Source organism: Brevibacillus sp. B_LB10_24, assembly GCF_046036945.1.
Classification (GTDB): domain Bacteria; phylum Bacillota; class Bacilli; order Brevibacillales; family Brevibacillaceae; genus Brevibacillus_C.
Window position 1 is genome coordinate 1 of sequence record NZ_JBJQOQ010000028.1, and the last position, 55971, is coordinate 55971.

At 53.3% G+C, this 55971-nt stretch carries 59 protein-coding genes and 1 pseudogene (1 of these 60 only partly in view); 47 read left to right on the forward strand and 13 right to left on the reverse strand.

Annotated elements, in window-relative coordinates; all coding sequences use genetic code 11:
- The first annotated feature begins 1458 nt into the window (after window positions 1-1458).
- From ACI7RC_RS20755 to ACI7RC_RS20765, 3 genes are all read left to right on the forward strand, one after another.
- Entirely contained in the window at window positions 1459-1809 is a 351-nt protein-coding gene (locus ACI7RC_RS20755; RefSeq protein ID WP_408110102.1) for a nucleoside/nucleotide kinase family protein, read from the forward strand.
- 66 nt (window positions 1810-1875) lie between these two features.
- On the forward strand, window positions 1876-2331 hold the full coding sequence (locus ACI7RC_RS20760) for a hypothetical protein (protein ID WP_408110103.1): 456 nt from the start codon (window positions 1876-1878) through the stop codon (window positions 2329-2331).
- Between the two features lie 10 nt (window positions 2332-2341).
- Entirely contained in the window at window positions 2342-2806 is a 465-nt protein-coding gene (locus ACI7RC_RS20765; RefSeq protein ID WP_408110104.1) for a hypothetical protein, read from the forward strand.
- A 64-nt stretch (window positions 2807-2870) separates the two neighbouring features.
- Here ACI7RC_RS20765 and ACI7RC_RS20770 read toward each other — a convergent pair whose 3' ends face one another.
- Window positions 2871-3689 (reverse strand): polysaccharide deacetylase family protein, encoded by an 819-nt coding sequence (locus tag ACI7RC_RS20770; RefSeq protein WP_408110105.1) that lies wholly within the window; start codon window positions 3687-3689, stop codon window positions 2871-2873.
- A 231-nt stretch (window positions 3690-3920) separates the two neighbouring features.
- Here ACI7RC_RS20770 and ACI7RC_RS20775 point away from each other — a divergent pair, with 231 nt between their 5' ends.
- Together ACI7RC_RS20775 and ACI7RC_RS20780 are read left to right on the forward strand one after the other, a co-directional pair.
- Window positions 3921-4199 carry an ArsR/SmtB family transcription factor gene (locus tag ACI7RC_RS20775; protein WP_408110106.1) on the forward strand — a complete coding sequence of 93 codons (279 nt, stop codon included), beginning with the start codon at window positions 3921-3923 and terminating at the stop codon, window positions 4197-4199.
- 27 nt (window positions 4200-4226) lie between these two features.
- Window positions 4227-4610 carry a VOC family protein gene (locus ACI7RC_RS20780; RefSeq protein ID WP_408110107.1) on the forward strand — a complete coding sequence of 128 codons (384 nt, stop codon included), beginning with the start codon at window positions 4227-4229 and terminating at the stop codon, window positions 4608-4610.
- Between the two features lie 224 nt (window positions 4611-4834).
- Here ACI7RC_RS20780 and ACI7RC_RS20785 read toward each other — a convergent pair whose 3' ends face one another.
- Together ACI7RC_RS20785 and ACI7RC_RS20790 are read right to left on the reverse strand one after the other, a co-directional pair.
- Window positions 4835-6400, reverse strand: a complete 1566-nt coding sequence (locus tag ACI7RC_RS20785) for a glutamate synthase-related protein (RefSeq protein ID WP_408110108.1) — start codon at window positions 6398-6400, stop codon at window positions 4835-4837.
- Between the two features lie 180 nt (window positions 6401-6580).
- Window positions 6581-6709 (reverse strand): annotated as a pseudogene (locus tag ACI7RC_RS20790) (chromosome condensation regulator); the annotation flags it as partial.
- Between the two features lie 214 nt (window positions 6710-6923).
- Here ACI7RC_RS20790 and ACI7RC_RS20795 point away from each other — a divergent pair.
- The 17 genes from ACI7RC_RS20795 to ACI7RC_RS20875 all read left to right on the forward strand — a co-directional run bounded on the left by ACI7RC_RS20795 (window position 6924) and on the right by ACI7RC_RS20875 (window position 24722).
- Window positions 6924-7349 (forward strand): NUDIX domain-containing protein, encoded by a 426-nt coding sequence (locus ACI7RC_RS20795; RefSeq protein WP_408110109.1) that lies wholly within the window; start codon window positions 6924-6926, stop codon window positions 7347-7349.
- A 251-nt stretch (window positions 7350-7600) separates the two neighbouring features.
- Window positions 7601-8449 (forward strand): MurR/RpiR family transcriptional regulator, encoded by an 849-nt coding sequence (locus ACI7RC_RS20800; protein ID WP_408110110.1) that lies wholly within the window; start codon window positions 7601-7603, stop codon window positions 8447-8449.
- A gap of 92 nt (window positions 8450-8541) precedes the next feature.
- Window positions 8542-10065 (forward strand): ABC transporter substrate-binding protein, encoded by a 1524-nt coding sequence (locus tag ACI7RC_RS20805; protein WP_408110111.1) that lies wholly within the window; start codon window positions 8542-8544, stop codon window positions 10063-10065.
- 43 nt (window positions 10066-10108) lie between these two features.
- A complete protein-coding gene (locus ACI7RC_RS20810) occupies window positions 10109-11023 on the forward strand; it encodes an ABC transporter permease (protein WP_408110112.1) in 915 nt (304 codons plus the stop codon).
- Window positions 11024-11039: 16 nt separating this feature from the next.
- Window positions 11040-11954, forward strand: coding sequence for an ABC transporter permease (locus ACI7RC_RS20815; protein WP_408110113.1), 915 nt, complete (start codon window positions 11040-11042; stop codon window positions 11952-11954).
- Window positions 11955-11974: 20 nt separating this feature from the next.
- Complete coding sequence (gene menC / locus ACI7RC_RS20820; RefSeq protein ID WP_408110114.1) at window positions 11975-13090, forward strand: o-succinylbenzoate synthase; 1116 nt, start codon at window positions 11975-11977, stop codon at window positions 13088-13090.
- 2 nt (window positions 13091-13092) lie between these two features.
- Complete coding sequence (locus tag ACI7RC_RS20825; RefSeq protein ID WP_408110115.1) at window positions 13093-13215, forward strand: hypothetical protein; 123 nt, start codon at window positions 13093-13095, stop codon at window positions 13213-13215.
- A 17-nt stretch (window positions 13216-13232) separates the two neighbouring features.
- On the forward strand, window positions 13233-14237 hold the full coding sequence (locus tag ACI7RC_RS20830) for an ABC transporter ATP-binding protein (RefSeq protein ID WP_408110116.1): 1005 nt from the start codon (window positions 13233-13235) through the stop codon (window positions 14235-14237).
- A complete protein-coding gene (locus tag ACI7RC_RS20835; protein ID WP_408110117.1) occupies window positions 14209-15180 on the forward strand; it encodes an ABC transporter ATP-binding protein in 972 nt (323 codons plus the stop codon). Before ACI7RC_RS20830 ends, ACI7RC_RS20835 begins: the two co-directional genes overlap by 29 nt.
- 339 nt (window positions 15181-15519) lie before the next feature.
- Window positions 15520-16320: an enoyl-CoA hydratase/isomerase family protein gene (locus tag ACI7RC_RS20840; protein WP_408110118.1), complete on the forward strand. Its 801-nt coding sequence runs from the start codon at window positions 15520-15522 to the stop codon at window positions 16318-16320.
- A gap of 198 nt (window positions 16321-16518) precedes the next feature.
- Complete coding sequence (locus ACI7RC_RS20845) at window positions 16519-18081, forward strand: benzoate-CoA ligase family protein (protein ID WP_408110119.1); 1563 nt, start codon at window positions 16519-16521, stop codon at window positions 18079-18081.
- A 96-nt stretch (window positions 18082-18177) separates the two neighbouring features.
- Window positions 18178-19059 carry a phenylacetic acid degradation operon negative regulatory protein PaaX gene (gene paaX, locus ACI7RC_RS20850; protein ID WP_408110120.1) on the forward strand — a complete coding sequence of 294 codons (882 nt, stop codon included), beginning with the start codon at window positions 18178-18180 and terminating at the stop codon, window positions 19057-19059.
- A gap of 18 nt (window positions 19060-19077) precedes the next feature.
- Entirely contained in the window at window positions 19078-20358 is a 1281-nt protein-coding gene (locus ACI7RC_RS20855; protein ID WP_408110121.1) for a benzoate/H(+) symporter BenE family transporter, read from the forward strand.
- The gene (locus ACI7RC_RS20860; protein WP_408110166.1) at window positions 20333-22108 is read left to right on the forward strand and encodes an adenine deaminase C-terminal domain-containing protein; all 1776 of its coding nucleotides are present in this window, start codon (window positions 20333-20335) and stop codon (window positions 22106-22108) included. The genes ACI7RC_RS20855 and ACI7RC_RS20860 overlap by 26 nt, the downstream gene beginning before the upstream one ends.
- Window positions 22109-22113: 5 nt before the next feature.
- On the forward strand, window positions 22114-22884 hold the full coding sequence (locus ACI7RC_RS20865) for an enoyl-CoA hydratase/isomerase family protein (protein ID WP_408110122.1): 771 nt from the start codon (window positions 22114-22116) through the stop codon (window positions 22882-22884).
- A gap of 12 nt (window positions 22885-22896) precedes the next feature.
- A complete protein-coding gene (locus ACI7RC_RS20870; protein ID WP_408110123.1) occupies window positions 22897-23865 on the forward strand; it encodes an MBL fold metallo-hydrolase in 969 nt (322 codons plus the stop codon).
- Between the two features lie 29 nt (window positions 23866-23894).
- The gene (locus ACI7RC_RS20875; RefSeq protein ID WP_408110124.1) at window positions 23895-24722 is read left to right on the forward strand and encodes a methyl-accepting chemotaxis protein; all 828 of its coding nucleotides are present in this window, start codon (window positions 23895-23897) and stop codon (window positions 24720-24722) included.
- A gap of 16 nt (window positions 24723-24738) precedes the next feature.
- Here ACI7RC_RS20875 and ACI7RC_RS20880 read toward each other — a convergent pair whose 3' ends face one another.
- Complete coding sequence (locus tag ACI7RC_RS20880; protein ID WP_408110125.1) at window positions 24739-25524, reverse strand: alpha/beta fold hydrolase; 786 nt, start codon at window positions 25522-25524, stop codon at window positions 24739-24741.
- Window positions 25525-25902: 378 nt separating this feature from the next.
- Here ACI7RC_RS20880 and ACI7RC_RS20885 point away from each other — a divergent pair, with 378 nt between their 5' ends.
- The 17 genes from ACI7RC_RS20885 to ACI7RC_RS20965 all read left to right on the forward strand — a co-directional run bounded on the left by ACI7RC_RS20885 (window position 25903) and on the right by ACI7RC_RS20965 (window position 39177).
- Complete coding sequence (locus tag ACI7RC_RS20885) at window positions 25903-27159, forward strand: ABC transporter substrate-binding protein (protein WP_408110126.1); 1257 nt, start codon at window positions 25903-25905, stop codon at window positions 27157-27159.
- A gap of 91 nt (window positions 27160-27250) precedes the next feature.
- A complete protein-coding gene (locus tag ACI7RC_RS20890; protein WP_408110127.1) occupies window positions 27251-28117 on the forward strand; it encodes a branched-chain amino acid ABC transporter permease in 867 nt (288 codons plus the stop codon).
- On the forward strand, window positions 28117-29100 hold the full coding sequence (locus ACI7RC_RS20895; protein ID WP_408110128.1) for a branched-chain amino acid ABC transporter permease: 984 nt from the start codon (window positions 28117-28119) through the stop codon (window positions 29098-29100). The genes ACI7RC_RS20890 and ACI7RC_RS20895 overlap by 1 nt, the downstream gene beginning before the upstream one ends.
- A gap of 33 nt (window positions 29101-29133) precedes the next feature.
- Window positions 29134-29928, forward strand: coding sequence for an ABC transporter ATP-binding protein (locus tag ACI7RC_RS20900; RefSeq protein WP_408110129.1), 795 nt, complete (start codon window positions 29134-29136; stop codon window positions 29926-29928).
- Entirely contained in the window at window positions 29929-30636 is a 708-nt protein-coding gene (locus tag ACI7RC_RS20905; protein WP_408110130.1) for an ABC transporter ATP-binding protein, read from the forward strand.
- A 141-nt stretch (window positions 30637-30777) separates the two neighbouring features.
- Window positions 30778-31713 carry a Phenylacetic acid catabolic protein gene (locus ACI7RC_RS20910; RefSeq protein WP_408110131.1) on the forward strand — a complete coding sequence of 312 codons (936 nt, stop codon included), beginning with the start codon at window positions 30778-30780 and terminating at the stop codon, window positions 31711-31713.
- Window positions 31713-32039, forward strand: a complete 327-nt coding sequence (locus tag ACI7RC_RS20915) for a metal-sulfur cluster assembly factor (RefSeq protein ID WP_408110132.1) — start codon at window positions 31713-31715, stop codon at window positions 32037-32039. The genes ACI7RC_RS20910 and ACI7RC_RS20915 overlap by 1 nt, the downstream gene beginning before the upstream one ends.
- On the forward strand, window positions 32036-32269 hold the full coding sequence (locus ACI7RC_RS20920) for a hypothetical protein (RefSeq protein WP_408110133.1): 234 nt from the start codon (window positions 32036-32038) through the stop codon (window positions 32267-32269). The genes ACI7RC_RS20915 and ACI7RC_RS20920 overlap by 4 nt, the downstream gene beginning before the upstream one ends.
- Window positions 32269-32916 carry a Phenylacetic acid catabolic protein gene (locus ACI7RC_RS20925; RefSeq protein ID WP_408110134.1) on the forward strand — a complete coding sequence of 216 codons (648 nt, stop codon included), beginning with the start codon at window positions 32269-32271 and terminating at the stop codon, window positions 32914-32916. Before ACI7RC_RS20920 ends, ACI7RC_RS20925 begins: the two co-directional genes overlap by 1 nt.
- A complete protein-coding gene (locus tag ACI7RC_RS20930) occupies window positions 32906-33082 on the forward strand; it encodes a PaaD-like zinc ribbon domain-containing protein (protein ID WP_408110135.1) in 177 nt (58 codons plus the stop codon). The genes ACI7RC_RS20925 and ACI7RC_RS20930 overlap by 11 nt, the downstream gene beginning before the upstream one ends.
- Window positions 33083-33088: 6 nt before the next feature.
- The gene (locus tag ACI7RC_RS20935; RefSeq protein WP_408110136.1) at window positions 33089-33946 is read left to right on the forward strand and encodes a 3-hydroxyacyl-CoA dehydrogenase NAD-binding domain-containing protein; all 858 of its coding nucleotides are present in this window, start codon (window positions 33089-33091) and stop codon (window positions 33944-33946) included.
- A complete protein-coding gene (locus tag ACI7RC_RS20940; RefSeq protein ID WP_408110137.1) occupies window positions 33936-34694 on the forward strand; it encodes a 3-hydroxyacyl-CoA dehydrogenase family protein in 759 nt (252 codons plus the stop codon). Before ACI7RC_RS20935 ends, ACI7RC_RS20940 begins: the two co-directional genes overlap by 11 nt.
- A gap of 36 nt (window positions 34695-34730) precedes the next feature.
- Complete coding sequence (locus tag ACI7RC_RS20945) at window positions 34731-36215, forward strand: aldehyde dehydrogenase family protein (protein ID WP_408110138.1); 1485 nt, start codon at window positions 34731-34733, stop codon at window positions 36213-36215.
- 126 nt (window positions 36216-36341) lie between these two features.
- Window positions 36342-37118, forward strand: a complete 777-nt coding sequence (locus tag ACI7RC_RS20950) for an enoyl-CoA hydratase/isomerase family protein (RefSeq protein WP_408110139.1) — start codon at window positions 36342-36344, stop codon at window positions 37116-37118.
- Between the two features lie 117 nt (window positions 37119-37235).
- The gene (locus tag ACI7RC_RS20955; protein WP_408110140.1) at window positions 37236-37772 is read left to right on the forward strand and encodes a gamma carbonic anhydrase family protein; all 537 of its coding nucleotides are present in this window, start codon (window positions 37236-37238) and stop codon (window positions 37770-37772) included.
- The gene (locus ACI7RC_RS20960) at window positions 37769-38554 is read left to right on the forward strand and encodes an enoyl-CoA hydratase-related protein (protein ID WP_408110141.1); all 786 of its coding nucleotides are present in this window, start codon (window positions 37769-37771) and stop codon (window positions 38552-38554) included. Before ACI7RC_RS20955 ends, ACI7RC_RS20960 begins: the two co-directional genes overlap by 4 nt.
- 92 nt (window positions 38555-38646) lie before the next feature.
- Entirely contained in the window at window positions 38647-39177 is a 531-nt protein-coding gene (locus ACI7RC_RS20965) for a superoxide dismutase family protein (RefSeq protein WP_408110142.1), read from the forward strand.
- Here the strand turns inward: ACI7RC_RS20965 and ACI7RC_RS20970 are convergent.
- Both ACI7RC_RS20970 and ACI7RC_RS20975 read right to left on the reverse strand, forming a co-directional pair.
- Entirely contained in the window at window positions 39174-39509 is a 336-nt protein-coding gene (locus ACI7RC_RS20970) for a carboxymuconolactone decarboxylase family protein (protein ID WP_408110143.1), read from the reverse strand. The two genes, ACI7RC_RS20965 and ACI7RC_RS20970, sit on opposite strands and share 4 nt — an antisense overlap.
- Window positions 39510-39650: 141 nt before the next feature.
- On the reverse strand, window positions 39651-41036 hold the full coding sequence (locus tag ACI7RC_RS20975) for an aminotransferase family protein (RefSeq protein WP_408110144.1): 1386 nt from the start codon (window positions 41034-41036) through the stop codon (window positions 39651-39653).
- Window positions 41037-41429: 393 nt separating this feature from the next.
- Here ACI7RC_RS20975 and ACI7RC_RS20980 point away from each other — a divergent pair, with 393 nt between their 5' ends.
- The 3 genes from ACI7RC_RS20980 to ACI7RC_RS20990 all read left to right on the forward strand — a co-directional run bounded on the left by ACI7RC_RS20980 (window position 41430) and on the right by ACI7RC_RS20990 (window position 45068).
- Window positions 41430-42608, forward strand: a complete 1179-nt coding sequence (locus ACI7RC_RS20980) for a MalY/PatB family protein (protein WP_408110145.1) — start codon at window positions 41430-41432, stop codon at window positions 42606-42608.
- Between the two features lie 148 nt (window positions 42609-42756).
- Complete coding sequence (locus tag ACI7RC_RS20985) at window positions 42757-43326, forward strand: biotin transporter BioY (RefSeq protein ID WP_408110146.1); 570 nt, start codon at window positions 42757-42759, stop codon at window positions 43324-43326.
- Window positions 43327-43760: 434 nt separating this feature from the next.
- Window positions 43761-45068, forward strand: a complete 1308-nt coding sequence (locus ACI7RC_RS20990; RefSeq protein WP_408110147.1) for a hypothetical protein — start codon at window positions 43761-43763, stop codon at window positions 45066-45068.
- On the opposite strand, the gene ACI7RC_RS20995 is transcribed toward ACI7RC_RS20990, so the two are convergent.
- The 3 genes from ACI7RC_RS20995 to ACI7RC_RS21005 form a co-directional block, all read right to left on the reverse strand.
- On the reverse strand, window positions 45057-46244 hold the full coding sequence (locus ACI7RC_RS20995; protein ID WP_408110148.1) for a YheC/YheD family protein: 1188 nt from the start codon (window positions 46242-46244) through the stop codon (window positions 45057-45059). The genes ACI7RC_RS20990 and ACI7RC_RS20995 overlap by 12 nt on opposite strands.
- A 78-nt stretch (window positions 46245-46322) precedes the next feature.
- Window positions 46323-46997 (reverse strand): DUF2642 domain-containing protein, encoded by a 675-nt coding sequence (locus ACI7RC_RS21000; RefSeq protein WP_408110149.1) that lies wholly within the window; start codon window positions 46995-46997, stop codon window positions 46323-46325.
- Between the two features lie 62 nt (window positions 46998-47059).
- Window positions 47060-48412, reverse strand: a complete 1353-nt coding sequence (locus ACI7RC_RS21005) for an ArsB/NhaD family transporter (protein WP_408110150.1) — start codon at window positions 48410-48412, stop codon at window positions 47060-47062.
- Window positions 48413-48812: 400 nt separating this feature from the next.
- Here ACI7RC_RS21005 and ACI7RC_RS21010 point away from each other — a divergent pair, with 400 nt between their 5' ends.
- Window positions 48813-49691 (forward strand): pentapeptide repeat-containing protein, encoded by an 879-nt coding sequence (locus ACI7RC_RS21010; RefSeq protein ID WP_408110151.1) that lies wholly within the window; start codon window positions 48813-48815, stop codon window positions 49689-49691.
- Between the two features lie 25 nt (window positions 49692-49716).
- Here the strand turns inward: ACI7RC_RS21010 and ACI7RC_RS21015 are convergent, their stop codons facing one another.
- The 4 genes from ACI7RC_RS21015 to ACI7RC_RS21030 form a co-directional block, all read right to left on the reverse strand.
- Window positions 49717-50313, reverse strand: coding sequence for a DedA family protein (locus ACI7RC_RS21015; protein WP_408110152.1), 597 nt, complete (start codon window positions 50311-50313; stop codon window positions 49717-49719).
- Window positions 50298-51197 carry a hypothetical protein gene (locus ACI7RC_RS21020; RefSeq protein WP_408110153.1) on the reverse strand — a complete coding sequence of 300 codons (900 nt, stop codon included), beginning with the start codon at window positions 51195-51197 and terminating at the stop codon, window positions 50298-50300. Before ACI7RC_RS21020 ends, ACI7RC_RS21015 begins: the two co-directional genes overlap by 16 nt.
- A 65-nt stretch (window positions 51198-51262) precedes the next feature.
- Complete coding sequence (locus tag ACI7RC_RS21025) at window positions 51263-51628, reverse strand: DUF423 domain-containing protein (RefSeq protein WP_408110154.1); 366 nt, start codon at window positions 51626-51628, stop codon at window positions 51263-51265.
- A gap of 93 nt (window positions 51629-51721) precedes the next feature.
- The gene (locus tag ACI7RC_RS21030) at window positions 51722-52951 is read right to left on the reverse strand and encodes an MFS transporter (RefSeq protein WP_408110155.1); all 1230 of its coding nucleotides are present in this window, start codon (window positions 52949-52951) and stop codon (window positions 51722-51724) included.
- Window positions 52952-53062: 111 nt separating this feature from the next.
- Between ACI7RC_RS21030 and ACI7RC_RS21035 the strand changes: the two genes are divergently transcribed.
- The 4 genes in view from ACI7RC_RS21035 to ACI7RC_RS21050 are tightly spaced (at most 6 nt apart) and all read left to right on the forward strand, a layout consistent with a single transcriptional unit that may run on beyond the window.
- The gene (locus ACI7RC_RS21035) at window positions 53063-53965 is read left to right on the forward strand and encodes a LysR family transcriptional regulator (RefSeq protein WP_408110156.1); all 903 of its coding nucleotides are present in this window, start codon (window positions 53063-53065) and stop codon (window positions 53963-53965) included.
- On the forward strand, window positions 53872-54576 hold the full coding sequence (locus ACI7RC_RS21040; protein ID WP_408110157.1) for a sigma-70 family RNA polymerase sigma factor: 705 nt from the start codon (window positions 53872-53874) through the stop codon (window positions 54574-54576). Before ACI7RC_RS21035 ends, ACI7RC_RS21040 begins: the two co-directional genes overlap by 94 nt.
- The gene (locus tag ACI7RC_RS21045; RefSeq protein ID WP_408110158.1) at window positions 54573-55055 is read left to right on the forward strand and encodes an anti-sigma factor; all 483 of its coding nucleotides are present in this window, start codon (window positions 54573-54575) and stop codon (window positions 55053-55055) included. Before ACI7RC_RS21040 ends, ACI7RC_RS21045 begins: the two co-directional genes overlap by 4 nt.
- A 6-nt stretch (window positions 55056-55061) precedes the next feature.
- A protein-coding gene (locus ACI7RC_RS21050; protein ID WP_408110159.1) for a hypothetical protein crosses the window boundary here: on the forward strand, window positions 55062-55971 show its 5' portion. 200 nt of this gene lie beyond the right edge of the window; 910 of the gene's 1110 nt are visible here — the first part of the coding sequence; the start codon lies at window positions 55062-55064; its stop codon lies off the right edge, out of view.

Genomic DNA, 55971 nt, shown 5'->3' on the forward strand with positions numbered 1-55971 from the left:
CGAAACAAGAAGCCCCCGCCTCTTCAGGCGGTGGGAGCATTCACTTCAGCGTCAACTCCAGCAATAGCTTGCTACTTTGCCCAACTACATCTAGGCTTATCTGCCGATTTCAAGCTGTGAAAGTTGAGATAAGGAGAATAATATGGAGAATAAAAAGTATGGGGTGGCTGCTTTAGGACTCATCGCTTCTATTATATTCTTTTGCACAACAGTGTACTTACAAATACAGAATGGATATGCACGAGATGAAGGAGTTTATGTCTGGGAATTCGTAGGTAATGGATTATGGATACTGCTATTCGGAAGCATGATATGCTTCATTATTTTCCTGAATGTATTAAAAATAAAGAACGAAAGATTATCCATAATAGTATCATCTCTAACACTTGCTATATTGATCGTATATGGCCTCATCATAACAATTGGATGGTTTCTATCTTATCATATACAATCAGGAAACATATCCTTAATAACTTTCGGAGAACTTTAAAAGAGGTTATCGATTCAGATGGTATTCACACTATCTATTATCCCAGGAAAGCTTCTCCAAATGGGAGAAATCATCCGCCCAACTGATCGCCATTTTTGCCCCGAATTCGTCGGGAGCATTACCTTTGCCACACACAAACGGGCGTCATGTGGCTGGGAAAGACTGACGATCTGATCTTCCGCCAATCGCTTTGGGTATGGCTTTGGCACCGGTCTACTGTTTCTTGGCAATCTCCAGGTAGCGTTTACTGGCAGTTGAGCGATAGGTTATCGGTTTCTGGGCCTTCTCGATGAGAGGATCGCGAAGTACCTGCTTTTCTTGCCATCATGATTAGTGTAGTTGGTTCTTTTTCACCAACAGTTAACAGTAAAAAATCAATTTACGGGGATTTGACTTCCACTTTCCTAGGAGGATCTTAATGAGAATGCTGGTACTTCTCATCGTCTTATCGCTATATGTTCAAGGCTGTAGTAAACCCGAATTCGAACCGCAGCAAATAGACAACAGAAGCGAGTATAATCGAAATGTTTAAGGAAGATATTTACTTGCATTCTATGTTCATTTTCGGTTTAAGCAACAAATTAAACAACAAGGAGTTAGATGTTTCGAATGTAAGAGGGTAAGTTGAAGGTTACAGTGAAGGAACGAAAAGGGATGTATATGTAATATTGATAAGTATTACATGAAAAAATTGGATGATGAATACGATCAACAAACAGTCAAACAAATTCAAGATATTATTACATCTCTATGGGAGCTGCCATATACCTTCGACCTTTTTCTTATCGAGAAAAGCGATCAGCAGTTGCTAGCCTACTTGCAAGATTACGGAAAGATTCGGCTTTCGCATTCAGAGGGATCTGCCCACTTCCATTCGGAAAGAAGATTTTCAAGATTATCCTATTTGGAGGGCATATATAGCAGATACACTTCGGTATCTGGAAGCCAACTTCGATGGCGTCGTGATCGTGCCGATGACGCTGGTCAATCGGGAATATTTTCATGAAATCATCACGACGTTGCGAAATGAAGGTCTTGCCATTCAACATTTTGCCTTAACAGCCTCAAAAGAAACGGTATATCGGCGGTTGCGGAAGCGTGGAGACGATCCGAATTCCTGGAACTACAAGCAGGTTGCTAAGTGCGTAGAGGCATTAAACGATCCCTTGTTTGAACGACAGATTCATACAGAAGAAAAATCGATTGAAGCCGTGGCCGAAGAGATTGGCGAAATCGTCGGCATTCCGTTGCACAAGAGAAAAACAAAGCTTGCCCAAATCGCCTACAGAATTTGGGTTCAGTTGAAACACATTAGATGACGAAACGGCTTACTATAGACGACACGGACTCTTTTTTTAGCTTTCGGAGGGGAAGTGTTTTTTCTGTTGACAATTGCCATCGGTATCATTCTCATGTGGCTTACAGTCCTGGAATTACTGACGTTCATCTTGATCAATCATTATGTTTATTTCGGAATCATGTCTCTTCACCTATTCGTTCCATTTTATGTTTTTATGGTCTTTCTGCTGATAGACTATTTATCGGGATTTCCGGAACGTTCCAAGCGGCCGAAAATCATAATTGCAACCACCGTAAGCCTGTTAGTCATCCTCCCCCTTGTCTTCTTTCTCTCCTTGCCAACATACACCTTAGCCCAAGCAAAACAAAAAATGATCCTTGCAGAACGAATTCACTCGATTGATGATCAAGCAACGACAAAAATCACTTCTACGCGAGGATATGACCTGTATATTATTACTGCGGAACGGGATAGTCAAAAAACGAGATATATTTTCAATCCGTATAGTGGAGAATATGGCCTTTGGCCTGATAGTAAATAGGATGGAGGAAATGATGAAAAAACTCCTGTTTTTACCGTTTTTTTTGATCGTCTTTGCCATACAAGGATGTTTGACGAATCAAGTACACGTATTAACGCTTGAAGGAGAATCCGACCATTGGAGCGGAACGGTGAAGCTTACCCTAACGGAAGTCTGGGAAGATCATAAAAAACAAAATGGTGTTTCAAAAAACATCGTCCTAAGACCGAAAGAAGAAATGGAGCTAGAGCGATTAACTTATGATACTTCCTTTAATATCTATGGACTTGGAGGCACAGGGTCAAATTTTACCGCAAAAGAGAATGAGGTTCTCAATGACAAAGTGTATGGAGAAGACATGTTTGGCGGAACTGTTATAGATTGGACTTATGACGAGGTGAAACAGAATTTGGAGTACGCCGCCATTAAAATAGAGTGGGTCAAGGACGGAAACAAATACCACGAAACCATTACCGCAAAGCCTTCATCTCAATGAAAAATGGGGAGAATCAGCCGACAAAAGCGGGCGGCTTATAAACTGCACCGCAGAATCGTCATGACTACTTCGGAAGGTTTAGCAACTCGGGAATCGTAACCAGCTTAACCCCGTCATTTTTGAGCTGTTTAATAATTCCCGGCAGCGCTTGAACCGTACCGGACAGATCCTCTCCTACTCCCCCTGCGGCGTGCTGAAGGATAATAGAACCCGGATGTACATGCGACAGAACGTTCGTTCTGATCTGCTCCGCGCTTAGGTTTTTCCAATCCAATGAGTCGACATTCCAATTGACAATGAACTTGTGTTGGCTTGCCAGCCATTGTATCTGCCGTTCGCTTATATTTCCGTACGGGGGTCTGATAAAAGTTGGCTTATACCCCGCAAAGGATTGAATCAATTGATCTGTTTTCACAATCTGATACTCGAAATCCGCATCGCTTAATTTTGGCAAATTCGGGTGACTGTAAGAATGGTTCCCAATGACATGGCCTTCGTTAACCATTCTTTGTACAATATCGGGATGCGCTTCGACCCGGTTGCCGACTACGAAAAACGTTGCTCGTACACCCTCCTGTTTCAAAACGTCAAGCACTTGAGGTGTAAAACGGTCATCAGGGGCGTCGTCGAAGGTTAAGGCAACTGCACGCTTCGAAGAAGGACCGCTCAATATAAACATGCTTTTGTATTTCGCCCGCAAATCCGCCAACGAAAGCGGATGGGGATTGCGCACCGCTATTTCTGGTCCATCGTGCAAGTTTGGTGTACGAGTCGTTTTCAGGGGTGTGTCCGTAATCCCTTTGGGCGGTACTTGGTTCGTTTTATATGGGGTGCACCCGGAAATCAAGAATACGGATAAAGTGATGATCCATATTGCTTTCATCGTCTGTAAACTCCCTGCTGTCAATTTTAAATTCATCATTATACTACCCGTCATTCTTTGAGATATACTTTGGAGTTCGAGATCGCGCATCATGAGAGGACGATGTAACCAAATTTTTTTGATGTTATGTGACTTTAACTTGTTAAGATTGCATGATACGGTTTCTTTATCATGCAACCATACAGTTGCTTATACTTGACGAGCAACTGTAGAGTTGCTTATACTCGATATATGAATTGGGACAAAGACGCTATATTCAAAGCACTTGGCGACTCGACTCGGCGGCTTATATTAGACGAACTATCCGAACGCAACGAGCTGACATTGTATGAACTTACGGTGCGTCTTATTATGAAGCACGACCTTTCCATTTCGCGACAAGCTGTAGCTAAACATCTTTCTGTATTGGAAGATGCAGGACTCGTAATATCAAAACGAAAGGGAAAATATCGAGTAGTGATATTCAACAACCAACCACTTAAAAATTTGCTGAAAAGATGGATAGAGTAATTTTATAAACCTGGAGGTAAAAACAGTATGAAAATCATTGTTACCAGCATATTCGTACAAGATCAAGACAAGGCACTGGAGTTTTATTCAGAAAAGCTGGGGTTCGTAAAAAAGGAGGACGTTCCCGTTGGAGAATTTAGGTGGATAACGCTTGTTTCTCCCGATGATCAAGACGGTATCGAGCTTTTACTTGAACCGAATGACCATCCTGCCGCAAAGGAGTATCAAAAGAAGATATTCGCCGATGGCATTCCAGCAACAATGTTTGGTGTTGCAGATATTCGCAAGGAGTATAAACGATTAATGGAAAAAGGCGTAAAGTTTACTATGGAACCGACAGAAATGGGCGAAGTCACAATAGCTGTCTTCGATGATACATGCGGTAACCTTATTCAGATCGTGCAGAAGTAACTTCATGGCCAGTTCTAAACGTATGTCAACCCTGCCCTATTAGTAGGACGGGGTTATTTGCAATGACTTAGTACGAAAACCTCCTTTAACTGCGTGAAAAATAGAGGTCATTTTCTTCTGTACGAGTGCGGCCAGCAGGCTCTTATTGAACAAATCTGCTCTTAAGTTGAGAAATGGCTGTTGAGATTTGTCCCGATAAAAGCTTCGAAGAGATCAATAAGAAGTCAGCGGTCAGGATAAGGAAATAAATCAACGATCCGCATGGTGCGGCCGCTTTCGCTCGTGAACACCACATGCTCTCGACTCAACCCCCGCGGGCTCTCCAGGCCGCATGCCGCCGCCAGCGAAAACACGCCTTCCCTCATTTGCAAAATGTAATTCATCACGCGCCACTGCTTTTCTTCTGGCGCCAGTGCGGCTTGATATTTGGCGTCCGTCGTCGTAATTCCAGTCGGACATTTGCCAGTATGGCACTGCATCGCCAGGATGCACCCATTTGCCATCATAAAACCGCGGGCCGAATTGACGCAGTCGGCGCCTAGCGCAAGGGCAATGGCCACTTTGTCAGGAGTGATGAGCTTGCCCGAGGCGAAAATTTTGAAGCGGTTCCGCACGCCAAACTTTCGGGCCGTATCATCGAGGATCAGCAGTGCAGGATAAAGCGGCAGCCCCATTCCGTCCGCCATCGCCTTAAAGGTAGCGCCAGATCCTCCTTCTGAACCGTCCACGGTAATAAAATCAGGGTAGATATCCATATCGATCATGGCCTGGAAAAACGGGTCGAGTCGCTGGGAATCACCCACGACAATTTTGATTCCGACCGGCTTGCCGCCTGCATCCTGCAAGGTTTGCACAAAGCGAAGCGTTTCTTCCGGACTCGTCAAAAATTCGAAGCGATTCGGCGAATTGACCGTCTTGCCTACCGGCACCTTGCGAGCGGCAGCTATTTTTTCGTTTACTTTTATGCCTTCCAGATGTCCGCCGCGTATTTTGGATCCCTGTGCGAACTTTAGCTCAAATGCCTTAATATGGGGGTTGCTTGCTTTTTGTTTATACTCTTCGATGGAAAAATGGCCTGTGTCATCGCGAAAGCCAAACATCCCCGGACCGATTTGGGAGACGACATCAACTCCCGTAGCCAGATGCACATCGGCAACGCCTCCTTCGCCTGTGTTGATCCAGGAACCGCCGGCCATATAGGCACCACTGCCCGTCGACTGGATGTAGTGTTCGCCGACTGCCCCGTAAGAGGTTGCGGAAGCACCGAACATGCCCTTGAGCCGCCACGGGTGCCTGCGGTTTTCCCCGACAACAATGATATCGTCATCGTGCAGCAGCCATCGCTTGATGTTTTGGTCAATGATTTTTTCCTGTCGCGAAAAGAGACCTTCCCTTGTAATCTCGTATTTTTTGCCAGGGACGAGTTCATCGTTATCGACTTTGAGCTCACTCGTCAATTTTGGAAACATCGAATTGGACAAATAATAGCCAGGCTTCTCATAGTCACGTTTGCCCCCAAACGCAATGATATCCGTCCGGTATTTTGCGGCACGTACGACGCCAATAAAATCGTCCCGCGAAAACGGCTTCGCTTCCGTATCGCTATCGAACCAATACTGGCGCAACTCCGGACCGATTTTTTCAAGAAAATAACGCACCCAGCCGAGAAACGGATGGGAACGGATAATCGAATGCTTGGGGCCTTTCGATAAGATGTACATGTAGCTCAAGAAAATAACAGGCGGCAGAACAACGATCACCAGCAAAATGACAAGCAGGACATAAATCATGGAAAGATCGTCCTCCTGAATGGAAATGTAGCAATAACAGGTGTACAACCCTTTTTGAATGATTCCGGGTTTATACTATGCCCTATTTTCAGGCGTACATTAGAAGTATTTCCTTCAATTACAAAGTTGTATCACGATGAGTACATAAAAAAGGGAGTCCCTTTAGAAGGATACTCCGCCATTCTCACCCACAGCCGTCGCCGTTCCGGCAGATTTAAGACCAACGGTATGACGACGACCCGCCGCTATGGTATCTTTAGGCCACCGTTTCACCTTTAACGCCGCTTCTTTCGGTGAAATGCAATCCATGTCTTACCTCCTTAAAACAAGACCTATTTTATTATAACAGTTGCTTTAAGCTTTAGAGACACATGATCTAACTACGATTGAACGCTCCTTCACAGTGGCTCTTCAAAAGCTGAACGGGCAATTGGTCTGTGATGATCCATTTTCATGACCAACCAAAAATGTGTTACTATTGTTTGATTCAAATAAATAGCAGGAAGGATAATGGTGAGAGGTCATGGCTGCAACCATTGGTTTACCCAGAGTGGGAGTAGGAGCAGTTATTCTGAACGAGCAAAACGAGATACTGTTGGTATTGCGAAACCGAAATCCCGAGAAAGATACGTGGAGTATTCCCGGAGGAAAAGTCGATCCGTATGAACCGCTGGAGACCTGCGTAATCCGCGAGATCAAAGAAGAGGTAAATCTCGATGTCGGGATAAAAGCACTGCTTTGCACGGCGGAAATCATCCGGCCCGAGAATGCGGAACATTGGCTTTCTGTTATCTACGAGGTGACCGTCCGGAGCGGAGAACCGGTTAACATGGAGGCAGACGGAGCGATCGGCGACGTCAGGTGGTTTCCGCTTCATGAACTTCCTTCGAACCTGGCCAGTTTCACCGTACCTGCGATACAACATCTGCAGCAGCGAAACAGCCAATGATTGATCATACCGTATTTACTCATTCAGAATGAACACGTATAGCCCAACGTGAGGCCGCATTTTTCTTCCGAAAGATGCGCCTCTTTATTTGCAGGGCGAGTGGACAAATAGGGCTAATTTTTCTATGGATGATATTTTCAGAATAATATTAACAAACAGAATATTTTGTGATATAAAAGAATCTACGAAGGAAAAACTGCCATGATAGAAATAACCGAAGGATAAAATTCTATAGAGGGTGATGAGCTTTTATGCCCATCGAGCCATTAATCAAGGAAAAATTCGCGGAACTCTCGCCGGGGCAAAAAAAAGTAGCCGAGTTCTTGCTTGGGCAAATGGAAAAAGCTGCGTTTTATACGGCAGTACAGATTGGCAAGGAGGTGGATGTCAGCGAAACGACGGTGATCCGACTCTCGTATGCGCTGGGATTTAACGGCTTCTCGCAAATGCAGGCCTGCATTCAGGAACAAGTATTGAAGAATCACGAATTCGCCGGGCTGCGCCTGCATGACAAGAGCGAAGAGAGCCAGAGAGAGAACAATCCGTTTGTCCAGGTCGCGGAAAGAGAAATCGAAATATTGAGACAGATGATGACACAATTAAATGAATCTGATCTTTGGAAAGCGGCGGACTGGGCAATCGGGGCAGATCAGGTGCTGGTCGTCGGCTACCGGGCCTCCTATGCCGCGGCTTATTGGTTTTCCTTTGAACTTAGCATGCTCCGCGACAATGTTTCCTTAATACCGGCAAGCGGAGATCCGTATGAAAAGCTTTTGGCGTTAAACGAGAAGTCTGTTGCCTTCGCGATCTCGTTTCCCCGCTATACCAAAGAGACCCTGGCCGTAGCCGAGTGTGCAAAACAGCGTGGGGCCAGGCTGATCGGGGTAACAGACCGGGTGCTGTCACCGATTGGCCGGATTTCTGACGTTACGTTTACGACGGATGTAAACCCCAGCTTTGGCAATTACTCCGTTTCCGCCATTTTGAACCTGTTAAATATGCTCATTACCGCTATTGGCATCAAGGACGAAGCGGCGATCCACAGCAGAACCCGCAATCTGGAGCAGATCTACTCCAATTTTGGGACTTTTATCGAATAAATCCGGAGCGTCCTAGAGAGGTCGGCTTTTCAGGCCTCCGGATTTTAGGCTAATCTGGCACGTCAGATTGACATCTGAATAGGGGGTAAACCATGAAGCGAAGAGTATTGCTCAGTATTTTCATGCTTATCTTTGCCTGCTCCACTGTATTGGCTGCTTGTTCGGGATCCTCAACATCTGCAGGGGAGCAAAAGGAACTGGTCGTGGCGCTGGATGCCGACGTTCCTACGCTGGACCCGCATATGCACAACGAGCCCAACGCCATTACGTTAAATTGGCATATATTTGACTCTTTGTTATTTTTGACCAGTGATCTGAAAATCGAGCCGGGCCTGGCAGAAAGCTACGAGCAAAAAGACGAATTGACCTGGGAATTTAAACTGAAACAGGGCGTCAAGTTCCACAATGGCGAAGAGTTCAATGCCGATGCGGTGAAGTTTTCTCTGGAGCGCGTCTTGAATGAGGAGCAAAAAAGCCCGCAGCGCGGCAATATCAGCCAGATCGACAAAGTGGAGGCAGTCGACCCTTACACAGTCGTCATCAAAACCAAAGAGCCGTACAACCTGCTGCCGCAGCGCCTGTTCTACTTGAGCATTGTCCCGCCCAAATACCTGCAGGAAGTCGGGGACAAGGAATTTGCCGAGAAGCCGGTCGGCACGGGACCCTATAAGTTCGTCGAGTGGACAAAGGGAGATAAAATCGTGCTGGAGAGCAATCCCGATTACTTCAAGGGGGCGGCGAAAATCGGCAAGGTCACGTTCCGGGTCATTCCCGAAGTGGCGACGCAGATCGCCGAGCTGCAGAGCGGCGGAGTAGACGTCATCCGCATGGTTCCGCCGGATATGATGGCCCAACTGGAAGGCAACAGCCAGATTGAGACGGCATCCGTACCGCTGTTGCGCGTCTTTTACATGGCCTTTGACACCCGTAAAAAACCGTTTGACGACAAGCGCGTCCGCCAGGCGATGAACTACGCGATCAACCTGGACAGCATTGTTGAGAAGGTATACGGGGGAAAGGCAGTCCGAACGCCGGCAGGGGTCAACCCCAATCATTTCGGCTTTGACGAGAGCATCCAGCCGTACCCGTACGATCCGGAAAAAGCCAAGGCGCTGCTCGCGGAAGCGGGGTATCCGAAAGGTTTTGAGACGGAGATTCACTATTTTACGCCGGGAACAGGCCAGCAAACGGTGGATGCCGCCATCTCCGATCTGAGCAAAGTGGGCATCAAGGTGAAGGCGAAATTTTATCCCGAATCCAGTTCCTTTGTGGAAAAACAGCGCGCCGGAGATTTGCCGTTCCGCATGGGGCACTGGGGGAGCTACTCTGTATACGACGCCGATGCCATCCTGCAGCCGATGTTCCACAGCCAAGGAGTGTACGGCAAATACTTCAACACGCCTGAATTGGACAAGCTGATCGATCAAGGCCGCTCCCTGGCTGATCAGGGGAAACGCAAAGAAATCTACAGCCAGGCGCAAAAGCTGCTCCATGACGAAGCACCATGGGTCTTCCTCTTCTCTCCCATGGACAACCAGGCGTACAATGCAAAACTGAACTTCAAGGCCAGGGCAGACGAACGGATTTACGCGTACGAGATCGATTACAAGGAATAGGGGAAGGGCATCTTCCCCTTCCTGCTGCATAGGGGGTGACTGTATGGGGTTGATCGTAAAGCAGTGTCTGCGAATCTTCCTCGTCCTGTTCGGGATTTCCACCATCTCGTTTTTTCTGATTCACTTGTCCGGAGATCCCGTCTTGCTGATGCTGCCTCCGGAAGCAACCCAGGAGGAGGTGGAGGCGTTTCGCCATCAGATGGGGTTTGACCGCCCCGTATCGGAACAGTATCTGAATTTCCTCTCCCAGGCTGTTCGCGGCGATTTTGGAGAATCGCTCAAATTTCACAAGCCGGCGCTGCACGTGGTTGGAGAGAGGATACCGGCCACCATCGAGCTTACCCTGATGTCGACGCTGATCAGCATCCTGATCGCCATACCGCTGGGGATCTACTCGGCAGTCAAGCGTAATTCCATTGCAGAGAACGTCGTTACCGTGCTGGTGTTTCTCGGCCAATCAATGCCGATATTCTGGACGGGGATTATGCTCATGCTGCTGTTTGGCGTGAAATTACACTGGCTGCCGGTATCGGGGCGGGGGACCTTCCTGCACCTGGTGATGCCCGCGGTTACCCTGGCGATCTGGGTGGCGCCGACGCTCCTGCGCATCGTTCGCTCCAGCATGCTGGAGGTGCTTTCACATGATTACATTCGCACGGCCCGATCCAAGGGCTTGGCCGAGGCTGTCGTCATCTACAAGCATGCGTTGAAGAACGCTGCGATCCCGATCATTACGGTCATCGGGTTTCAAATCGGCAAGCTGCTTGGCGGAGCAGTCGTAACGGAGACAGTCTTCGCTTGGCCGGGTGTTGGGCAGTTGGTTGTCAACGCGATTTACACCGCCGACTATCCGCTGGTGCAAGCGTGTGTGGTCGCCTTGGCGCTCATCGTCGCAGTGATGAATTTTACCGTGGATTACATGTATAGCTATCTGAATCCAAAAATCAAGTCCGGATGAGCGAGGTGAATCATACATGAGTGAACTGGAATTGCAGATTCCGCATGACCGCGAGCAGCAGACAGAGAAGCCGGTTGTGTCCGAGTGGCGAAAAAAGTATCGCAAGTTTGTCAAAAACCCGATCGGCATAGTTGGTCTGATCATGGTTGCCGTCATCGTCATTATCTCACTAGCAGCTCCGCTCATCACCAGCCACGATCCGATTGAAGTGGACCTGGATAAGAAGCTGAGCCCGCCCGTCTGGATGGAAGGCGGCACGTGGGAGCATTGGCTGGGAACGGATGAGGTAGGCAGAGACGTCTGGTCGAGGCTGGCCTTCGGTTCACGTGTATCCCTTGCCGTCGGCTTTTTTGCCGTCGTGATCTCGCTCACCCTGGGTACGGCCTTGGGAGTGCTTGCCGGATACTTTCGCGGGAAAACAGACTTCTTCATCTCGACCGCGATCGATATCATGATGGCCTTTCCCTTTATTCTGCTCGCCCTTGCCGTCATCGCCGTGCTGGGACCGAGCCTGCTGAACATGATTCTCGTGCTGGGTTTTACCGATTGGACACAGTACGCCCGGCTGGTTCGCGGCGAGGTGATCGGCCTGCGCGAACAGGAATTCGTGCAAGCCGGGTACGCGTTGGGCAGCCGCCATTGGCGCATCATCTGGAGACATTTGCTGCCTAACTGCCTGCCCTCGGTAATCGTGCTGGGAACGCTGGCATTGGCCCGGGCAATCCTGATGGAATCGTCGCTCAGTTTTTTGGGACTTGGGGTAAGCTCGCCGACGCCGAGCTGGGGCTTTATGATGAGCACCGGCCGGCCCTACATCGCGTCCGCCTGGTGGCTTGCCACCCTGCCGGGGATCGCGATCCTGATCACCGTGTTGGGGATTAACCTCGCCGGCGACCGGATTCGCGATCTGCTCGATCCCAAAGTAGATTAATCTGATGAGGAGAGGTTGAGATGAAAGCAGACAAGATCGTATTGAGAAAGATGCAATTGACATTGAAGGCGCCGTTTCGGACAAGCTTTGGCACCCAGACGGTGCGCAGCTTCTTTTTGACCGAGGTCCATACCAAAGACCACGTGGGGTATGGTGAGTGCGTCGTTTCGGCCAACCCGTTTTACAGCGAGGAAACGGTCGGAACAGCCTGGCACATCGTGGAGGATTTTCTCATCCCGATGATCTTTGAGCAGGGGGAAATCTCCCACCCGGACGAGATCGGCCGGATCTTCGGGCCGATTCGCCGGAACAATATGGCAAAAGCGGCCTTGGAAGGCGCCTACTGGGACCTGTACGCCAAACAGCAGGGAATTTCCCTGGCCCAAGCCCTTGGCGGAACGAAGGAAAAGATCGAAGTCGGAGTAAGCATCGGCATTCAGGAGGAGATCGACGACCTGTACCGATTGGTTGAGCAATTTCTCGAACAAGGCTACCGGCGGATGAAGATTAAGATCAAGCCGGGAAAAGACGTCTCCGTTATCCGCGGGCTGCGGCAGCGGTTTGGAGATATTCCGATGATGGCCGACGCCAATTCCGCCTATACGCTGGATGATGTGGGAATATTCGAGCAGCTGGACGAAATGAACCTGATGATGATCGAGCAGCCGCTGGCCCATGACGATATCTTCGATCACGCGAAATTGCAGCGGCAGCTGAAAACGCCGATCTGCCTGGACGAGAGCATCCACTCGTGCGAGGATGCCCGCAAAGCGATCGAGCTGGGCAGCACGCGAATCATCAACATTAAAGTAGGGCGTGTCGGCGGACTGTCCGAGGCCAAGCGGATACACGACCTATGCCGGGAACACGGGGTTCCTGTCTGGTGCGGCGGCATGCTGGAATCGGGGATTGGCCGGGCTCACAACATCGCGATCACCTCGCTGCCCAATTTCAGCCTGCCTGGCGATACCGCCGGTTCCTCCCGCTACTGGCAGGAAGACATCATCGATCCGGAGGTAGTCGTTTCCCCCGATGGAACCATTCCCGTTCCGGCCGGTCCAGGCATCGGCTACCGTCCTGTGCCGGAACTCTTGGACAAGTACACAACAAGCAAAAAAGAGTACGCCAGGGGGTAAATATGGGGACGATTTCCGCTGTGCGGCCGGGGCTCCACCATCTGCAGATGTCCTTTCGGTTGGACACGCTGGTTTGGGGCTCGCAAATCCTTACTGCCGCAATGCTGGCAGCCGCTGAATCCTGATGGAAGGAGGGAACCACATGCAACCGATTCTGCAGGTAGACAATCTGACGATTGGGATTCGCGGTGAAGAGGGAGAATTTCAGCCCGTAAACGGAGTCAGCTTTGAAGTGTTTCCCGGAGAAACGCTGGGGATCGTCGGAGAGTCGGGATGCGGCAAGAGCGTAACATCTCTGTCGATCATGGGACTGCTGCCGCAGGGAATCGGCAGGATCGCCGAAGGAAGCATCCGCTTTCAAGGCCGGGATCTGACAAAATTGCCGGCAAAAGAGCTGCGAAAGCTTCGCGGCAACGAGATCTCCATGATCTTCCAGGAGCCGATGACTTCCCTCAATCCGGTCTATACGATTGGCGAGCAGCTTGGCGAACAGATTCGCCTGCACTTGGGCCTGTCCAAAAGGGAGGCGAAGGAACGCTGCATCGACTTGTTGCAGATGGTTGGCATCCCGCGGGCCGAAGGGATCGTCAAGGAATACCCGCACCAGTTATCCGGCGGGATGCGGCAGCGGGTGATGATCGCGATGGCGATGTCTTGCCAGCCTCAGCTTCTGATCGCAGATGAACCGACGACGGCTCTGGATGTGACGATCCAGGCACAAATCCTCGATTTGATGAGAAAAGTAAAACACACCAACGGGACATCGATTATCCTGATCACCCATGACCTGGGCATCGTCGCCGAAATGTGCGACCGGGTCGTCGTCATGTACGCCGGGCAAATCATTGAGCAGGCGCCCGTTCGCGAGCTTTTCAACCATCCCGCCCATCCTTATACAAAGGGGCTGATCGCTTCGATCCCCAAGCTGGAGGAGCAAAAACGGCGCTTGTACTCGATCAAAGGAAGCGTGCCGCATCCTTCATCGATGCCGTCCGGCTGCCGGTTTGCCCCGCGGTGTGAGTTTTTTCGAGAGAGCTGCCGGGTGGCGCCGCCGCTGTTTTCGCTCAATCAAACGCATCAAAGCCGCTGCTGGCTTGCCGAGGAAGGGGGCCGTGAGCATGGGGGAGACATTGCTGCAAGTACATGAGCTGAAAAAATACTTTCACTCCAAAAAAAGATTGGGCAAACCAGATACAATCATCAAGGCGGTCGACGGGGTCTCCTTCGAGATTCAAAAGGGCGAGACCGTCGGATTGGTCGGTGAGAGCGGCTGCGGCAAATCGACGACAGGCCGGGCGCTGCTTCACTTGATCAAGCCGACAGGCGGAGAAGTAGTCTACAAGGGCAAGCCGCTATCCCGCCTGTCGGTGAACGAGCTGCGCCATTTGCGCCAGGAGCTGCAAATCGTCTTCCAGGATCCGTACGCTTCCCTCGACCCGCGAATGAAGGTACGGGATATCCTGCTCGAGCCGCTGGAAATCCACGGGATTGGCACAAAAAAGGAACGGCTGAAAAAAGTAGAGGAGATACTTGAAGTGGTTGGACTTGGCGAGCACTACGCCAACCGATTCCCCCATGAATTTAGCGGAGGGCAGCGGCAGCGCATCGGCATTGCCCGCTCGCTGATTTTGCACCCGGCGCTGATCGTGGCGGACGAACCGGTATCGGCGCTGGATGTCTCGATCCAGTCGCAAATTCTGAATCTGCTGCAGGATTTGCAGGAACAGTTCTCGCTGACCTACTTGTTTATTTCGCACGACTTGAGTGTCGTCAAGCACATCAGCGACCGGGTTGGCGTCATGTACCTGGGCAGGTTGGTCGAATTCGCCCCCAAGGAAAGGCTCTACGCGCAGCCGGCCCATCCCTATACCCGGGCCTTGCTGTCGGCTGTCCCGGTTCCCAATCCGGATGCGGCCTTGGAGCGGATCATCCTGACCGGAGATGTGCCGAGCCCGGCCAACCCCCCATCAGGCTGCGCGTTTCATACGCGGTGCCCGCTGGCGATGGAGAAGTGCAAAACAGACCGTCCCGAATTCAGGCAAGTCGATGCCGAGAGTCACTACGTGGCGTGTCACCTGCAAGACGAATAAGCTTCTGCACACAACCCCTCACCAACAGATGGCAGTTACCGAACACAGGTATCTGCCATTTCTTTTTCTCTTCCCTTACTCCTCCGCTTTTCAAATCGACCGTTCACCAACCATATTAACGTCTGAGGTAAAATTATGATTTTGCGGTTTTTTCGTCGTTCGTTGAAAAACCATAATATAAAGAAAATGAGAGCGTTTTGAAGAATTCTTTTGAATTTTAACAAAAAGTGTCCATTATTTTAGTTATATGAACTTTGAGAATATAAAGCCCATTTAGTATATTATGCATTAAATGCGAATGTTTTTAAAACATAACAAATAGGTAAAGGAGGAAATGTCATGTCTTCATCTGTCGTCCCTGAGCAAAAACTGTTAACCTTGAAAAAAGAAAACGGTATTGCAGAAATTCATTTGCATGTCAACAAAACCAACTCTTACAACCTCGACTTCTACCGGGAGTTGAATGCAGCGATTGACGATATCCGCTTTGACAACGATATCAAGGTAGCCATTCTGATGAGCGATATGCCCAAGTTTTTTTCCGCCGGAGCGGACATCAACTTCCTGAAAGCGGCCGAACCCCGTTTTAAAACGCAATTCTGCCTGTTCTGCAACGAAACGCTGGACAAGATGGCACGCTCCCCGCAAATTTTCATCGCCTGCCTGGAAGGGCATACGGTCGGGGGCGGATTGGAAATGGCCCTGGGCTGCGACCTGCGCTTTATGGGTGACGAGGCCGGAAAGATCGGGCTGCCGGAAGTGTCGCTCGGCGTACTGGCCGGTACGGGCGGGACGCAGCGTCTGGCTCGTCTGATCGGTCATTCCCGCGCCCTGGACATGAACATCACCGGCAAGACGATCAGTCCCCAGGAAGCGAAGGAGATCGGCCTCGTAAACGATGTGTTTCCGCAAGCCGAGACGCGTGAAAAAGTGCTGGAGTACGCGAGAAACATCGCAAACAGCGCCACCTATGCCATCTCCAACATCAAGCTGTCGATCATGAACGGCAAAGAAATGCCGCTGAATGCAGCAATTCGCTACGAAGGCGAACTGCAAAACCTGTTGTTCCGCTCCGAGGATGCAAAAGAAGGCTTGAGCTCCTTCTTGGAAAAACGCCAGGCGAACTGGAAGGGCCTGTAAGAAAAAAGTGCAATGTCGGCTGCACAGCTGATATTGCGTTTTTTTCAGGCAAAGATACGAGCAGCTCTTGATCATCGTTACAGCGCAAAGCACCCGCTGCAAAAACTCGACTACATCTTATGAAAGCGCTTCAATACATGTCTTTGACTGGATTGCAAGTTGGACTATTTATCCTTCCTGGAAGGTGATGAGGTAGAGATGGAAGTAAGAGGTTTAGGGGTTAGGTACAATGCAGCAGCACGCTTTATCGACGAAAACGTAAATAACGGCATCGGAGACAAGGTGGCCATCTACTACGAGGACCGGCAGATCACCTACAAACAACTGCAGAATAGCGTGAATCAGGCAGGGAATGCGCTGAAAAAGCTCGGGCTGGAGATGGAGCACCGGATTCTCCTGGTGTGTCACGACACCCCGGAATTTATCGCTTCGTTCTACGGGGCCGTCAAGATTGGCGCCGTGCCGATTCCCGTCAATACGATGATGCATCCTTCCGATTACGAATACTTTTTAAACAACAGCCGGGCCAAGGCGATGATCATTCACTCCGACATCTGGAGCAAAATTCGCCATCTGCAAAGCCGGTGTCTCTACCTGGAGCACGTGATTGTGGTCGGCGAGGCGGAAGGCGGAGTGGCCCATGTGCACGCCTACGACGAATGGATCGGCGGGGAATCGGCCGAGCTGGAACCGGCCTCGACCAATTACGACGATGCTGCGTTCTGGCTGTACAGCTCGGGAAGCACGGGAAATCCCAAGGGCGTCATCCACCTGCAGCACGACATGCAATTCGCCCTTGACACGTACGCCAAAAGAGTGCTGAAGATGACGGAGTCCGACATCACATTCTCCGCCTCCAAGCTGTTTTTCGCCTATGGGCTGGGCAACGGGATGTATTTTCCTTTAGGGGTCGGCGCATCGACCGTGTTGATGCCGGAACGCCCGCTGCCCGAAAAGGTATTCGAAACCATCGAGAAGTACAAGCCGACGATCTTTTTCGGGGTGCCGACGCTTTACGGCGCGATGATCGACCTCGTCGAGCGCAGCGGGAAAACATACGATCTTTCTTCGATCCGGATCAGCGTATCGGCAGGAGAGGCGCTCCCGGCCAAGTACGTTCGCAAGTGGAAGGAGCTGTTCGGTACGGACATCCTTGACGGGCTCGGATCGACGGAGGTGCTGCACATCTTCCTGTCCAATCAGATCGGCGATATTCGCGAAGGCAGCTCGGGCAGGCTCGTCCCCGGGTACGAGGCGAAGATCGTCAATGAAATGGGCGTGGCGCTCTCAGCGAACGAAACCGGCGACCTGCTGGTGAAGGGCGACAGCATTGCCCACGGCTACTGGAACCTCCACGAGGAAAACAAGCGGAAGTTCAGCGGAGAATGGCTGCACACCGGCGACAAGTACTACGTCGACGAGGAAGGGTATTTCTGGTACTGCGGCCGTTCGGACGACATGATCAAGGTGGGGGGAATCTGGGTCTCGCCCATCGAAATTGAAAACGCTTTACTTCAACACGAAGCTGTCCTGGAGGTTGCCGTCGTCGGCGTGCAGCAGGAGGAAAACCTCACGCATCCGAAAGCGTTTGTCGTGTTGAAAAACGGCGTCACTCCGATTGACAGCCTGAAAAAGGATATGCAGGATTACTTGAAGCAAAAGCTGGCGCCGTACAAGTACCCGAGGTTGATTGAATTCGTCGATGAGCTGCCAAAGACATCAACCGGCAAAATCCAGCGGTTCAAACTGAGAATCAGTTAAATAGAGCTTCCGTCATTCTTGCCATTAAGAGGGAATTAGCATACTCTAGATATCAGTGATAGAAGAAACAAGTCTCGTCAATAGAAGGTGAAAGATATGAAACCAAGGTCACTGATGATCACTCTCTACGGAGATTTTATTCAGTACTATGGCGGAGAAATCTGGATCGGCAGCCTCATCCGGATCATGTCGGAATTCGGAATTTCTGAATCCTCTGTCAGGGGGGCGACGCTCCGCATGGTGCAGCAGGATCTCCTGCAGGTAAGAAGAGTCGGAAACAAGAGCTACTACAGTTTGACCGAGAAGGGCAAAAGAAGGATCGAAGACGGCGTAAAAAGGGTGTACTCCATTCGCGATCACAAATGGGACGGATTATGGCGGATTTTGACCTATTCTGTGCCGGAGGAAAAGCGGGAGCTGCGAAACCAGATTCGCAAGGAGTTGAACTGGACGGGATTCGGGCTTGTATCCAACAGTGTCTGGGTCAGCCCGAATCCCTTGGAAGAACAGATCATGGAGATGATCCGCACCTATAATCTGGAAAATTATACCATGTTGTTCGGCTCCAGCTCTGTCGTCTCCCATGACAATCAGTACATCATCGACAAAGGATGGAATCTGCAGGAAATCGAGGCCGAATACAACGGTTTTATCGAGTCCTATCAAGCCAAATACGAGCTTTTGAAAGAGCGCGTCTGGAATAATACGCTGACAGATGTGGAGTCCTTTTTGGAGCGCACCCATCTTGTTCACGAGTTCCGAAAGTTTCTGTTTAAGGACCCGGGATTTCCCAAGGACCTCCTGCCCGAGCACTGGAGCGGAAGAAGCGCCAGAGATCTGTTTTGGAATATCCACCAATTGATCTCCGTGTCCGCCGTCCGCTTCTTCGAGTCCGTGTTTGAACACGCGCCTGATCGGTCTGTCCAGCCAAACCGCGACAAAGCGATCAATCCGTTTGCGGAGATCTACGTTAGTTAAGGAGGGAACATACGACATTTGACCTCGGAGAGATCAGCCTGGATGGGAAGCCTTCGCGACTTCCCCAAGCACTTGTCTGTTGCCAGCGTATCCAACGGGATTATCGCCTGGCTGTTTGGGGTCACAGGACCTTTGCTGATCGTGCTGCAGTCAGCCGCCAAAGGGAATGTCACTATGGACGTGACCATCTCCTGGATTTTTTCCATCTACGTCGTCGGCGGCGTTTTGACGCTTGGAATGTCGCTGTACTACCGCCAGCCAATCCCGGTTGCCTTTTCCATTCCCGGCGCTGTTTTGGTCGGGAGCTCGCTCATGCAGCATACGTTTGCCGAGGTCGTCGGAGCGTACTTCATTACGGGCCTTTTGGTCGTGGTTCTCGGCGTCACCGGGATTGTCAAGCGAATCATGAAGATCTTGCCGATGCCGATCATGATGGGCATGGTCTCCGGGGTCCTGCTGCCCTTCGGAATCGATATCATCACTTCGACTGTAGAAGCGCCCTTGCCAAATGGCGCGATCTTGGCCGTCTACCTCCTGTTTTCCGCTTTTCCCCTGCTGGCGAAGCGATTTCCGCCGCTGCTCGCCGCCTTGCTGGCCGCTTTTTTGCTGCTGTATCTGTCGGGCATGCTGCAGGCAAACGGCGCAGCGTTTACACTGGCGAAGCCCCAGGTGTTCCTGCCATCGTTCGACCCGGGCGCGATCGGCGAGCTGGTGATTCCTTTGACGCTGACGGTCATTGCCATTCAAAATGCGCAGGGAATCGGCCTGCTCGGTACTAGCGGCTACCAGCCGCCGGTCAATGCCATGACCAACTGGAGCGGCATCGGATCGCTGATCAACAGCTTTTTCGGCGCCCACTCGGCATGCATCGCCGGACCGATGACGGCGATTATCAGCGGGAGCGATACCGGACCGCGGGAAGGAAGGTATGTCGCGGCGGTTATTGTTGGAATCTTGTGGATTTTGTTTGGCGTGTTTGCCCCGATTGCCGCGATGATGACGCAGATCGTCCCGGCTCATCTGATCAAGCTGCTCGGCGGTTTGGCGATGGTTGGCGTGTTGGCGGGCTCGCTTGCGTCCAGTTTTTCATCGCGCTTCAAGCTTGGGGCGCTGTTCTCATTTATCATCACCGTCTCCGGCGTCTCCCTCTTTCACATCGGAGCGCCGTTTTGGGGATTGGCAGGCGGCACGCTGGCGTCACTCGTACTGGAAAGAGCAGACTTTTCACCTTCGGCCGGGAACCAGCAGGCCAAAGGTGTGAAAAAAGGTGGTAATGAACGTGAAAGCGACTCGGCATGAACTGATAGAAGTTGCACAAGGCCGTCGAACTGCTGACCTCTACATCAAGGGCGGCACGGTAATCAATGTGTACTCCGGCGAGTTTCTGCGGCAAAATGTAGCGGTATACAAAGATTGCATCGCCTATGTCGGCGAGAGCGAAGCGTCAATCGGCGAGAAGACAAAGGTGATTGATGCAAAGGGAAAATACGTCGCCCCGGGCTACATCGAGCCCCATGCCCATCCCTGGGTCGTCTATAATCCCGTCAGCTTGACCAAGAAGGCGTTGTCCCTCGGAACCACCACTGTTGTCAACGACAATCTGTTTTTTTACCTGCACATGGGAGCGGACGGATTTGCCAAAATGGCGGAAGATTTGCGCGAGCTTCCCGGCAACAATCTGTGGCTGGTCCGCTTGGTGTCCCAGGCCGACTACCCGACAGAGCGTGAGGAGTTCAACCAGGAGTCTGTCCGCCGCTTGCTCGCCATGGACGAGGTGGTCGGCAGCGCAGAGGTGACCCGCTGGCCGCTTCTCTACAACGGCGATCCGTTTTTGCTGGAAACGATTGACTATCTGAAAGGTCTGGGGAAGATTTCCGACGGCCATACCGCCGGATGCTCGTACGAAAAGCTGAATTCCATCGTGGCCGCCGGCATCAGCGCCTGCCATGAAGCGATCACCGCAAAGGAATCCCTTGACCGGCTGCGCCTTGGCATGTGGACCACCTTGCGCAACAGTTCGCTGCGTCCTGACCTGCCGGAGATCATCACGATGATTACGGAGGGGAAGGTGGCGACAAACCGGATCCTGATGACGACAGACGGTCCGCATCCTGCCTTTATCGAGGAGGAGGGGCTTGTCGACGGCCTGCTGCGAAAAGCGGTTGGGCTCGGACTGCCGCCGATGCAGGCGCTCCAGATGGTAACGATCAATGCGGCGACGTTTCTGCGCATGGACGAGAAGATCGGCGGGATCGCCCCTGCTAGACGCGCCGATTTGCTGCTGCTGCCTGATCTGACCGACTTCCGGCCGGAGCTGGTGATATCCGCAGGGGAGGTCGTCGCCGCCAAGGGGGAACTGCTCGTCCAGATTCCGGAGCTGGATTGGGAGCGATACCTCTCTGTCAGACCGTTTGACTTGGCCAAAGCGGATTTGGCGCAGGCCGATCTGCACCGCTGTCCGCATGGGGCGGCGGATGAGCCTGTTCCTGTCATCAGCTTCCGCAGCACCGTGATCACGACGCAAAAACAGATGAACCTGCCGGTAGAAAAAGGGTATGTGGATCTCTCCGCACAGTCAGGTCTGGTTTACGCCAATCTGATTGACCGCGCAGGGAAATGGGTGACGCACGGCATTATGGAACATTTCGCTACAAACCTGGAAGGCCTGGCCTCCACCTACAATACTACCACCCAGCTGCTGACCATCGGCCGGGATCCGGAAGCGATGGCGCTCGCGGCTGCACGGGTGCACGAGCTGGGCGGCGGCATTGTCATCGCAGAGGGCGGGCGGGTAATCCTGGAGATTCCGCTGCCTTTGACCGGGATGATGACGGATTCCCCTTCCTTTGAACAAGCGGTCGAATATCAAAACCAACTGCTGGCTGCCGTGCAACAGCGCGGTTATCCGTTCCACGACATCTTGTACACCCTGCTGTTTTTGACTTGTGACTTTCTGCCGGGACTGCGCCTGGTTCCGCTCGGACTTTACGATGTGCGAGCGAACGAGGTCGTCAGGCCAGCCGTAAAAACATTGTTGCAGAGGGGATGAAGTCCGTGAAATCGTATCAATTGATCAGCTTTGCCCAGCGGGATCGCGTAGCTGAACTGGTGTTGAAGCGGCCGCCGGTCAACGTTATGAACATTGAGATGATGGAAGAGATCGCAGATGCGCTATCCTCCGTCTGCAAGGAGGAAAACCTGCACGCTCTGGTGATTCGCGCGGAGGGAAAAGCGTTTTCAGCCGGCGTTGCGGTCGAAGATCACATGGGCGAAAAGACGGAGCCGATGATTCACCTGTTTCACAAAATGTTTCACCGGCTGATCGAGGTTCCTTGCCCGACCATCGCCGTGGTCGAGGGGGCAGCGATCGGCGGGGGCTGCGAACTGGCGACCTTTTGCGATCTGGTCATCGCCACAGACCGGGCCAAGTTCGGTCAGCCGGAGATCAATCTGGCGCTGTTTCCGCCGGTATCCGTCGTGGCCTTCCCCTGGTTGACAGGGCTGAACCGAACGATGGAGCTGCTCTTGACCGGCGAGACGATCAGCGCCCAGACGGCGTATGAGTGGGGACTCGTCAATAGGGTCGTTTCACCTGACGACTTGGAGGCGGCGCTGGAGCAGCTCCTCGACAACCTGCGCAGCAAAAGCCCGCTTGCCCTGCGCCTGACCCGAAAAGCGGTGCGCGAGGCGATGGCCGTGTCGTTTGCGGCTGCGATCGGCAAGGTGGAACAAATCTACTTGCGGGACCTGGTCTATTCAGACGATGCCCAGGAGGGCTTGCAATCGTTTCTGGAGAAGCGGCCGCCCGTCTGGAAGAACCGCTAGGAGGAGGGCAACATGGAGATACAACGCATAAGCGATACGCTGTTCCGGATTCCGGTCCCCGTGCCATTCCCGATGAAATACGTGTACTGTTACCTGTTTCGGGGAGACCAGGGGAGTGTAGTGGTTGATGCAGGCTTTAACTACCCCGAAGCACAAGAGGCGTGGAAGGCTGCTTTTCGTCAATTGGACGTGCACACGCGCGATGTAAAGGCGATCTACCTGACTCACTTTCACCCCGACCATCTCGGGTTGGCTGGCTGGATGCAGGAGTTGACCGGAGCGCCGGTGTATCTCAGCGACATCGATCGGGAGATGGCGCTGCGAACCTGGGGGACGGACAGCAGCCAGACAAGGCTGGTCGCACAGATGTGCGTCAAACACGGCGTGCCGTCCGAGCTGGCAGAGAAGATCGCGGAAAGCATGGAAAAACTGAGCCAGCATGTGCTGCCGCTCGCACAGCTTCAAGCCGCTCCGATTACGCAAGCGGATTTGGCGGGAGAAGCGTGGCAAATGATCCACACACCGGGACACAGCGACGGGCACGTCTGTTTTTACCAGCCAGAGCGCAAGTGGCTGCTGGCGGGGGATCATCTGCTCGATAAAATCACGCCCAACATCAGTCTGTGGCCGGGATGCAGCCCCAATCCGCTGCAGGATTACCTGGAGTCGCTGCGCCAGCTTCGCTCGCTCGATGTCTCTCTGGCGCTGCCCGGACACGGAAAAGTGATCACGGACGTAAAACAGCGGATCGAGGAGATCCTGCAGCATCACACGGTGCGTCTGGACAGGATGCTGCAGCTGGCCAAAGCAGGACGGACGGCCTACCAGGTTGCCGAGGCGGTCTTCAGCGAGAAGCAGCTGACGCCGCATCAGTGGCGGTTTGCGCTGGCCGAGACGCTTGCCCACCTGGAGTATCTGGCTTCACTAGATGAGCTGGCAAAAGTGGAAGGGGAGCAGACGCTCTTTCAAGCTCGCCAGTGAAATATTGCGACGGAGGGACGGGTGAACCCATGTCTATTTTAGATCATTTTATCGCCGTTGCCCCTTATATGAGCCAATTGATGCTGGAGGACGTTCATTTCTGCATTGCCGACAGGGAGAAGTTTGTCGTCTCCCTGCCCGGCAAACGATTGAAAATGGCAATCCGCGTCGGCGATCCGATCAGGGACGGAAGTCTGACCAAAGTGGCGCTGGAAGAAAAGCGCAGAATCGTCCGGCAGGGCAACAAAGAACTGTACGGTGTCGCCCATAACGCGATCTGCCTGCCGCTGTTTGAAAACGGAGAAGCGGTAGGCTGCATCTCCATCGGAATCTCACAGGAGAAAAACGATCAAATGTCGCAAATCGCGCAGAGCCTTGCCGCGATGACGGAACAGATAGCCGCGAGCGCCCATTCCATCTCCCAGGCTTCCCAGCAGTTGGCAGCGATGACCGAGACGATGTCCGATACGTCGCAGACGGTAAACAAACAGATGGAAGATATTTCGGACGTGACCCATTTCGTCTTTCAGGTGGCTTCCCAGACCAATCTGCTCGGCTTGAATGCCTCCATCCAGGCAGCCCACGCCGGCGAGTACGGCAAGGGTTTCTCCGTGGTGGCGCAAGAGATCCGTCAACTGGCTGAGCGCTCCGGCGAGTCCGCCAAACGGATTGCCGGCCAGCTGCAGCAGATTCAAGCACTGAGCGCATCGATGCTGAAGGCGATCGAGGAGGCAGGCAGCCTGACGGAAGAGAATGCCGCCAGCACGGAGGAGCTGGCCGCTTCGATCGAGGAATTGAACAATCTGGCGCAAAAACTGTCAGAACTGTCTGAGTTTCAGGGAGGAGAACCGCAGTGATTGCGGTAGATCGGGATCACGTCAAAAAGCTCTCCATCTCGGAAAGAAGCTGAACAGGTGCTTCGTACATACTCATATGGCCCGTGTTTTTGAGCAAGGACTGCTTCACGTTTTCTTTTGTTACCGAAAACGTTTTTTGGTAGGGGATGATCTGATCCTTGTCGCCGGCCAGCAGCAAGACAGGGAGCGAAGTGTTCGCAAGCACGCTGTTTCGGTCTGGCCGATCTTTCATCGCTTTCAGCGCCCCGATGGCCCCTTCAGGAGCAGTCATGTAACCAATTTCTTTTGCCGCTTCGACGTCTTGAGCATGTTTGTGCAGATTTTCTTGAGAAAATAGTTTCGGTACCAACCCGTCGACGAGTGAATGAACTCCTTGGCGGGTTACTTTTTCTATATTGGCCTCTCTACCCTTCTTTGCTTCGTCTGAGTCTGGAAAAGCAGTCGAGTGAATGAGCGATAAACGGGACAGCCGGTCTGTAAATCTTTCCGCAAACGCAAGTGTAATGTACCCGCCTAAAGAGTGTCCAAACATGGACACTTCTTTAATTTGCAATGTATCTAGCAGCTCCTTCATGATTTCGGCCAGGGCCTCAATGGAATGCAGATCACCCGAAAAGCTTGAACTTCCGTGACCAGGAAGATCCGGGGCGATTACCCGATGGTTTTTTACCAATGCAGGAATGACTTTTTCCCAATACTTATGGCTTCCGCAAAACCCGTGAAGCAAAACAATCGGTTTGCCGTCTCCTTCGTCGTGACACGCCAACGTTACATTCTGCAGCACAATGTTTTTTAGTTTCATGATCATTTCCGCTCCGTTCTTTTGCGTCCCTCCCGTTTCATGAAAAAGAAGGAGGGTTTTCTCGTAGTGTCTCCCATTATCTGTATTTTAGAGCGCTGATACAAGTTTCTTTCCCGAAAAAAAGGATGCGGAGTTTTTCTCCAGGGTTTTCTTTCGCATAATATATTACGTAATTTTAACGATCATAAATATATCAGCATTATGTTTTTATTACGAACATTAAAAAAGCTTTGTAAAAACCCGATACAGAATATATAATACTATTTGAATATATTGATAACCCAGAATTTTGAGGAGGGGGCACGCAGAGAGGGGAAAGAGGGCAGCAGATCGTACCTGCTTTGTTCGTACAAAGGAATTGATTAACGGGGTGAGAAAATGAAAAAAAACAAAATTGTAATCGCTTTCTTGCTAGTTGTAAGTATGGCCCTGCTGTCAGCCTGCGGCCAGTCCGCAACAGCTCCGGCTTCAGGAGCGGAGAACAAGCCGCAGGGAGAGGCACCGAATGCCTCTGACGGCGACAAGGCGCCGGCGAATCAGGCACCGGTCAAGATCGGCGCGATCCTCCCGTATTCCGGGGTCTACGCCTCCTTGGGCGAAAACCTGACGAGAGGGTTGGAATTGTACTTTGAGACGGTCAATTGGGAAGCGGGCGGAAGAAAGATCGAACTGATCAAAGAGGATGAGGAAAACGATCCGCAGGCCGCCTTGCGCAAGCTCCGCAAACTGGTCGAAAAGGATCAAATCGACATCTTGACCGGTCCGGTCAGCACGGCGGTGGCCTACGCGCTGCGCGACGAAGTGGACAGCAAGAAAATCCCCTTCCTCGTCTCGCATGCCGGCGGCAACGATCTGACCAGGAGCAAAGGCAGCGATTACATCTGGAGATCGTCCTTCAGCTCGTGGCAGATCGGCCACTCGATGGGAAAATACGCCTATGACCATATCTCCAAGAAGATGTACCTGGTTGCTGCTGACTATGCGTTCGGGCACGAAGTCGTCACCGCTTTCAAAGAAGCCTACACCGCTGCTGGCGGCGAGGTTGCGGGAGAAGTCTTCCCGCCGCTCGGCTCCAACGACTACGCTTCCTATCTGACCCAGATCAAGGGAGCCAATCCGGAAGCCGTCTACGCTTTCTTCGCCGGCAGCGACGCCGTTCGCTTCGTCCAGCAGTACGAGCAGTACGGACTGAAAGGCAAGATCCCGCTCGTCGGTTCCGGCTGGCTGAACGCAGAGGATATCCGTCCGGCACAGGGCAACTCTCCGGAAGGGATCATCAGCACGATGTTCTGGGACTACCACCTGGATACGCCGGAGAACATGGCTTTTATCGAAGCCTATGAGAAGAAGTACAACCAGCGCCCGAGCATTGAGTCGATCGAAGGATATGATGCGGGACGGATCATCGTCGAGGTGTTAAACAGCTTAAACGGCGACACCTCGGATAAGCAAAAAGTAACGGAAGCGTTCGGGAACGTAGCCTTTACCAGCCCGCGCGGACCGATCAAATTCGATCCAACTACCCATCACATCATCCAGCAATTATACGTCATCCAAACCGAATTGAAAGATGGCAAAACGGAAAACAAAGTAATGGATACGATCGGCGAGGTCCAGGATCCCGGAAAACAGTAACCGACTACCAATGAATCAGCAGCGCCCTCTGTGCAGCCGCACAGGGGGAGCGCTGCCAGTCTCATAGCTTGTTAAGGGAGATGGATGAATCTTGGATATTTTGGCAATTCAACTGGTCAACGGTTTGTCATATGGTCTGCTCCTGTTCATGATCACAAGCGGCTTGTCGCTGATCTTCGGAATCATGGGCGTACTGAATCTGGCCCATGGCTCGCTGTACATGGTCGGAGCCTATCTGGCGCTCAGCATTACCAAGCACGTGTCGCCCAGCTTCTTCGCAGCCCTGCTCTTGGCTCCGCTGTTGGTGGCGCTGTTCTCCATCATCCTCGAGGTGGGACTGCTTAGGCCCACCTATCGTTTGGGCCATTTGTCGCAGGTACTGCTCACTTTTGGATTAGCATATGTCGTCCACGACCTGGTCCGCTGGATCTGGGGCTCCAGCGTGCAATCCCTGTCCATCCCCGCGTCGCTTGGCAGTTCTGTCGAGTTGTTCGGGCAGACCTTCCCGCTTTATCGCCTGGCAGTGATGGGATTTGGACTCATCGTCGCAGCCGCCATGTGGTTCTTCCAGGAAAAAACCCGCTGGGGAGCGATTATCCGGGCGGGGCTGTCCAACAGGGAGATGGTTGGCGGGCTGGGGATCAATATCACCGTGGTGTTCACCGTTGTCTTTGCCATCGGCGGGCTGTTGGCCGGCATCGGAGGAGTAGCCGCAGCGCCCATTCTCGGCCTGTTTCCCGGGATGGAATTTGAGGTGCTGATCCTCGCGTTGGTCATTTTGGTCGTCGGCGGACTGGGATCGATTGCCGGGACTTTGGCCGCCAGCATCATCATTGGTGTGGTGGACACGTTTGGCAAAGTGATGTTCCCGCAGCTCAGCTTGATGATCATCTTTGGGTTAATGGCACTTGTGCTGATCGTGAAACCAACCGGATTGCTCGGAAAGCAGGTGAACTGATGGGGAGTCAAAAGATGAAGACGGGCAGCCTGGCTGTCCTGCTGCTGTTATTGTGCCTGGTTCCGTTCATTTCTTCCGATTATTTCACGGGCATCATGGTCGAAATCCTGATTTTCGGCATTTTTGCCGCCAGCTTGAACCTCTTGGTCGGGTACACGGGGCTTGTCTCTCTCGGGCACGCCGCGTTTTTCGGGGTAGGGGCGTACACCTCCAGCCTGGTCGCGATTCACCTCTCCGCCAACCTGTTTGTCTCTTTGCTCTCAGGATTGCTCGTTTCGCTTGTCGCGGCCGGGATCATCGGATTTTTCTGCAACAGAGTGAGCGGGTTTTACTTCCTGATGCTGACATTGGCGTTTTCTCAGATGATCTACGCGCTCGTCTACCGCTGGGGCAGCTTGACGGGCGGGGATAACGGCTTGTCCGGGGTGCCGAAGCCGACGCTTGCCGGAGGGATTGTGCTGGGCAGTTCCGGCTCGCTCTACTTTTTGATCCTGATCCTGTTTGTCCTGGTGCTTGCGGGGCTGCGTCTGTTCGTCCGTTCGCCGCTGGGACAAATTCTCGTCGGCATTCGCGAGAACGAAACGAGAATGAAAACGATGGGTTACAACACCACTTTCTATAAAAATTTGTCCTTTGTCTTGGCCGGCGGAATCGGCGGCGTCGCCGGCGCGCTGTACTCCTACTTCAACGGATTCGTCTCCCCGAAAGACATCTACTGGACGATGTCGGGCGAAGTACTGATCATGGTGCTGATCGGGGGAGCCGGCACCCTTTTAGGACCTGTTTTTGGCGCCGCTTTTATCGTCATCCTGGAGACGATCATCAGTTCCTATACCGATCTCTGGATGTTGATCGTCGGCATCACGTTCATTCTTTTCGTTATTTTTATCCCCAAGGGAATCGTCGGGCTGGAGTCTGTTTGGCGCACGCCCGCAAAAGCGAGGGCGCCGGTGCAAACGGAGAGCTCGGAGTCAGTATCTTGAATGGAACGTCAGAGTAAACGGGGTATGGAAGCTATGGCAAAACCAGCGTATCAGAGCGAAACTGTAACGGAAACGGCCGCCTTGCGCGTAGAAGGGTTGGGCAAGCGGTTTGGCGGATTGGAAATCCTGAGAGATTTGTCGTTTGCGATCGCCAAGGGGGAACGGCGGGCGTTTATCGGGCCGAATGGCGCCGGCAAGTCGACGCTGTTTAACATGATCGCGGGCGATTTGGCGCCAAGCAGCGGAGAAGTCATCTACTTCGGGGAAAACGTCTCCCGGCTGCCGAATTACCAGCGGGTACGCAAAGGGATGGTCAGAACCTTTCAGAAGAACAACTTGTTGAATGAACTGACCGTCCAGGACAACCTGCTGTTGGTCCTGCAGATGAGGGCCGGCTTGGAGCATGTGTGGTATCGGCCGCGGCTGGCGAAGCATTTTCCGGACATATACGAGCGGGCCGACCAGCTTCTGGAGACCTGGGGGCTGGCTGACCGCAGGAATGCGGTGGTAAAAAACCTGTCTTACGGCGAACAGCGCCAGGTCGAGATCCTCTTAGGGATAGCGACGGAGCCGCGAATCCTGCTGCTGGATGAACCGACTGCCGGGATGTCCCATTCCGAGACGCAGTACATTTTGCGATTGCTGCAGCAATTGCCCAAGGATTTGACCCTCCTGATCATCGAGCACGACATGGATGTCGTCTTTGGACTGGCCGATCAGGTCACGGTGCTCCATAACGGTGGCATTCTGCTGGAGGGAGACCCGCAGGCGATCCAAACCGACCCGCGCGTCTATGAAATCTACTTCGGCCAGGAAGGGGTGCTGTAGATGCTGCAGGTGGAACAGATTCATACGTATTATGGGGAAAGCCACGTCCTGCACGGGATCTCTCTATCCGTAGAAAAAGGAAGTTTGGCCGTGCTGCTTGGCCGCAACGGCATGGGCAAGACGACGACGATTCGTTCCATTATCGGCTTCACTTCCCCCCGGACGGGTAAAATCCGCTTTCAGGGCAAAGAGATTCAACGCTTGCCGTCATATAGAATCGCCAAGCTTGGCATTGGCCTGTCGCCTCAAGGCAGGGGGATCTTCCCAAATTTGACGGTCAAGGAGAACCTGACCGTGGCTGCCAGGGGAGGCTCGGCAGAAGGCGAAGGCTGGACACTGGAAAAAATATACGACCTGTTTCCCCGCTTGCGGGAGCGCTCCGCTTCGATGGGCGGCAGCCTGAGCGGCGGTGAACAGCAGATGCTCTCGATCGGCAGAGCGCTGATGACCAATCCCGATCTGCTGCTTCTTGACGAGCCGTCAGAGGGACTTTCGCCGATCATGGTGCAGGAAGTGATGGCGATCATCTCGCGGCTGAAGGCCGAGGGGCTGTCGATGCTCATGGTCGAGCAGAATATCGCGATGGCGATGGGGGTGGCCGACCGGGTGTACATTCTCAGCAAGGGGCAAGTGGTCTTTGCGGGCACTCCTGACGAGCTGCGGGCGAATGAAGAGGTAAAGAGCCAATATCTCGGGATGAATCACTGACGCGGGAAAACCTCTTGGGTAAGAGCTGCTTACTTGAGAGGTTTTTTCTTTACGAAAAAGAGACGCTTGACAGAAAACTTATAATATTTTAGTATTACGTTAAATAGACGATGATAATAAAAACGTAATGAGGTGGAGCGAATGGAACAGGCAGCTTTGCTGAAGGAGAAGGTTCATTCAGGTTTTATGGTCGAACGCATAGAGGACATGAACGATGAATATCTGAAAGCGCTGAAGCAGACGTTGGTGATCGTCGGGGATACGGAATTGCTGAGCGTCCCGCCGCTGTTGACGGTCTATGACCAGGCGCCGACCCTGAACAGCAAGATTACGGCACTCGCCATTATGCAGGATGAGATCGGCCACGCCCATATCGCCTACCGGCTCTTGAAGGACCTTGGCGAGGATGTTGACCAGCTTCTGTACGAACGTCCGGCCAACCGATGGAAAAATCCGTACGCCTTTGACTTTCCGCTGTCAAACTGGATCGAACTGGGCGTCTTCAATGCCTTTTTTGACCGCGCCGGCTACACGCTGCTCGGGGATGCTTTCGAGCACACGTCCTACGGCCCGTGGAAGCGCGCACTGGTCAAGGTGGATAAAGAGGAGCTGTTCCACCTGCGCAACGGAGAGATCATCATGAAGGCGGCGATGGAAAATCCCGAGACGCGGGAGCAGGTGCAGCAGGCAGCCGACTGGATGTTCTTGATGGGCCTGGAGTTTTTCGGCGTCGCCGACGAACTGAAAAGCCGCTCGGCGCAATTGGACTACAAATTAAAAGGCCGGACCAACGACCAGCTTCGGCAAAAATGGCTGTCCACCTGTGTGCCGTTCTGTGAGTCGATCGGGGTAAAAGTACCGGCCCGATATGATGAGGAAACGCAGAAGTACGTCATTACCGTTCCGTTCCCTTGCAAATTTGACACGGAAAACAAGCGCTGGCTCTTCGATCAGCCGGATACTTGGGACGGCGTCATCGCCCGCTTCAAGCAAAGAGGCCCGCTCAACGAAGAATTCGTTGCCCGCATTCAGCAGGGGGCCCACGAAATGGCCGATCTGCGAAAAGAGGTGGGATGATGGCAGAGACGAAATTGGCGGAAAAACGCTGCTGGAAGGCTTTGAAGGAAGTGATGGATCCCGAGTTTCCCGTCAGCGTGGTAGACATGGGGTTGATCTACGGGATCGAGGAACAGGACGGAGTTGTCACGGTGACGATGACGTACACGGCGGTATCCTGTGCCTGCATGGAGTGGATCGAGGGAGATATCCGCAAGCGGCTGCTGCAGGAGGCGGGCGTGGAAGAGGTGGAGATCAACGTCGTCTGGGATCCGCCCTGGACGGCGGAGCGTCTCAGCCCGGAAGCTCGTGAAAAAATGAAGACCTGGGGGGTAAGCGCCCGATGAACAACAGAGACAACCGAAACGAGTACGACGTCTTTACGCGGATCAAGCGCGGCGACAATCTCGTTCACATAGGAACAGTCGAAGCCCAGACCGATGATCTGGCCAAGGTGTACGCCACGTACATCTACGACGAAGAAGACTGGGTGGAGATGTGCGTGGTGCGAAGAGACCACATCGGATGGGTCAGACATCCGGAAGGGTTATTCAAGAAAGAGGAGGCGGGGGCGTAATGGCAGAGCAGACAGCAGGTCTTACATCCTTGGTCAATTTGATCGAACAGATTGCTGATAACAAGTACGTACTGGGAGATCGCCTGGTCGAGGTCGGGATTAGCGGGCCCAACCTGGAAGCGACGCTTTCCGCGATCGCCATGGCCCAGGGTGAATTGGGCCATGCCCGGCTCTTGTACAACTGGTCGTTTGACTTGAAAGGACTGAAGGGCAAAAAACCGGAGATCGCCAGCCAGACAGGAAAGGCGTTTCCCCAGGTAGTCGCAGTCCGGAATTGGATCGAGCTGATCGCCGCCCTCTACACGGTAAACGTCGCGCTTGAGCTGGTGCTGAAAGCGCTGCTGGAGGCCAATCACGCAGAGTTGGTGCACCGGATTCACAAGCTGCTCAAGGAACAGAAGGAACACATCATCTACTCCCGGGGCTGGGCGCAGCAGCTTTTGGCGGACGGCGGAGCGATCCCGGCAAGGTTTAACGAAAGTCTCGACAAGGTGCTTCCGCAAGCGGAGGCCTGGCTGCAATGCGTGGAAGACTCGGCAGAGCTGATCGACAGCGGATATCTTCCAAGCGGGACTAACCTCGTCGCCCCGTTCCAAAAGCAAATCGCCGAATTGCGCGCTTCAAGGACGGCTGTCAATGCCGGCTGACCGAGCACTCTCCGTCCACTGTCCCTTCTGTGACAAAACGGATGTCACGCTGATGTCCCCGTTTGGAACGGCGCAGCTGGTCCGCCAGTATTACTGCAACGTTTGCCGAAGCGCTTTTGAGTATATCAGGTGGCAGGACGAGGATACGGACAAACGCGAGGAGTAGATTCAGATGAATGCAAAGAGAGTAGGTGTAGTCGGTTCCGGCACGATGGGGTCGGGGATCGCGCAGGCCATCAGCCAAAGCGGCAGCAGCGTGCTTTTATACGACATCAATGAGACGGCGGTCAATCACGCCATCGCCAAAATAAGCGGGCAGCTGGATCGCCTGCAAGAGAAGGGAAAATTGTCCAAAGCCGATTGTCTGGCCGCGAAAGAGAGGATTCGTCCGGCGATCAGCCTGGCGGAGCTGGGGGATTGCGATCTGGTGATCGAGGCAGCCGTGGAGCGGATGGAGATCAAGCGCGACCTCTTTCGCCAGCTGGACGAATGCTGCCGGACGGAGACGATTCTCGCGACCAACACGTCTTCCTTCTCCGTGACGGAAATCGGCGGCTTCACATCGCGGGCAGAGCGCGTAGCCGGGCTGCACTTTTTTAATCCGGCGCCGCTGATGCCGCTCGTCGAGGTGATCAGGGGCATCAAGACGGCGGAAGAAACCGTCAGGTGGCTGTACCGGTTTGTCTGTGATCTCGGCAAGAGCCCGGTCATCTGCGAAGACACTCCGGGGTTTATCGTCAATCGGGTGGCCCGTCCTTATTATAATGAAGCTTTGCGTATTCTGGGGGATCGCGTAGCGACAGCAGAGCAGATCGACCGGATCATGAAAAAGGCCGGGGCTTTCCGGATGGGCCCGTTCGAGCTGCAGGATTTGATCGGCATTGACATCAACTTCTCCACGACGGAATCGGTCCATGCCGGATTTTTTGGAGACCCGCGCTTTCGACCGCATTTTTATCAGCAGCGGATGATGCAGGCGGGAAAGCTGGGGAGAAAGGCGGGAGGAGGGTTTTACGACTATGACGAGTAGTGTGCGGGTTGCGGTCGTAGGAAGCAGTTCACTTGCCGCTGGTCTGAGAGAATTATATGAACAGGCAGATACGGTTGAATTGGTGCCGCCGGATGAGATACGACATGCCAGTCAGCTTGCTGCCGTGATCGAGGCGGCCAATGCCGACCTCGCCGAGAAGCGGGCGAACCTGGCGGAGATCGAGCAGTATGCGGGAGCGGAGACGCTGATCCTGTCCTCAGTGCTGGGCGTGACCGCGACACAGTCAGCCTCTTGGCTGAAGCACCCGTCCCGGCTTGTAGGTTTCGCGGCTTTTGCTCCACTCAGGAAAACGAAATTGATCGAGCTGGCCCCGGCCCTGCAGACAGACCCGATCTACCTGGAGCAGGCGCGGGCTGTGCTTGGCAGCATTGGCAAAGAGACGGAAACCGTGGAAGACGAGGTGGGGCTGGTCTTCCCCCGCATCCTCGCGCTGATCGTCAATGAAGCCGCTTTCACGCTGATGGAGCGAACCGCCTCGGCGGAAGATATCGACATGGCAATGCAAAAGGGAACCAATTATCCCAACGGACCGCTGGCCTGGGCTGATGAGATCGGGTTGGACGATATCTATGCCGTCCTGTCCGGCCTGCATCGGGATCTGGGGGAAGACCGGTACCGCCCTGCGCCGCTGCTGCGCAAACTGGTTCACGCCGGGTGGCTGGGCCAAAAGGCGGGCAGAGGATTTTATCGCTATCAAAAACAGGAAGACAGGAAGCCGGTGGTATGAGAGAAGCGGCTCGCCAATAACCATCAATCGGGAGGTATGGATGTGTTAAAAGACTACTATCAACTGTTCATCAACGGCAAATACGAAGACAGCAGCAGCGGGGAGTTTTTTGAAACGCACAACCCGGCGACAGGCGAGGTTCTGGCTCGGGTCGCCAAAGCCGCCAAGGCAGATGTAGACAAGGCTGTCGCAGCCGCCAGAGAGGCTTTCGAAAACGGCAAGTGGTCGAAGTTCACGGCGGCGAGACGGGCCCGCGTGTTGAACAAGATCGCCGACATTATGCGCAGCAAGCTTCCCGACCTGATCCGCCTGGAGGTGCTGAACAGCGGGAAGACGGTCGATGCCGCCAAGGGGCAAATCAACCAGGCGATCGAGGACTTTGAATTTTACGCGGCTGCAGCGTTGACCCTGCGCGGCGACACCAACCCGGTGCCGAATGGATTTTTCAACTACACCGTCAAAGAGCCGGTAGGCGTCTGCGGCCAGATCATCCCGTGGAACTACCCGCTGATGATGGCTGCCTGGAAGGTAGCGCCCGCACTTGCGGCCGGCTGCACGATCGTCTTGAAACCGGCCAGCTTTACCCCGATCACGGCGTACGTGTTAGCGGATATTTGCCACGAGGCCGGCGTGCCGGAAGGCGTGGTCAACGTGATCACCGGCAGCGGTTCCGAGATCGGTCCTTATATGACCGAACATCCGGGCATCGACAAAATTGCCTTTACCGGGGAGACGGAGACCGGAAAGGATATCATGTCCCGCGCTTCTGCCACGTTAAAACGGGTTACGCTGGAATTGGGCGGCAAATCGCCGAGCATCGTCTTTGACGACTGCGATCTGGAAGGCGCCGTAGACGGATCCTTGTACGGCATTTTTTACAACACCGGACAATCCTGCGAAGCCCGCTCCCGCTTGTTTGTCCATGAGAAGATTTACGACCAGTTTATGGAAAAATTTGTAGAAAAGGCGAAGCGGCTGCGCGTAGGCGACCCGTTTGCCGAAGGCACACACATGGGAGCGGTGATTTCCGCCGCCCATGAACAGGTGATAGACAGTTACGTAAAACTGGCCGTAGAGGAAGGGGCAGAGGTGCTCTTCGGCGGAAAGCGGCCGGAAGGGCCCGAGTTTGAAAAAGGGCACTGGTATATGCCGACGATCATCGGCAACGTCACCAACGATATGCGGGTCGCACAGGAAGAGATTTTCGGGCCAGTGGTAGTCGTGATCAAATTCAGTGACGAAAAAGATGTGATTCGCCAGGCGAACGATTCGATTTTCGGATTGGGGTCGGCCGTCTGGACCCGGGACCACGGCAAGGCACACCGCGTCGCCGCCGCGATTCGCGCCGGAATCGTGATGGTCAACTCTCCGATCTCGGCATTTCCAGGCACGCCGTTCGGCGGATACAAACAGTCGGGCTTTGGACGCGAACTCAGTCTCGAGACGCTAAACCTCTACACCGAGACGAAGAGCGTCGTCTCCTACACAGGCAGCCGTCCGCTCAACCTGTTCGGACTGTAAGTGCCTTGCAGGAGTGGGAAAATTCAAAAACGATCCAATTGCAAAAAACGGCAGAGTATTATATATTATGTTATACAGACGTTAGTTTAAAAAACATATTATAATATATCAGAGGAGGAACAAAACATGTCACTTCTTACTTTGAAAAAAGAAAACGGGATTGCCGAAATTCACCTGCACGTCAACAAGACCAATTCATACAACCTGGACTTCTACAAGGAATTGAATGCCGCCATCGACGATATCCGCTTTGACAACGACATCAAAGTGGCGATCCTGATGAGCGATATGCCGAAGTTTTTCTCTGCAGGAGCCGACATCAACTTCCTCAAGGCAGCCGAACCGCGCTTCAAGACGCAATTCTGCCTGTTCTGCAACGAGACATTGGATAAAATGGCCCGCTCTCCGCAAATTTTCATCGCCTGCCTGGAAGGCCATACTGTCGGCGGCGGACTGGAGATGGCGATGGGATGCGACCTGCGCTTCATGGGTGACGACTCCGGCAAAATCGGTCTTCCGGAAGTGTCGCTCGGCGTGCTCGCCGGTACGGGCGGCACCCAGCGGCTGGCCCGCCTGATCGGTTATTCCCGGGCGCTTGACATGAACATTACCGGCAAGACGATCAGCCCGCAGGAAGCAAAAGAAATCGGTCTGGTAAACGACGTGTTCCCGCAGGCAGAAACGCGCGAAAGAGTGCTGGAATACGCGAGAAATATCGTCAATAGCGCAACGTACGCCGTCTCCAACATCAAGCTGTCCATCATGAACGGCAAAGAGATGCCGCTCAACGTCGCGATCCGTTACGAAGGCGAGCTGCAAAACCTGCTGTTCCGTTCCGAGGACGCAAAAGAAGGCTTAAGCTCTTTCCTGGAAAAACGCGCAGCGGATTGGAAAGGCGTGTAACACAAGCAGCGGTACCTTTTTATCCCTTTTTGTGGCAATATCGGCTATGCGAATGGCCGATATTGTCATTTTTCACGGGTCCACAGATAGATCTTCAAACGCGAAGGAGTGGCTGAAGTGATCCTTGAGTACAACGGAAAGAAACCGAAGATTGCCAAAAGCGCTTTTATAGCTCCCAATGCTTCCATCATTGGCGATGTCACGATCGGGGAGGGAGCGAGCATCTGGTTTGGGGCCGTGCTGCGGGGCGACTGCGGTCCGATCGTGGTCGGGGCCAGAACCAGTGTCCAGGATAACTGCGTGATCCACATGACGGACGGCGGCGCCTATATCGCAGAAGATGTCACCGTCGGTCACGGGGCCATCCTGCACAACTGCCGGATCGGGCCAAGCTCTGTCATCGGCATGAATGCCGTCGTGCTGGACAACGCCGAAATCGGCGAAGAATCCGTGGTCGCCGCTGGCAGCATCGTCAAGGCAAACGAGAAATTCCCGCCGCGCAGCCTGCTTGCCGGCAATCCCGCCGTAAAGAAAAAGGAGATCGAGGGCAATTCGCTTTGGTGGGTGCGGGAAAGCTCCAAGTCGTACCAGGAGTTGAAGGAAGAGTATATCCGCCAAGGCTATGACAGCAAACCGGAGGAGGAGAGCAGATGACACAGCAGCCAGTCTTGTTCGAGCAAAGCGGACACATCGGGTATATCAGGTTAAACCGTCCCGATGATTTGAACGCGCTGGATTACGCCACCCTGTCGCGGCTCGGCGAGATCGTCGAAGAGGTGCAGCAAAATCCGAAAGAGATCAGAGCGGTCATCGTGACGGCAGATGGGCGGGCTTTTTGCGCCGGGGCGGACCTGAAAGAACGCAGAACCTTGAACGAACAGCAGGTGCGCCGCAACGTCAAAAAGATCAGGGATGTCTTCACCGCCCTGGAGAGATTGCCCCAGCCGACGATTGCCGCGATTAACGGATACGCCTTCGGCGGCGGATTTGAACTGGCGCTCGCCTGTGATTTCAGATATGCCGTCAGGGAGGCCAAACTGGGCCTGACGGAGGTAAGCCTGGGGATCATTCCGGGAGCGGGCGGCACCCAGCGCTTGCCGAGGCTGATCGGCCAGCAAAGAGCGAAAGAACTGATTTTTACCGCCCGCAGGATCGACGCCCGAACCGCGCTCGACTGGGGAGTGCTCGGCGGGATCGCGGAAGACCGCAGGGAACTGCACAGCCTGTGCACCAACCTCGCGGAAGAGATCCTGGCAAATGCGCCTTTGGCCGTCTACCAGGCCAAGTACGCGATTGACCGCGGAGCAGGCGTCGACCTGCAGACAGGGATGGACATCGAGTCAAAAGCATACGAGGTCATCATTCCTACCAGGGACCGCATCGAAGCACTAGAGGCTTTTCGGGAAAAGAGAAAACCGGATTTTCGCGGCGAGTAGCACTTCTTTTGTATGAAAAGGGAGTGGTTCAACGTACGAAATGCCCATCCGCCACATAAGATACAGGAGTTCAACTTTGGGAGGGTGTTATCATGTACGGATATCCAAATTATGGATATTATCCGCCGAGAGTGTTTTCCCACGTCTCGGAAGCGATGCCGACTCGCGCCATCGCCAAGATTCAAGGCGGTCCCTTGGCGCCAAACCTCAACGGGTATGTGGCGTTTGAAGAGGTGCCAAACGGGACCGAGGTATACGTAGAAGTCAACGGACTGCCGCCTTATCGGCCGGCTGAGGCGGGCCAATCGCCCATCGGGCCCCACGGCTTCCACATACACGAAAACGCCAGCTGTGATGTCGGGAACCCGCAGGATCCGTTCAAGGCCGCGGGGGAACACTGGAATCCCGACAATCAGCCGCACGGAAATCACGCCGGCGATTTTCCAGTTTTGTTCTCCAACAACGGGTACGCTCGAATGAGCTTTTTTACGGATCGGTTTCGCGTTCCGGATATCATCGGCAAGTCAGTGATCATCCATCAAAACCCTGACGACTTTCGCACCCAGCCGGCCGGCAACTCCGGCAAACGGCTGGCCTGCGGCGTCATTCAAGCTTTCAGCTAATGGCGCGGGGCAGACAGGACATCGTTGATCCAATGGACGCTTTGGGAGACGATCATTCCTCCGCTCATGGCGATGGCGACTCCCACTGTCTCCCAAATTTCTTTCTCAGCTGCCCCTTTATGAAGCGCCTCTTGTACGTGGTAGCGAACACAGTTGTCGTCGCGATGGCTTAAACTAATGCCCAGCGCGACCAGATGCTTTTGCTTGGGGGTAAGTTCACCCGCTTCAAAACAAGCGCCGGTTAAGGCATGGTACGAATCTACGATACCGGGCATGACATTTTGCAAAGCGGATACTTCCTGTTTGTAGTTGTCGTCACTGTTCATGATCATTAATCTTCACCCCTTATACAGATGGTTAGATGCAATCAGGTTCAGCTACATTATTGCCGTATTTCCCCGGGGTTATCAATGAAAGAAAAAGAGCTGGCCTCCCCAATGCCGAAGCGAATGGGGAGGCCAGCTGTTGGCGTATTACTGACTGATCGCCAGACCGGCCATGACTTCCTCGACGGATTCGGTCAAAATGGCTGCCGCTTCATTTATTTGCTGCTCGTTGATGTTGAGCGGCGGGCACAAGGCGATGATATCGTTGCCAAGATGGGAGATCGCCCGGGTGATCAGCCCTTTTTGCAGCGCCTTCTCAAACACCTGATTGGCTGCTTTCAGAGAAGGATCGAAACTCTTTTTGCTCGCTTTGTCCTGTACCAGCTCGATCTGGGCAAGCAGTCCGCGGCTCATCGCGTTGCCGACGCCGGGCGTGGACGCTTTCATCTGTTCCAGGTGGCGGGCAAGCACTTCACCCATCGCCCGGGCATTTTCGATGAGACCTTCCGTCTCCATGATTTCGATATTTTTCAAAGCGACGGCACAGGCTGCCGGATGGCCGCTGTAAGTAAAGCCGTGCGGCAGTACGCCGGAAGAGTTTTCCGTCAGTTCCCGGTGAATCCGATCGCTGATGATGACGCCGCCAAGCGGAATATAACCGCTGGTGACCCCTTTGGCAAAGGTCAGCATATCCGGTACCACGTTTTCGTGCTCGATGCCGAACCATTTTCCCGTGCGGCCAAAACCGGTGATCACCTCATCGGCGATCATCAGAATGCCGTATTCGTCACAGAGGCTGCGGACCTCTTGGATGTAGCCGGGGGGAGGGACGATTACTCCGCCTGCTCCTTGAATCGGCTCGAGGATGATCGCCGCCACTGTCTCCGGTCCTTCTTTTTCCAACAGCTCGCGGATGCTTTGGGAGGCACAGGCGACTTGGCAGTCCGGGAACGTTTTGCCCAGTTCGCAGTGATAACAGAACGGAGCGGGAGCGTGAACAAACCCGTCCGCCAGGGGACCGACCTTTTCCCGGAAGACAGGCAGCCCGGTCGCGCTGGTGGCCCCCATGGAAACCCCATGGTAGGCCCGGTTTCTCGCAATGATTTTATAGCGCTGGGGCTGGCCTTTCAGCGTAAAGTAATGTCTGGCCAGTTTAAATGCCGAGTCGTTCGATTCGGAGCCGCCCGAGGTGAAGTGGCAGACATTGAGATCCCCAGGCGCCAGTGAAGCGATTTTCGCCGCCAGTTGTATGACCGTTTCATGGCTGAACCGGTTGAAGGAGTGGCTGAATGCCAGCCGGCTCATCTGTTCCATGGCTGCTTCGGCCAGTTCCTTGCGGCCGTGGCCGATGTTTACGTTCCAAAGCTGGGCCAAGCCGTCGATGTATCTCTTCCCGTCGGAATCGTACAGGTAAACCCCTTCCCCCCGTTCCGCAAGCAGACTGGGTCCATGCTGGAAATTGTCCTTTGCCGAAGTTGCCGGATGGAGCAAATGCCTTTTATCCAGCTCCATCAAGGTCGTTTTTGTGCTCATTGCGGTACCCCTTTCCCATTTTGAATAAAGACCCGTTTCACGATTGTAATAGTCAGAGTTTTCAATCAAGCTTATCTTCATCATAACAAGCTTTTCGGATTTGTTCAAATAATTCCTAACCGCTTGGAAGACGGCGGCCGGATCATCATTGACCTGTGCTTCCCCATGACTTCACAGCGGGGGAAATCACCACAAAGGCTTCTTCCCCGTGCAGATCCCGATGCTCGCTGTACCCGCACCTACAGCGATAATTCCTGTTGGCAAATATCCGGCCAATCCCCATGAGATCATCACCTTTGAAGCGGAAAAGAGGTGAGGCAAAACCGCGCATTGCTAGCGGCATAAAAATCTACTAAGATGAAGGAGATTCGAAGCTCGGGAGGAGGATTGTACATGCGGTACGATTTTGACAAACAAATCAATCGATTTCAGACGGCCTCCGAAAAGTGGGACCAGCTGGAGGAGCATTTCGGGGACAAGGATCTGCTGCCGATGTGGGTGGCGGACATGGATTTTGCCTCCCCCGAACCGGTGATCGAGGCGATCAAACAAAGGGCCGAACACGGAATATTCGGATATACGGTCATATCGGATGAGTATCTGGATGCCGTCGTCAACTGGATGCAGGTCAGGCACGACTGGGCGATTCAGAAAGACTGGGTATGCCACAGTCCGGGGGTGGTGCCCGCCTTGCATTTTATCGTCCAATCGTTTACGCAGCCTGGCGATAAAGTCATGTTTCAGCCTCCTGTCTACTACCCGTTTTCCAAAGTGATCGCCAATAATGGCCGGGAAATCGTCTACAATCCGCTCAAATATGAAAACGGCCGGTACCAAATGGATCTGGACGATCTGCGGAAGAAAATAGCCGGCGTCAAGCTGCTGATCCTCTGCAGTCCGCACAATCCGGTGGGCAGAGTCTGGACCAAGGAGGAGCTGGCTGAGTTGGGCCGGATCTGCCTGGAGCACAACGTGCTGGTCGTCTCCGACGAGATTCATTTTGACCTCGTGCTTTCAGGGCATACCCACACGCCGTTTGCGGCCATCTCAGAGGAATTTGCGCAAAACGCGATCATCTGCACCGCTCCCAGCAAAACCTTTAATCTAGCCGGACTGCAAATCTCCAATATCATCATTCCCAATCAGAAGCTGCGGAAGGTCTTTGCCGATACGGTAGACAAGCATTTTCTCGGGCTGCCGGGCACCTTTGGCCTCGTTGCTGCAGAAAGCGCCTACAGGCACGGCGGAGAATGGCTGGATCAGCTGTTGGCGTATCTCGAGCAAAACCTGGATTTCCTTACGGCCTACCTGCAGCAGAACCTGCCGGAACTGAAGGTGATCAAGCCGGAAGGAACCTACCTCGTCTGGGTAGATTGCCGCGGGCTTGGCCTGAGTCTGAAAGAGTTGGAGCAATTTATGCTGCAGAAGGCCAAGGTAGCCTTTAATCAAGGATATGTATTTGGTCCGGGAGGCGAAGGTTTTATTCGCATCAACATCGCTTGTCCCCGTTCGCTGCTGGAAGAAGGGCTAAGCAGGGTCAGCGCTGCGATGAGGAGTTTGAAAAAAGGATAGCTTTCTGAGGCGGTAATGCTAGTTTCGCTCCGGCAGCTTGTCCCAGATGACAATAATCAGCGTCAGGATAGTAGTTGACATTTTTTCTTGCGCCCCACATAATGTTAACTGAAATAATAATTTGGTTAACATTATGTGGGGTGTTGTCATGAACAGTACGAGTGAACGGCTCAAGATGTTTGTCGTCGCGGCGATGTTTGCTGCGATTACCGGAATCTTGGCCCAGATGGTCATTCCCCTGCCGCTTGTGCCAATTACCGGTCAGACGCTTGCCGTCGGCCTGACGGCGACGATCCTGGGCAGCCGCTACGGCACGTTGGCGATGATTTTGTACGCGATCATGGGAGCGATCGGCCTGCCTGTCTTCACCGAGGCCAGCGGAGGTTTTCACATCATCATCGGGAAGACCGGCGGCTACATCATCGGCTTTATCTTCGCGGCATTTGTCACCGGAATCATTCTGGAGAAAACGCGGTTTTCTTTCCTTTACGCGATGCTGGCCAATACGGCAGGGATGCTGGTCTCCCTCGTGTTCGGCACGGTGCAGTTGAAGTACGTCCTCGATGCGCCTTGGGACAAAGCACTGGAATGGGGCATCTACCCGTTCCTCGCGGTAGGCCTGATCAAAGCGGCACTCGCTTCGCTGATCGGGGTGCAGGTGCGCGAACGCCTCATCGCCGCCCGTCTTCTCAAGGGAGAAGTTCCCAAATCGGCTTAATAAAAAGCTAAACAGAAGAATCGGCAGGTACGAGCATGCAAAGGCAACAGCTCGATAGGGAAGAAAAAAATGGAGCGAGCTGAGACCTTGGCAGCGCCTACCCAGTCGGAACGGAAAAAAACGGCACACGCTTGTCGACCAAATGCTACGTTGAACTACTCCCAGTCCTTTTTGGTCGACGTGCCGTTTTTTGTAGTGCAGACGGCCAGTCCAGCTCCCCCGCTAGCGCGCCACGAACGAAGCGAGCCCATTTTTTTCTTCCCCCTCCACCATGTTCGCACAAACCCAGAACGTCAGGGAGCTTCTTCCCTGGCGGTTTTTTTGGCCCAACACATGGAATGAAAAAATTCTGCAAAAAAATGTAACGCGTTCTATCCCACCTTCGTCTTAACTATACTGATACGGTTGGTCTAAAGATGAAATGAGGGGATACCATGAACAAAAAGATGATCTTCATACCGCTTGCGACACTGCTTTTGACGTACACGCCAGAGGCCATTTACGCTGCCGGAAATCCGTCGCCACAGGTCCTGGGCGATGCCAACAAAGCGGCGAATCAAGAGTCGGAACAAGTCAAGCGGCTGCAGCGGCAAATTGAGCAGCTGGAAAGTGCGCTGGCTCCGCAGACCCCGCTTGAGGCGGTGGAAACGTGGGCGAAAGGAGTCATGACCCGCAACGGCGCCCTTCAGTATGCGATGATGGATGCGAAGCTAAAGGAAGCCAGCAGGGCTGATCTCGAACAGAACGGCTGGGTGACAGGCGTATCCAGCCCGTGGATCGAGGGCTTCCAGATCGTCAAGGAAACGCTCCTGGACGATGGAGAAAGAGAGTACGAAGTTCATTTCCCCGGGATGACCTCTACCGGCCCTGCAGGTGTATCTGCAGTAAAGGCAGTCGTCAAGCGCTACGACGATCACTGGTACCTGTCGGCGATTGCCGATCAGGAACTGGATGGAACGAGTGCGCCGGCGGAACAGATTAGTCCGGCCCTTCATTATACAGATGTTACATTCGGGTACTCCTTGACGTTTCCCCAATCGTGGGACGGGAAATACGGGGTCGACAAAGGACAAAATTCAGCCGCTTTTTACATGAGAACGGCTGATGGCGGAAAAGTCTTTCTGTTTTTGCTTGAAGTCTACACGGAGGAAGAGTGGGCGGAATACCAGAAGGCAAAAGAGACGGATTGGGGCAATTACAGGCAGTCTGCCGGTTTGGCGAAACAGATAGCCAAGCAGGATGGCTATGTGTACACGTATATCCCCACCGCCGGAAATGCCCTGTTGGATGGCGTACACCAGCAGGAAGCTGCCGACCTGGAGCAGATGAAGGCGGGGATCCCTGCGGCCATCGCCAGTTTTCAGGCCGGAAAGGTAAAGCCGATTGCCTACAGCGACAAGCAGCTCGGCTTTAGCCTGGAATTGCCGCGAACCTGGGAAGGGATGTATGAAGTTCGCCAGGATGAAAAAAATCGCGTCTCTTTCTACTACAAACCTGGTACAGAAGAACCCGGTTGGCTGTTCAGCATCCAGGCGATAAGCAAAGCGGAGTGGGAGCGCACCAAGGATGAGGTGGGGCCGAAGAAACTGATCGCACAAGTCGGCGACACCTGCTACATCTATACGTATTCTCTTGATATCCCCTACTCGGACGGCAAACATCCCCGGGAGACTGTCGGCTATGCGCTGGCATACAAGGATATACAAAAGGTGATCAGTACGTTTAAATCGCTAAAAGGCTGATTTACTGCCGACAGAGCGTGCAGCGGCGGTTCTTCCGAGGACAGCACGCCTGCTGGCGGCACCGTTTTGGGCCGTGGCCCCGGGCCTGACGGCAGCGCGTGTTTGGACCAGGGCCCCGTGCCTGACGGCAGCACGTGTTTGGACCAGGGCCCCGTGCCTGACGGCAGCACGTGTTTGGACCAGGGCCCCGGGCCTGACGGCAGCGCGTGTTTGGACCAGGGCTCCGGGCCTGACGGCAGCACGTGTTTGGGCCAGGGCTCCGGGCCTGACGGCAGCACGTGTTTGGGCCAGGGCTCCGGGCCTGACGGCAGCACGTGTTTTGACCCGGTCAGCGAGCTTGAAGGCAGCACCGTTTTTTACCCGGACTCCGGGCCTGACGGCAGCGCCGTTTCTGACCTTGGCCCTCTGCCTGTTTACGTCGGCAGGTCTTACAGTCCGGCTCCGTCTTCTCCGATTCGCGAGGATGGTCCAGTACATCCTTTTATCCTTCAGTTTCCGAAAGAGAGAGAGGGCTGGAAAGAAGTTCGCTTCGATGATCCAGACATTTCCCTGCTTATCGACCCCAACATCCATGCCCACTATGGAAATCCAGCGGTAGCTGGACTGCAGCTTTGCAGCCGACCGGAGTGAAATCCGGTTGATTTTTTTTGCCAGCAGAGCGGGGGAGAGTGTCTTGAGCGAGGAATTTTGTATCGCTGCATGGATGGGCAGCACCTTCCCTCTGCTCCGAGCCGTATTGGTAATGATAAATCCGGGACCGGCGACCTTGGCCAATTTGCCGGTCACCTTCCAAGCTGAACCGACGGGGCGCTGCACCATCACGCGGACGTCAAAAGGCCGGCCGTTTACCTCTGCCAGATGAATTCGCCGTTGAATCAGGCAAGGGCGTGATTTCACTAGCATTTTTACATGACGATAGGCATTGCCTGGACCGGAGAGAATCCGCCTGTTGGCCCCGCTGTGGACGCTGTAACGCTGTTTGCCCAGCGCCGATACCATGATCACGCCCATGCCTTGTTTTCCCGTGTTCGGTTTGATGATGACAGTGGAAAAGCGGGCAAGGAAGTCGAAAAAATGCCGCTTCGTAAACAACCGGGTCGGGGGCAGCGCGGCCGCTAACAACGGGTCCTTCTGAAGAATCTGATGCTTTCGCCATTTATTCATGCTGTTTTTCATTGAGGATCAGCCTCCTTGTTTCGCCATGTTGACGCCAGCCGTACTGATCTTCGGCTCCATCTGCGCTGCAGCCTTCCATTACGACACTCCCGGCAGGTGAAAGGTTTTCAGATGACGCAAATTAAGCAGACGACTTCTCCCGTTCGCCGTGACAAGCCTGAGCATGCTGCCCTCGATCTTTACCAGAAGTCCGATCTTGTTTGGTTGATCTCCCAGGTCAAATACGACCAAATTTCCCTCCAGCCTTCTGCATTGCTGCTCAAATGTACGGGACAGCGGAATCGAAGTCGGATTGACCGGGAAGTGCTGATTGGCCAGTGAGTAAGGCGTTAAGTGAGGAGGGGAAGGTATGATCCATTTAACATGGTCGAGAGAGACGAAGGTCGTTTTGTAAACGGGCGAATAGAAGACAAAGTAATCATTCATGATGCTCGTGACATAGCCGTGGATCGATTTGTTCCCGGTTACGTAGATTTCGACGAATTTGCCCTTTGCGCTGTCCAGTACTTTTCGGTACGAAATATTTTCGGTTTGGCAGTGGATGGGCACATCAGGCGGTTGTTCAGGCAAATCCTCCTGCAAGGAACTTTCTTCGATATGCTGAACATGGACCAATGGAATATAGATGAAGTCCTGCTCTTTGTAGATCACGATGATATCCAGTCCCGCGTCGATCAGAACTCCCTGGTGAAAACTCTTTCCGGAAATCTCTACATCGATGTTTTTGCCAATCAATTGAAGCAGTTGTGCCATTTCCGACACCTCCCATATAAGTACTCATATGGAAAAATAAACCAATCAATGAACTTTTCTTGCTAGAAAATCCAGATTACCCAATACGCGAGAATGATTAAAGTGAAGAGTACGGTAATCGGAATGACGATAGAGGTCACTTTCAGGTACTCGCCCCAGGTTATGTTCACTTTTCCTTTTTTCAGTATATGCATCCAAAGCAGTGTAGCCAGTGTTCCGATCGGGAGCAGCAGGGAGCCTACGTCGCTGCCGATGACGCTTGCCAGATAGGAGATTTTTAATGGGAGCGGCTCAAGTCCCATGTTGGTTAATGTGAGAGTTCCGATCATCAGGGCCGGATGGTTGTTGAATAAATTTGACAGGATGGACACCAGAAGTCCCATCATCACACTCGCATGCACCAAGTCTCCGGAGACAATCGGCTGAAAGAAGTGGATCAGCATGTTGGTCAAGCCAATATTGTGCAAACCGTAGATGATCACATACATGCTGAAGGCAAAGACGAGGATGTGCCACGGCGTTTTCCTTAACATGTCGGTTGGAGCCACTCCCAAATAAAACCACCGCCAGGCCAGCAGGAAGAGAGAGCCGATTACCGCCATTAGCGGGACAGGAAATTGAATATAGGAGGCGACGAAGAGACTGATGCGAACACCCAGTACAAAAAGCAGGATATAGTACATAAATTTGGTCTGCTTCTCCTGGGGGATGGGGGATGTAGCAGGCTTTAGCGGATGATTCCCTGAAGTCGGCGGGGAATGCCAGAGGCTGGGCCTGGACGCGGGTAGCTTGCGCGGAAGTGTGGAATGGAAGATGAGAAACAGCAGGAGCGTAAGGAGTACAAGCCCGAGCGAAGCGGGAACGAACATCATCGCTGTATGCAGATAGAGATCCATGTGGACAATTTTTAAGGCGATCAGATTCACGATGTTGCTTACTCCGATGGGAGCGCTGGATGCTGTGGCAATCAAGGCGCCGCTTAGCAGGTAGGGAATTTTTTGATGGTTTTTCAGTCCTAAGTGATGAAGCAATAGCAGCAAAATGGGTGTCGTAATCAAGATGCTTCCATCGTTGTTGACGAACAGGGTCATGAGGAAGCAAAAAAGGTTCGTATACCAGAAGAGGCGAATACCTGAACCGTTCGCTTTTTCGGCCAGCTTCTCCGCAGCCCAGTGGAAGAAACCAAAGCTTTCCAATACGATTGCCATCACGATCGTAGCCATGATGGTTATGGAAGCTCCCCCGATGGTTTCCGTGATAATTCCCAGGTCGGACAAGGAAACACTGCCGCTGAGGAGGACAAAAACAGCGCCGCAGACAGCCGGTATTGCCACATTGACCTGGGGACGCCAAAAGATAAACAAGAGAGTGCAAATAAACGACATGATCGTGATGGGAATCATCAACTCTGCCATGCAGCAGCCATCCTTTCAAGGAATAGGGTACTTTTTCCTCTATTTCATTTGTCCTTTCAGTTCATTTGTAATGTACAATACGCGATGTCCAGATGATGTGGACTAAACTATTATCTTATGGCACGCAAATTTCCACCAAAACCTATCAACTATGATTGATTCGTGACAGATCTACCTGATCTATAGTTGACTAGTTTAAAGCATTGTTACGCGATGGGAGATCCCGAACAACACAAAGAAGCAGTCCGGAACGTGAAAGGGACTGTTCCGACTGCTTGCCTGTGAATCGTCTAAACGAGATAGGGGGCTTGCGAAAATCATGACTATGAGAAATCGCGGTCCTGCCTTACAATGAAACATACACCTGCTAGAAACGCATCAGGCGAAAGGAGACCGTGCAATGTCAGAGAAACACGAAAATAGAGAGCCGCTTCCCGATAGAAGCCGCCTCGGTCTGCAAGCTGACTGCGAGAACTGCTTCGGCTTATGCTGTGTTGCCCTGCCTTTCGCGGCATCGATAGATTTCGCGATCGACAAAGCTGCCGGAGTGCCCTGCAAAAACCTGGAATCGGACTTCCGCTGCGGCGTTCACAATAGCCTCAGGAAGCTGGGGTTTCGAGGATGTACGGTATATGATTGCTTCGGCGCGGGGCAAAAAACTTCCCAAGTGACCTTCGGCGGCCGCGACTGGCGGCAGTCGCCGGAATCGGCAAAACAAATGTTCGAGGTATTCCCCATCATGCAGCAGCTCCACGAGCTCCTATGGTATCTGACCGAAGCGTTAACGCTGCAGCCGGCCCGTCCGATCCACGGCGAGCTTCGCTTGGCGCTCGAAAAGACGGAAGGCATAACCCGCCTTGACCCCGACTCTCTCATGGAAATGGATCTGTCCGCACATCGGGCAGACGTAAATAGCCTGCTTTTGCGGACCAGTGAATTCGTACGGGCTGAAGCCCTCCGCAGGCAGGAGAGCCGCCCAGGCCGCCGGAAATCCTATGGGCGGGGAGCTGACCTTATCGGTGCCAATCTCAGGGGAGCAGACCTCAGAGGAGCCAACCTGAGAGGGGCCTACCTGATTGCCGCCGACCTGAGAGGAGCCGATCTCAGAGGAGCCGACCTCATCGGGGCTGATTTTCGCGATGCTGACATCAGCGGTGCTGACCTGTCCGAAAGCATCTTTCTCACCCAAGCCCGGCTCCATGCGGCAAAGGGGGACAACGGCACCAAGCTTCCGCCGTCCCTGACACGCCCGCCGCATTGGACCTTTTGCGAAGCGTAAGAAGCGGGAGATTGGGGATGGGAGGCTACGCTCTGCTCCGTCTCAACCTGAGCAAAAGGGCGGAGACGAGTCCGAGCAGGACGATGCAGATGATGAGGTACCAGCCGTAACGATGGGCAATCCGCTCGACGCGATGCCAGTTTTCACCGAGGGCTCGACCGAGCATAATAAACGAAAAGCTCCATAACAAAGCACCTGAATAAGCAAACAGCGCAAACGTCCGCCGCTCCATCCCGGAGATGCCGGCGAGATACGCGGTAATGTGGCGGATGCCGGGAATGAAGTAGCCAATGAACAGCAGGACACTTCCGTACTTCTCAAACAGATTGTGTGTCCACTGCAATTTTTGCTCCGTAATATGTATTTTCGGCCCGTATTTTTTTAAGAACGGAAGCCCCAGTTTCAAACCTAATATGTAGCTGACGGTGATCCCGGTTGCAGAACCGAGAAAAGCGCTCAACAAAGACAGAGAGAACAAAACATTCCCTTTTGAAACCATGTATCCCAGAAATGCCATTAGCGCTTCGTCAGGAAGCGGAAGTCCGATAACTCCCAGTGCCAGGGCAGCGTATATCCCTACGTATCCGTAGTGGCTGATGAAGTATGTCAGATGTTGTTCCAATGAGACCTCCCCTTTTGACTCCATGATAACAGAAAAGGGCTGACACGAAAAACAGCACCAGTTGGGTTGGGTGCTGTTCGTTTTTTTTCTACTGTTTCTTTTACCAGTTTCCACTTGTTTTCCGCCGGGTCCCACCGCCATTGCGAGGTGACGCAGGCGATGGTATCAGCGTTGACCACACCGGACACGCGCTGCTTTCCCTGCAAATCACAGCCTGCCGTTTGCCTGTCCGCCACCGGTTTCAGTTCGCTGTAGGCATTTGCCATCAAACTGATCGGCTGTATCAGCTTTCCCGCTTTGTACAGATGCAGCCCGTCATAAAAATGTTTTCGGTCATGCAAATCGATTTCGTATGTTTGCTGCGTGTTTTCGAGGGTAAGTTTCGCTGCGTAATTGTCCAGGAGGTTCCCGGTAACCTGCACAGGAGGCGGCACGGGCATCGACACCAGCTTGTCCTCCGCAACCGTATAGAGGTAATAGTCAGAGGTCCCGCCGCTCCCACCGGTTTCCGCCGAGACGAGAATATCTTCTGCATTTCGCCCGGTAAAGCGGCAAAAGCTCATGCGGGGGTTCCAGCCTCCTCCCGAGGAAGCGAAGAAGTATTGATTGCCTGCATCATTTTCGACTGTGACGAAAAGCTTTTCCCAATAGACGCCGGATTGGTCTTTTTTACCGATCAGCGAAACGAGGTCTGGTTTGCCGTTGCCTGTCACATCTATTCGCTTGCTATCCAATAGATACACATTGTTCGGGAGGTTGAATTTCTGATATCCGTCTGGAAGCGGAATCGGCTGCTGCCCTAAAGACGCGGCCAGCCCGGTGCCGGCAAGGCCACTCCCCGCAAGGACGAAGCAGAGCATGAAGATGAGTACGCGCTTTCTCATCAACGAACCCCCTTTTTAGGGTATCGTTTCCATTCTCTGGGCGAATATACAGCTTTCCGCTTGTTCTACAAAGAAATGGCCTGAACTACGAGCAGCAGCCAGCCAATCAGGAACGACAATCCGCCAAGCGGCGTAATCGCGCCCAACTTCCTGATGCCGCTTGCCGCCAAGGCGTAAAGGCTGCCGGAAAAGAGGATGATGCCGATGACGAAGAACCATCCCGCTGTGACGAGAAGGGCGGCGGAACGATCGGCTAACATTCCGGTTAGAAGCAGCGCCAGTGCGTGGTACATCTGATATTGCGCGCCGGTCTGAAAGACCGCCAGCCGATCCGGTGTCAATTTGGATTTGAGCGCATGAGCGGCAAACGCTCCCAGCGCCACCGAGAGAAATGCCAGGATACCGCCGATGATCAGAAATGCTTTCACCATGAACGTACCTTCTTTCTTCAGGAGGGATTGATGAGATCTACTGTTCATAGTGTATTGTACATCTGATCGCGCTGTATATGCCAGTTGTGTTGTCTAATACCTGGCTGTTTCTTCTACCTTTGCCGGCAGCAGCCACTTGGCGGCAAAAGCGAGCAAAAGCAAGGCACCGCCCAGATAGACGACAGACATCCCGGCAGCGCTGTTCATGAAATAAGCGAACATCGGACCGATCGCGGCGCCAGTGTCGATCGAGATGGTGTAGAGGGTGACGATCGCCACTTTTGCCGGCGGAGACTGCGCGGCGCGATCCGCCGCCAAAGTGTCGCTCAAGGTAGTTAAAGCCGTTGCCGTCAATTGCACGCCGATTAGCAGCAGGATCCAGACGCCGAGCGGCATGTGAACGGGTATCAAGGCAAAGAAGACAGCGGCACTGACCAAGGTCCCGCCGAGGAAGCGGCTGCGATTGCCCCGTCCGTCCGAGATGCGCCCGATCAAAGGCGCGAGCCACGGCTCCCATGTCCAGCGCAGCGCTTGCAGCGTACCGGCGATGGATGCAGCGCCAATCGTGATGCCCAATAGAGTCACGTTTTCTGCGTACTGTCTGGCAACAAGGTAACTGACCGTGGAGGTAAAAACGCCGGAGTACAGCATCGAGATATACAGGCCGGTCGCCATTGTCCAGAGAACCTGGCGATCTCGCCAAGGAGAGGCAGCCGCCGCTGTGGAAAGATCGGCAGACTGGTAATTCGTATTCCCTTTGGGCACAAAGCGAAACAGAAAGGGAAGTGCGGCTGCGGTCACGCCGGCAAACAGCAGCGCCACGGACTGCAAACCCCAGGAATCGGCCACTACCCCGCCTGCCAACATGCCTAACAAACTGCCTAACCTATACAAACCGTTGTATGTTCCCATGTAATAACCGCGATTGTCATCATCTGACACGTCAAGAATGGCAAACTGAGCGCCCATTCGCAGGAGGCTCCACGCTACCCCCCAGAGGCAGCGAAGGGCCAGCCAAGCGAGGAAACCGTAACAAAGCCCGTAACCCGCAGTGGTGACGATTGCCAAAAGGACGGCGATCAGCATCGCGGCACGTATGTGCAGTCTCTGGTAAACCCAGGCGATGAGCGGATTTAGCGGCAAGCGGACGATTCGATTGACTGACAGCAGCAGCCCTACCTGCCACAGGGAATCCAGCCCCGTCTCCGCCCAGTGGATGGGCAGCGCGATGTACAGCATCGAATCCCCGAGCAGGCAGGCTGCCGTCAGCAAGGAGATGACAACCACTTGTTTCCGGTTGCCTGTTTTCATAGCAAGCTTCAAGCCCTTTCCTTATCTTTTGGTTACGAATAGAATATATAAGATGCATATTCATAAATCTAATCAATTTTAAGAATAAAATCATAAATTATATTGATGGGTTGTGGGTGTAAAGTGAATCTGCACGCATTGCGCATTTTTACGGAAGTAGCCAATCAAGGAAGTGTGACACGCGCGGCGGAAGCCCTGTTGCTGAGCCAGCCTGCCGTGACGGCACAGGTGCGAAGACTGGAGGCGGAGGTCGGCCTGACACTCTTGACGCCGCAAGGAAGAGGTGTCCAATTGACAGAAGCGGGCGAACTGCTGGCCCGTCATGCGCAGCGCCTGTTTGCGATGGAAAAAGAGATCGAGCAGCGGCTGCAGGCGTTAAAAGAGGGGACAAGCGGCCGCCTGCGAGTTGCGGCGACTAACCTGCCGACCAATTTGCTGCTGCCGGTCTGGCTGGCCAAGTTCAAACGGGAGCACCCGGGAATTCAACTGGAATTGGTGTCAGGAAACTCGCGTGAAGTGTTCGAACGGCTCCTGTCTTTTGAAGCGGACCTCGCTGTGGTAGCTGGCGGTTGGGAAGCAGAAGGCGTCTTGCGCGAGGTGCTGTTCGAGGACGAGCTTTGGTTTATCGTACCGGTTGATCACAAGTACGCGGGCAGACTAGTGCCGCTTGCCGACATGATGAAGGAGCCGTTTTTGCTGCGGGGAGAAGGGAGTTCGACGAGGCAGATGCTGATCTCGCTCTGCATCGCCAATAATGTGGAGCCGCCTGTGGTCGGATTGCAGTTTTACGGCATGTATGAATCCATTCGCTCTGTCATCTCCGGTTATGGAGCGATGCTTGTACCCGCGCTGGCTGCCCGGGAATACGTCGAGCGGGGCGATGTAGCGATCGTCCACGTCGAGGGAGTAAAGCTGAACTGGCCGATCTCGCTTTGCCAAAGAAAGGCAGATCCGCTTTCGCCTGCTGCGGCCCGCTTTATAGGCTGGATCAAGCCGTTTTTTGCCGCAAACAAAAAAATGTTGTAAAAAAGTGCAGGGGACATGCCAGGGCCGTTCGTCTATACAAGAGAGAGAGAAAGGGGGGGAGGAACATCCAGGATGAACAACTGATTCGACAGATCATCGCCGGCGATGCGGAAGCGTTTCGCATCTTCCTGGAACGGTACCGACAGTATCTGTTTCAAGTCGTCTATTCCGTCCTGCGCCATCAAAAAGACGCGGAAGACGTGACACAGGAAGTGTTCGTACAGATCTACCTGTCCCTCCCCCAGTATCAATCCCAAGGGATAAAGGCGTGGATGACCCGGATCGCTGTCAATAAGGCGATCGATTGGAAGCGCAAAGCGCAGCGGAGCCGGGAGGAGCTGACAGAATCAATGGATCAGCTTACCGTCCCTGCCGCGGCGGAGGCGGCGGATTCGCCTGTATTGCAGAAGGAGCACAGGGAGACGATTCGCGGGCGGCTGCATGAGCTTCCGCAAAATTATCGGCAAGTGGTGTACGCCTATTATTTTGAAGAGAAATCGTATCAAGAGATTGCCAGCGAACAGGGGATCGAGATCAAAAGCGTGGAGTCCAAACTGTACCGTGCGAGAAAGTGGATACGCAGCCATTGGCAGGAGGGGGATTTCCGATGAGGCATTACACAAGAGCAGAGTGGACCAGCTATCTGCATGACGTGCTGTCCGAGTCCGAACGGGAGCAGTACGACCAGCACCTGTACAGCTGTGAGGAGTGTCTGGCCCTCTACATGGAATGTCTGGAAGACGGCAAGACAAGCCTTCCGCTGCTGACGGATGAACAGCAGTTTGCCGATGCCGTCATGGTCGAATTGTCCAGGCACGGCATGCCGGCGGTTCGGCCGCAGATAGTGAGCAGGGAACCGAAACGCAGCCAGGTAAAGCCGTGGTATCAACAGACGATCTTTCACTACGGGGTGGCGGCAGCCATCACCTTGATCCTGATGTCTGCGGGAGTCTTTCAGCAGGTGTTTGCGGTCTCGACGCATCTGACCGCCTCGACCCAGGGTGAGCAGCAGTCTTCTTTTTCCGACAGGTTGATGCAAAAGGCGGTTACGGTCATCGATACGATACGGCTTAGCGAGCAAAGGAGGTAGTTGTTTATGAACGAACACAAAAGTGCGCTGGTTGCCTTTTTTCTTTCCTTTTTTCCCGGAGTGGGCCATCTCTACCTCAATCGGAAGCGGGGGATTGTCTATCTGCTCGTATTCATTGGATTGATTGGCTGCGGCCTTTGCCTGGCTTTTTTGTCAGGTAGCGGAGAGCTGTTTGTCTTTTTCCTGATTATTGCCTTCCTGGTGTTGCTGATCAATGTTCTGGATATGCTGGTCGCGCTGCTGAGGGGACGTCCGGTGGCGGCGGTTATGGAGAGCGGCCAAACGGGCGGGACGACTCATCAAACAAGCCAATCGCAGCAGCAAAATGAGCGGTTTTTCACCATCCTGCTCTCGTTTATCCCCGGTTTGGGCCACTTTCAGCTGGGACTGATGACCCGCGGGTCGGCGTTTCTGATCGCCTTCTTCGGCCTGGCCGTGATGGTGCTGTTCGTTACCGTGATAACCGGTGAAAAAGGCTTTGCCCTCTTTCTCGGCGGGCTGCCGATCATCTGGCTCTCCAGTTTGTTTGACGCCTTGCAGCTGCTGGGCCGAAAAGAGCGGGGCGAGGTGATCGTGGACCGGTCGTTTTTTGAAGAGCTGGAAGAGAACCGCGATGCTGGCAGAAAGAGCGGGGTGCTCGCCACCTTTTTATCCGTCATTCCGGGTGCCGGCCATATGTATCTGGGTCTGCAGCGGCGCGGGCTGCAGCTGATGGCGGCGTTCGTGTTCTCGATCTACATCATGGACGTGCTGCGTCTGTCGATTTTCCTGTTTTTGATTCCGATTATTTGGTTTTACAGCTTCTTTGACGGGCTGCAGCAGTTTTCCCGCTGGCGCAGGGGAGAGGTACGGGACGAACCGGTGGCCGATTGGCTGCTGAACCACCAGAAATGGATTGGGATCGGCTTGATTGGAC

Excerpts from the sequence above, each read along its gene's own strand:
- ACI7RC_RS20880 (WP_408110125.1), bottom strand. The coding sequence starts at position 25,524 with ATGAAACTAAAAAACATTGTGCTGCAGAATGTAACGTTGGCGTGTCAC.
- ACI7RC_RS20940 (WP_408110137.1), top strand. The coding sequence starts at position 33,936 with ATGACGAGTAGTGTGCGGGTTGCGGTCGTAGGAAGCAGTTCACTTGCC.
- menC (WP_408110114.1), top strand. The coding sequence starts at position 11,975 with ATGAAAGCAGACAAGATCGTATTGAGAAAGATGCAATTGACATTGAAG.
- ACI7RC_RS20895 (WP_408110128.1), top strand. The coding sequence starts at position 28,117 with ATGGGGAGTCAAAAGATGAAGACGGGCAGCCTGGCTGTCCTGCTGCTG.
- ACI7RC_RS20800 (WP_408110110.1), top strand. The coding sequence starts at position 7,601 with ATGCCCATCGAGCCATTAATCAAGGAAAAATTCGCGGAACTCTCGCCG.
- ACI7RC_RS20920 (WP_408110133.1), top strand. The coding sequence starts at position 32,036 with ATGAACAACAGAGACAACCGAAACGAGTACGACGTCTTTACGCGGATC.
- ACI7RC_RS20795 (WP_408110109.1), top strand. The coding sequence starts at position 6,924 with ATGGCTGCAACCATTGGTTTACCCAGAGTGGGAGTAGGAGCAGTTATT.
- ACI7RC_RS20925 (WP_408110134.1), top strand. The coding sequence starts at position 32,269 with ATGGCAGAGCAGACAGCAGGTCTTACATCCTTGGTCAATTTGATCGAA.
- ACI7RC_RS21025 (WP_408110154.1), bottom strand. The coding sequence starts at position 51,628 with ATGGTGAAAGCATTTCTGATCATCGGCGGTATCCTGGCATTTCTCTCG.
- ACI7RC_RS20870 (WP_408110123.1), top strand. The coding sequence starts at position 22,897 with ATGGAGATACAACGCATAAGCGATACGCTGTTCCGGATTCCGGTCCCC.
- ACI7RC_RS20845 (WP_408110119.1), top strand. The coding sequence starts at position 16,519 with ATGGAAGTAAGAGGTTTAGGGGTTAGGTACAATGCAGCAGCACGCTTT.
- ACI7RC_RS20815 (WP_408110113.1), top strand. The coding sequence starts at position 11,040 with ATGAGTGAACTGGAATTGCAGATTCCGCATGACCGCGAGCAGCAGACA.
- ACI7RC_RS20835 (WP_408110117.1), top strand. The coding sequence starts at position 14,209 with ATGGGGGAGACATTGCTGCAAGTACATGAGCTGAAAAAATACTTTCAC.
- ACI7RC_RS20785 (WP_408110108.1), bottom strand. The coding sequence starts at position 6,400 with ATGATTTATGTCCTGCTTGTCATTTTGCTGGTGATCGTTGTTCTGCCG.
- ACI7RC_RS20975 (WP_408110144.1), bottom strand. The coding sequence starts at position 41,036 with ATGAGCACAAAAACGACCTTGATGGAGCTGGATAAAAGGCATTTGCTC.
- ACI7RC_RS20860 (WP_408110166.1), top strand. The coding sequence starts at position 20,333 with ATGAACGTGAAAGCGACTCGGCATGAACTGATAGAAGTTGCACAAGGC.
- paaX (WP_408110120.1), top strand. The coding sequence starts at position 18,178 with ATGAAACCAAGGTCACTGATGATCACTCTCTACGGAGATTTTATTCAG.
- ACI7RC_RS20950 (WP_408110139.1), top strand. The coding sequence starts at position 36,342 with ATGTCACTTCTTACTTTGAAAAAAGAAAACGGGATTGCCGAAATTCAC.
- ACI7RC_RS20960 (WP_408110141.1), top strand. The coding sequence starts at position 37,769 with ATGACACAGCAGCCAGTCTTGTTCGAGCAAAGCGGACACATCGGGTAT.
- ACI7RC_RS20840 (WP_408110118.1), top strand. The coding sequence starts at position 15,520 with ATGTCTTCATCTGTCGTCCCTGAGCAAAAACTGTTAACCTTGAAAAAA.
- ACI7RC_RS20965 (WP_408110142.1), top strand. The coding sequence starts at position 38,647 with ATGTACGGATATCCAAATTATGGATATTATCCGCCGAGAGTGTTTTCC.
- ACI7RC_RS20765 (WP_408110104.1), top strand. The coding sequence starts at position 2,342 with ATGATGAAAAAACTCCTGTTTTTACCGTTTTTTTTGATCGTCTTTGCC.
- ACI7RC_RS20995 (WP_408110148.1), bottom strand. The coding sequence starts at position 46,244 with ATGAAAAACAGCATGAATAAATGGCGAAAGCATCAGATTCTTCAGAAG.
- ACI7RC_RS21005 (WP_408110150.1), bottom strand. The coding sequence starts at position 48,412 with ATGGCAGAGTTGATGATTCCCATCACGATCATGTCGTTTATTTGCACT.
- ACI7RC_RS20985 (WP_408110146.1), top strand. The coding sequence starts at position 42,757 with ATGAACAGTACGAGTGAACGGCTCAAGATGTTTGTCGTCGCGGCGATG.
- ACI7RC_RS20805 (WP_408110111.1), top strand. The coding sequence starts at position 8,542 with ATGAAGCGAAGAGTATTGCTCAGTATTTTCATGCTTATCTTTGCCTGC.
- ACI7RC_RS20780 (WP_408110107.1), top strand. The coding sequence starts at position 4,227 with ATGAAAATCATTGTTACCAGCATATTCGTACAAGATCAAGACAAGGCA.
- ACI7RC_RS20910 (WP_408110131.1), top strand. The coding sequence starts at position 30,778 with ATGGAACAGGCAGCTTTGCTGAAGGAGAAGGTTCATTCAGGTTTTATG.
- ACI7RC_RS20930 (WP_408110135.1), top strand. The coding sequence starts at position 32,906 with ATGCCGGCTGACCGAGCACTCTCCGTCCACTGTCCCTTCTGTGACAAA.
- ACI7RC_RS21020 (WP_408110153.1), bottom strand. The coding sequence starts at position 51,197 with ATGAGAAAGCGCGTACTCATCTTCATGCTCTGCTTCGTCCTTGCGGGG.
- ACI7RC_RS20885 (WP_408110126.1), top strand. The coding sequence starts at position 25,903 with ATGAAAAAAAACAAAATTGTAATCGCTTTCTTGCTAGTTGTAAGTATG.
- ACI7RC_RS20990 (WP_408110147.1), top strand. The coding sequence starts at position 43,761 with ATGAACAAAAAGATGATCTTCATACCGCTTGCGACACTGCTTTTGACG.
- ACI7RC_RS20825 (WP_408110115.1), top strand. The coding sequence starts at position 13,093 with ATGGGGACGATTTCCGCTGTGCGGCCGGGGCTCCACCATCTGCAGATG.
- ACI7RC_RS20810 (WP_408110112.1), top strand. The coding sequence starts at position 10,109 with ATGGGGTTGATCGTAAAGCAGTGTCTGCGAATCTTCCTCGTCCTGTTC.
- ACI7RC_RS20945 (WP_408110138.1), top strand. The coding sequence starts at position 34,731 with ATGGATGTGTTAAAAGACTACTATCAACTGTTCATCAACGGCAAATAC.
- ACI7RC_RS20935 (WP_408110136.1), top strand. The coding sequence starts at position 33,089 with ATGAATGCAAAGAGAGTAGGTGTAGTCGGTTCCGGCACGATGGGGTCG.
- ACI7RC_RS20875 (WP_408110124.1), top strand. The coding sequence starts at position 23,895 with ATGTCTATTTTAGATCATTTTATCGCCGTTGCCCCTTATATGAGCCAA.
- ACI7RC_RS20905 (WP_408110130.1), top strand. The coding sequence starts at position 29,929 with ATGCTGCAGGTGGAACAGATTCATACGTATTATGGGGAAAGCCACGTC.
- ACI7RC_RS21045 (WP_408110158.1), top strand. The coding sequence starts at position 54,573 with ATGAGGCATTACACAAGAGCAGAGTGGACCAGCTATCTGCATGACGTG.
- ACI7RC_RS20770 (WP_408110105.1), bottom strand. The coding sequence starts at position 3,689 with ATGAAAGCAATATGGATCATCACTTTATCCGTATTCTTGATTTCCGGG.
- ACI7RC_RS20980 (WP_408110145.1), top strand. The coding sequence starts at position 41,430 with ATGCGGTACGATTTTGACAAACAAATCAATCGATTTCAGACGGCCTCC.
- ACI7RC_RS21000 (WP_408110149.1), bottom strand. The coding sequence starts at position 46,997 with ATGGCACAACTGCTTCAATTGATTGGCAAAAACATCGATGTAGAGATT.
- ACI7RC_RS20775 (WP_408110106.1), top strand. The coding sequence starts at position 3,921 with ATGAATTGGGACAAAGACGCTATATTCAAAGCACTTGGCGACTCGACT.
- ACI7RC_RS20915 (WP_408110132.1), top strand. The coding sequence starts at position 31,713 with ATGGCAGAGACGAAATTGGCGGAAAAACGCTGCTGGAAGGCTTTGAAG.
- ACI7RC_RS21010 (WP_408110151.1), top strand. The coding sequence starts at position 48,813 with ATGTCAGAGAAACACGAAAATAGAGAGCCGCTTCCCGATAGAAGCCGC.
- ACI7RC_RS20830 (WP_408110116.1), top strand. The coding sequence starts at position 13,233 with ATGCAACCGATTCTGCAGGTAGACAATCTGACGATTGGGATTCGCGGT.
- ACI7RC_RS20900 (WP_408110129.1), top strand. The coding sequence starts at position 29,134 with ATGGCAAAACCAGCGTATCAGAGCGAAACTGTAACGGAAACGGCCGCC.
- ACI7RC_RS20970 (WP_408110143.1), bottom strand. The coding sequence starts at position 39,509 with ATGATCATGAACAGTGACGACAACTACAAACAGGAAGTATCCGCTTTG.